Source organism: Vibrio sp. 10N.247.310.17 (genome assembly GCF_041466605.1).
Taxonomy (GTDB): Bacteria; Pseudomonadota; Gammaproteobacteria; order Enterobacterales; family Vibrionaceae; genus Vibrio; species Vibrio tasmaniensis_A.
The window spans coordinates 1-53,340 of sequence record NZ_JBFSTC010000026.1; the positions used below are offsets into that span (position 1 = coordinate 1).

38 protein-coding genes and 1 pseudogene are annotated in these 53,340 nt (G+C 43.5%); 13 read left to right on the top strand and 26 right to left on the bottom strand.

Annotation, left to right across the window (positions count from 1 at the left end; translation table 11 throughout):
- Nucleotides 1-133 precede the first annotated feature (133 nt).
- On the bottom strand, nucleotides 134-943 hold the full coding sequence (locus AB6D80_RS09705) for a sulfite exporter TauE/SafE family protein (protein WP_371702332.1): 810 nt from the start codon (nucleotides 941-943) through the stop codon (nucleotides 134-136).
- Nucleotides 944-1,272: 329 nt separating this feature from the next.
- Here AB6D80_RS09705 and AB6D80_RS09710 point away from each other — a divergent pair, with 329 nt between their 5' ends.
- Both AB6D80_RS09710 and AB6D80_RS09715 read left to right on the top strand, forming a co-directional pair.
- The gene (locus tag AB6D80_RS09710) at nucleotides 1,273-2,250 is read left to right on the top strand and encodes a DUF1852 domain-containing protein (protein WP_029222927.1); all 978 of its coding nucleotides are present in this window, start codon (nucleotides 1,273-1,275) and stop codon (nucleotides 2,248-2,250) included.
- 46 nt (nucleotides 2,251-2,296) lie between these two features.
- Nucleotides 2,297-3,325: a methionine synthase gene (locus AB6D80_RS09715; RefSeq protein WP_009846559.1), complete on the top strand. Its 1,029-nt coding sequence runs from the start codon at nucleotides 2,297-2,299 to the stop codon at nucleotides 3,323-3,325.
- 105 nt (nucleotides 3,326-3,430) lie between these two features.
- Here AB6D80_RS09715 and AB6D80_RS09720 read toward each other — a convergent pair whose 3' ends face one another.
- The 12 genes and pseudogenes from AB6D80_RS09720 to AB6D80_RS09775 all read right to left on the bottom strand — a co-directional run bounded on the left by AB6D80_RS09720 (nucleotide 3,431) and on the right by AB6D80_RS09775 (nucleotide 11,933).
- A complete protein-coding gene (locus AB6D80_RS09720) occupies nucleotides 3,431-3,913 on the bottom strand; it encodes a tetratricopeptide repeat protein (RefSeq protein ID WP_029222928.1) in 483 nt (160 codons plus the stop codon).
- Nucleotides 3,911-4,342, bottom strand: a pseudogene (locus tag AB6D80_RS09725) (GNAT family N-acetyltransferase); the annotation flags it as partial. The pseudogene AB6D80_RS09725 and the gene AB6D80_RS09720, both read right to left, overlap by 3 nt.
- Nucleotides 4,343-4,427: 85 nt before the next feature.
- Complete coding sequence (locus AB6D80_RS09730) at nucleotides 4,428-4,934, bottom strand: GNAT family N-acetyltransferase (protein ID WP_009846557.1); 507 nt, start codon at nucleotides 4,932-4,934, stop codon at nucleotides 4,428-4,430.
- Nucleotides 4,935-4,980: 46 nt separating this feature from the next.
- Nucleotides 4,981-5,448 (bottom strand): cold shock domain-containing protein, encoded by a 468-nt coding sequence (locus AB6D80_RS09735; RefSeq protein WP_012603768.1) that lies wholly within the window; start codon nucleotides 5,446-5,448, stop codon nucleotides 4,981-4,983.
- Nucleotides 5,449-5,522: 74 nt separating this feature from the next.
- On the bottom strand, nucleotides 5,523-5,756 hold the full coding sequence (locus AB6D80_RS09740; protein ID WP_012603767.1) for a hypothetical protein: 234 nt from the start codon (nucleotides 5,754-5,756) through the stop codon (nucleotides 5,523-5,525).
- 221 nt (nucleotides 5,757-5,977) lie between these two features.
- A complete protein-coding gene (locus tag AB6D80_RS09745; RefSeq protein ID WP_371996271.1) occupies nucleotides 5,978-6,478 on the bottom strand; it encodes an opioid growth factor receptor-related protein in 501 nt (166 codons plus the stop codon).
- Nucleotides 6,479-6,939: 461 nt separating this feature from the next.
- Nucleotides 6,940-7,413: a response regulator gene (locus tag AB6D80_RS09750; protein WP_017062404.1), complete on the bottom strand. Its 474-nt coding sequence runs from the start codon at nucleotides 7,411-7,413 to the stop codon at nucleotides 6,940-6,942.
- Nucleotides 7,400-8,755 carry an ATP-binding protein gene (locus AB6D80_RS09755; RefSeq protein WP_065682212.1) on the bottom strand — a complete coding sequence of 452 codons (1,356 nt, stop codon included), beginning with the start codon at nucleotides 8,753-8,755 and terminating at the stop codon, nucleotides 7,400-7,402. Before AB6D80_RS09755 ends, AB6D80_RS09750 begins: the two co-directional genes overlap by 14 nt.
- A gap of 6 nt (nucleotides 8,756-8,761) precedes the next feature.
- Entirely contained in the window at nucleotides 8,762-10,180 is a 1,419-nt protein-coding gene (locus AB6D80_RS09760) for a DASS family sodium-coupled anion symporter (RefSeq protein WP_372188396.1), read from the bottom strand.
- A gap of 294 nt (nucleotides 10,181-10,474) precedes the next feature.
- Entirely contained in the window at nucleotides 10,475-10,855 is a 381-nt protein-coding gene (locus AB6D80_RS09765; protein WP_372188398.1) for an MmcQ/YjbR family DNA-binding protein, read from the bottom strand.
- 29 nt (nucleotides 10,856-10,884) lie between these two features.
- A complete protein-coding gene (locus AB6D80_RS09770; protein ID WP_372188400.1) occupies nucleotides 10,885-11,361 on the bottom strand; it encodes a MazG-related protein in 477 nt (158 codons plus the stop codon).
- Nucleotides 11,362-11,456: 95 nt separating this feature from the next.
- Nucleotides 11,457-11,933: a GNAT family N-acetyltransferase gene (locus tag AB6D80_RS09775; RefSeq protein WP_009846548.1), complete on the bottom strand. Its 477-nt coding sequence runs from the start codon at nucleotides 11,931-11,933 to the stop codon at nucleotides 11,457-11,459.
- A gap of 474 nt (nucleotides 11,934-12,407) precedes the next feature.
- Here AB6D80_RS09775 and AB6D80_RS09780 point away from each other — a divergent pair, with 474 nt between their 5' ends.
- Nucleotides 12,408-13,682 carry a DUF3103 domain-containing protein gene (locus tag AB6D80_RS09780; RefSeq protein WP_372188402.1) on the top strand — a complete coding sequence of 425 codons (1,275 nt, stop codon included), beginning with the start codon at nucleotides 12,408-12,410 and terminating at the stop codon, nucleotides 13,680-13,682.
- Between the two features lie 92 nt (nucleotides 13,683-13,774).
- On the opposite strand, the gene AB6D80_RS09785 is transcribed toward AB6D80_RS09780, so the two are convergent.
- Nucleotides 13,775-14,092: a Dabb family protein gene (locus tag AB6D80_RS09785; protein ID WP_009846539.1), complete on the bottom strand. Its 318-nt coding sequence runs from the start codon at nucleotides 14,090-14,092 to the stop codon at nucleotides 13,775-13,777.
- A 214-nt stretch (nucleotides 14,093-14,306) separates the two neighbouring features.
- Nucleotides 14,307-14,546, bottom strand: coding sequence for a hypothetical protein (locus AB6D80_RS09790; protein WP_009846538.1), 240 nt, complete (start codon nucleotides 14,544-14,546; stop codon nucleotides 14,307-14,309).
- Between the two features lie 256 nt (nucleotides 14,547-14,802).
- Here AB6D80_RS09790 and AB6D80_RS09795 point away from each other — a divergent pair, with 256 nt between their 5' ends.
- Entirely contained in the window at nucleotides 14,803-15,687 is an 885-nt protein-coding gene (locus AB6D80_RS09795) for a LysR substrate-binding domain-containing protein (protein ID WP_372188404.1), read from the top strand.
- Between the two features lie 158 nt (nucleotides 15,688-15,845).
- Here the strand turns inward: AB6D80_RS09795 and tnaA are convergent, their stop codons facing one another.
- From tnaA to AB6D80_RS09810, 3 genes are all read right to left on the bottom strand, one after another.
- A complete protein-coding gene (gene tnaA / locus AB6D80_RS09800) occupies nucleotides 15,846-17,318 on the bottom strand; it encodes a tryptophanase (RefSeq protein ID WP_372188406.1) in 1,473 nt (490 codons plus the stop codon).
- Nucleotides 17,319-18,061: 743 nt separating this feature from the next.
- Entirely contained in the window at nucleotides 18,062-19,738 is a 1,677-nt protein-coding gene (locus AB6D80_RS09805) for a GTPase family protein (RefSeq protein WP_372188408.1), read from the bottom strand.
- Complete coding sequence (locus AB6D80_RS09810) at nucleotides 19,725-20,837, bottom strand: YcjF family protein (protein ID WP_372032206.1); 1,113 nt, start codon at nucleotides 20,835-20,837, stop codon at nucleotides 19,725-19,727. The genes AB6D80_RS09805 and AB6D80_RS09810 overlap by 14 nt, the downstream gene beginning before the upstream one ends.
- 250 nt (nucleotides 20,838-21,087) lie before the next feature.
- Between AB6D80_RS09810 and AB6D80_RS09815 the strand changes: the two genes are divergently transcribed.
- Nucleotides 21,088-21,612 (top strand): peptide-methionine (S)-S-oxide reductase, encoded by a 525-nt coding sequence (locus tag AB6D80_RS09815; RefSeq protein WP_372188410.1) that lies wholly within the window; start codon nucleotides 21,088-21,090, stop codon nucleotides 21,610-21,612.
- A gap of 236 nt (nucleotides 21,613-21,848) precedes the next feature.
- Here the strand turns inward: AB6D80_RS09815 and AB6D80_RS09820 are convergent, their stop codons facing one another.
- Nucleotides 21,849-23,621 carry a sodium:solute symporter family transporter gene (locus tag AB6D80_RS09820; RefSeq protein ID WP_371708357.1) on the bottom strand — a complete coding sequence of 591 codons (1,773 nt, stop codon included), beginning with the start codon at nucleotides 23,619-23,621 and terminating at the stop codon, nucleotides 21,849-21,851.
- A gap of 543 nt (nucleotides 23,622-24,164) precedes the next feature.
- On the opposite strand from AB6D80_RS09820, the gene AB6D80_RS09825 reads away from it, so the two are divergent.
- Both AB6D80_RS09825 and AB6D80_RS09830 read left to right on the top strand, forming a co-directional pair.
- Nucleotides 24,165-24,779 carry a toxin-antitoxin system YwqK family antitoxin gene (locus tag AB6D80_RS09825; RefSeq protein WP_371708356.1) on the top strand — a complete coding sequence of 205 codons (615 nt, stop codon included), beginning with the start codon at nucleotides 24,165-24,167 and terminating at the stop codon, nucleotides 24,777-24,779.
- A 1,142-nt stretch (nucleotides 24,780-25,921) separates the two neighbouring features.
- Nucleotides 25,922-26,656 (top strand): oligogalacturonate-specific porin KdgM family protein, encoded by a 735-nt coding sequence (locus AB6D80_RS09830; protein ID WP_009846528.1) that lies wholly within the window; start codon nucleotides 25,922-25,924, stop codon nucleotides 26,654-26,656.
- A gap of 138 nt (nucleotides 26,657-26,794) precedes the next feature.
- Here the strand turns inward: AB6D80_RS09830 and AB6D80_RS09835 are convergent, their stop codons facing one another.
- The 3 genes from AB6D80_RS09835 to AB6D80_RS09845 form a co-directional block, all read right to left on the bottom strand.
- The gene (locus AB6D80_RS09835) at nucleotides 26,795-27,511 is read right to left on the bottom strand and encodes a 3'-5' exonuclease (RefSeq protein WP_009846527.1); all 717 of its coding nucleotides are present in this window, start codon (nucleotides 27,509-27,511) and stop codon (nucleotides 26,795-26,797) included.
- Complete coding sequence (locus AB6D80_RS09840) at nucleotides 27,511-29,373, bottom strand: DUF294 nucleotidyltransferase-like domain-containing protein (RefSeq protein ID WP_017103045.1); 1,863 nt, start codon at nucleotides 29,371-29,373, stop codon at nucleotides 27,511-27,513. Before AB6D80_RS09840 ends, AB6D80_RS09835 begins: the two co-directional genes overlap by 1 nt.
- 204 nt (nucleotides 29,374-29,577) lie before the next feature.
- Nucleotides 29,578-30,297, bottom strand: coding sequence for a FadR/GntR family transcriptional regulator (locus tag AB6D80_RS09845; RefSeq protein ID WP_009846525.1), 720 nt, complete (start codon nucleotides 30,295-30,297; stop codon nucleotides 29,578-29,580).
- A 440-nt stretch (nucleotides 30,298-30,737) separates the two neighbouring features.
- Between AB6D80_RS09845 and AB6D80_RS09850 the strand changes: the two genes are divergently transcribed.
- Nucleotides 30,738-31,460: a FadR/GntR family transcriptional regulator gene (locus AB6D80_RS09850; RefSeq protein WP_009846524.1), complete on the top strand. Its 723-nt coding sequence runs from the start codon at nucleotides 30,738-30,740 to the stop codon at nucleotides 31,458-31,460.
- A gap of 147 nt (nucleotides 31,461-31,607) precedes the next feature.
- Complete coding sequence (locus tag AB6D80_RS09855; protein WP_017099070.1) at nucleotides 31,608-32,975, top strand: MATE family efflux transporter; 1,368 nt, start codon at nucleotides 31,608-31,610, stop codon at nucleotides 32,973-32,975.
- A 250-nt stretch (nucleotides 32,976-33,225) separates the two neighbouring features.
- Here the strand turns inward: AB6D80_RS09855 and AB6D80_RS09860 are convergent, their stop codons facing one another.
- From AB6D80_RS09860 to AB6D80_RS09870, 3 genes are all read right to left on the bottom strand, one after another.
- Complete coding sequence (locus AB6D80_RS09860) at nucleotides 33,226-34,107, bottom strand: NAD(P)-dependent oxidoreductase (RefSeq protein WP_012603741.1); 882 nt, start codon at nucleotides 34,105-34,107, stop codon at nucleotides 33,226-33,228.
- A gap of 1,176 nt (nucleotides 34,108-35,283) precedes the next feature.
- Nucleotides 35,284-37,437 carry a heparinase II/III family protein gene (locus AB6D80_RS09865; protein WP_372188412.1) on the bottom strand — a complete coding sequence of 718 codons (2,154 nt, stop codon included), beginning with the start codon at nucleotides 37,435-37,437 and terminating at the stop codon, nucleotides 35,284-35,286.
- A 2-nt stretch (nucleotides 37,438-37,439) separates the two neighbouring features.
- Nucleotides 37,440-39,638, bottom strand: coding sequence for a heparinase II/III family protein (locus tag AB6D80_RS09870; RefSeq protein ID WP_029225577.1), 2,199 nt, complete (start codon nucleotides 39,636-39,638; stop codon nucleotides 37,440-37,442).
- Nucleotides 39,639-39,970: 332 nt separating this feature from the next.
- Here AB6D80_RS09870 and AB6D80_RS09875 point away from each other — a divergent pair, with 332 nt between their 5' ends.
- The 4 genes from AB6D80_RS09875 to AB6D80_RS09890 all read left to right on the top strand — a co-directional run bounded on the left by AB6D80_RS09875 (nucleotide 39,971) and on the right by AB6D80_RS09890 (nucleotide 44,140).
- The gene (locus AB6D80_RS09875) at nucleotides 39,971-40,306 is read left to right on the top strand and encodes a cupin domain-containing protein (protein WP_009846518.1); all 336 of its coding nucleotides are present in this window, start codon (nucleotides 39,971-39,973) and stop codon (nucleotides 40,304-40,306) included.
- Nucleotides 40,307-40,340: 34 nt separating this feature from the next.
- A complete protein-coding gene (locus AB6D80_RS09880) occupies nucleotides 40,341-41,273 on the top strand; it encodes a sugar kinase (RefSeq protein WP_009846517.1) in 933 nt (310 codons plus the stop codon).
- Nucleotides 41,274-41,346: 73 nt separating this feature from the next.
- Nucleotides 41,347-41,973 (top strand): bifunctional 4-hydroxy-2-oxoglutarate aldolase/2-dehydro-3-deoxy-phosphogluconate aldolase, encoded by a 627-nt coding sequence (locus tag AB6D80_RS09885; RefSeq protein WP_009846516.1) that lies wholly within the window; start codon nucleotides 41,347-41,349, stop codon nucleotides 41,971-41,973.
- A 397-nt stretch (nucleotides 41,974-42,370) separates the two neighbouring features.
- A complete protein-coding gene (locus AB6D80_RS09890; protein ID WP_009846515.1) occupies nucleotides 42,371-44,140 on the top strand; it encodes a sodium:solute symporter family protein in 1,770 nt (589 codons plus the stop codon).
- 231 nt (nucleotides 44,141-44,371) lie between these two features.
- Here AB6D80_RS09890 and AB6D80_RS09895 read toward each other — a convergent pair.
- Nucleotides 44,372-53,340: cadherin-like domain-containing protein (locus AB6D80_RS09895; protein WP_372188414.1), on the bottom strand; the 8,969-nt coding region annotated here is incomplete at its 5' end.

Genomic DNA, 53,340 nt, shown 5'->3' on the forward strand with positions numbered 1-53,340 from the left:
GCTGATCAGATCGTAGGTTCTTGATTTAGTTCCATTGAATTACGCAACAAAGCCCATTTACATGCATTTTTTCGCACCTAAATGTCTAATGAATAAAGAAACTGATTCAGTTACAGGTTACTGAATTCTTTAATTAACGAGCAACCATGCTGGCTGCAATAACCACCAACAGTACTGAGAAGATCTTCTTAATCGTTGGAACCGGTAAATGGTTAGTTGCTTTTGCGCCTAGCGGAGCTGTAAACCAAGATGTGCACACGATGCCCAGCAGTGCAGGCAAATAAACAAAGCCAGCAAAACCGTCTGTTAGAGCAAAGTGGCTGCTGCCTGAACTGATGTAACCTATCGAGCCAAACAACGCGATAACAATGCCACAAGCCGACGCACAACCAATCGCCTTTTTCATATCGACAGAGAAGAACGTCAATAGTGGAACCAGCAATGCCCCACCACCAATGCCTATCATGGCTGACAAGCCGCCCGTAATAGTTGTAAGAACCGTTAGTACGCCCTTGTTCGGTAGCTTTCGTTCTTTAGGCGCGTCATTTTTGCTGCTTAAGAACATCTTGATCGCAATAAGAACCACACTCACGGCAAACACAATACGAACCACTTTTTCCGGTAAAAGAGCCGCCATAAAACCACTAATCAATGCACCCAGAGCAACACCCAACATGATCCAAGGTGCCAAATCCCAAGGCACGTTTCCATTTTTGTGGTGAGCAAGCGCAGAGGAAGTTGAGGTAAACAAAATTGATGCCAAGGAAGTCGCAATCGCTGCAACGACCACTTGGTCAGCAGGTAAAACTTCTAAGTGAAGTAAAATGCTGCTTAACACAGGTACAATGATAAGCCCCCCGCCAATCCCCAAAAGCCCGGCAAGAAAACCAACACCACTGCCTAATAATGCACAGTATAAAATCAACAACAGCAACTCACTCATTTCGTCCATCTCTTAATTAAATTAATTGTCTTAAATAACACACTATTAATGTGGTTATATTTCCATCAAGCCAATTAATATAACTGACACCACCTAATATTTTCAAACATAATAGATCATGAATATTCCTCATGTTGATTGTGAAAGAATACCATTGTTAATCATTTATCGAACCAAGTATAAAAATACCAAGCGATTAACTTAATACCGTATTAATTTTTTCATACAGTATTGCCTTCAACTATTAATCCGGTCACAAGCAAAAATAAATGCAATTTTAATTCTAAAGACCGAGAAAGTCAGACTACAGATTGGGATATCAGAACAACATGAATACAGAATTTAATTTTACAATTAAGAGCATTAGCCTCGACGAGAACTATCAACCTGCGGACAGCACACGTATCACCACCAACTTCGCTAACTTAGCGCGTGGTGACAGCCGCCAAGCAAACTTGCGCAATGCACTGCAGATGATTGACAACAGTTTCAACGCATTAGCACACTGGGACAACCCAAAGGGCGATCGTTACTCTGTAGAGCTTGAAATCATTTCTGTTGATATGGACATTGAAAGCAACGGCGAAGCATTCCCTTCCATTGAAGTACTGAAAACCAATATTCTAGACCGTAAAACCAACGAGCGTATTGAAGGCATTATCGGAAATAACTTCTCTTCTTATGTTCGAGATTATGACTTTAGCGTACGTCTATTGGATCATAATAAAGGCCAAGAGAAATTCAGCATTCCGGAAGATTTTGGGGATTTACACGGCAAGCTTTTTAAATATTTCGTTAACTCTGACGCTTACAAAAAGAACTTTAATAAACCACCTGTTATTTGCTTAAGCGTGTCAGATAATAAAACCTATTACCGTACTGAAAACCAACACCCAGTATTAGGTTTTGAATACCAACCAAATGAGTCTTCTTTAACTGAACAATATTTTAAGAAGATGGGCTTACAGGTTCGTTACTTCATGCCGCCAAACAGTGTTGCACCTCTAGCTTTCTATTTCTTTGGTGATCTACTGAACGATTACTCAAACCTAGAACTTATCAGCACCATCAGCACCATGGGTACATTCCAAAAAATCTACCGTCCTGAGATTTACAACGCGAATGCGGTTGCAGGTAACTGCTACCAACCAAACTTGAAAAACTTGGATCACTCGCTAACTCAAATCGTGTATGACCGAGAAGAACGAAGCAAATTAGCTATCGAACAAGGTAAATTCGCAGAAGAGACTTTCATTAAGCCATACCAGTCAGTTCTAGAGAACTGGTCTGCCAACTACGCGCTTTAATCGAGCAATTACGCTCTTAAATCACCAAGGATAGGCAGTATAAATTATGAAAACATTATTACCGACTTCAACAGCAGGCAGCTTACCTAAGCCATCTTGGCTAGCACAGCCAGAGACACTTTGGTCTCCATGGAAACTGGAAGGCGACGAATTAACCGACGGCAAACAAGACGCGCTACGTGTCTCTCTTCAAGACCAGCAACAAGCCGGTATTGATATTGTGAGTGACGGCGAACAGACACGTCAGCACTTTGTAACAACCTTCATTGAACACTTGAATGGCGTGGATTTTGAGAAGCGTGAAACCGTTAAAATTCGCGACCGTTACGATGCGAGTGTACCAACAGTCGTTGGCCCTGTTTCTCGTCAAAAATCGGTTTTTGTCGAAGATGCTAAGTTCTTACGCCAGCAAACGGATCAACCAATTAAGTGGGCTCTACCGGGGCCAATGACCATGATAGATACGCTTTACGACGCGCATTACCAAAGCCGTGAAAAGCTAGCATGGGAGTTCGCAAAAATCCTTAACGAAGAAGCAAAAGAGTTAGAAGCTGCTGGTGTTGATATTATTCAGTTCGATGAGCCTGCGTTTAACGTATTTTTTGATGACGTGAACGATTGGGGTATTGCTTGTTTAGAAAGAGCCATTGAAGGGCTTAAGTGTGAAACTGCAGTCCATATTTGTTATGGCTACGGCATCAAAGCAAATACGGATTGGAAAAAGACACTAGGTACCGAGTGGCGCCAATACGAAGAGGTATTTCCTAAGCTTCAGCAATCGAATATCGATATCATCTCATTAGAGTGTCATAACTCTCATGTTCCGGTTGAATTGCTTGAGCTCGTTCGAGGTAAGAAAGTGATGGTCGGTGCTATCGATGTTGCAACCAATTCAATTGAAACACCAGAAGAAGTTGCCGACACTCTACGAGAAACACTGAAGTATGTTGATGCCGATAAGCTCTACCCGTGCACCAACTGCGGCATGGCTCCCCTTCCTCGTGAAATTGCCTCAGCTAAGCTCAATGCGCTAAGCGCTGGCGCAGAGATCGTTCGTAAAGAACTTTCAGAGTAACGGTTTAAACTCAAACCAAAACTAAAACCGAATTCTTGAAGCCTAAGTATCCTATTGATGCTTAGGCTTTTTCTATATTAGTACATGATTTTTATAAGCAGCGGCTTACCAAGTTTTATCTAAGTCTTGAGCATATAAAGAGATCGCGCGTTGGTACTCTTTAATCGCATCGCTATTAGTCGTAGATACCAAAAGCTCAAGTAATAGCGACGTCGCCTCTTTATGGCGACCTAAATTGTACAAACACATTGCGTAGAAAGGTTTCACTTCTATCGAGTCAGGATACTCAGCCATAGTCTGTTCGAAATAGCCTAAAGCCTCTGCATAAAGACCAAGGCTTCGATAAGTACTCGCCAAACCGAACAGCGCATCAAAACGCTCTACTGAAGAAAGCACGCCAGACAGAGATAGCACATAGTGCTCAATCGCCTGTCGCTCTTTACCTTGATTATCGTAAGACCACGCGATCTGCAAGTGCGCTTTCGCGGCATAATTTTCATCAGTGAGTAGCGTTGCCAACAAGTCACGTGACTCTTGGTACTTCTCTTCTTTTCGCAATTCGATTGCTTGTTTGATAATGGTGTCCATAGTTCTTCCTAAAATCAGTTCCATTTCAACGAGTCCTTTCACTTCAGACAACTGAGTAAAACCTTTTGATTGATAAAGCTTAATGGCGGGGTTCTCACTGAACACTCGCAACACTAACTGAGCCGATGATTGATTATTCGCATGTTCAATAGCTAAATCGAGACACTTAGAACCAAAGCCTCTACCTTGATATTCAGCTAATATCTGCAAGTCCCTAAGAAAAGTTGTATCACTAGTGTAACTGAAGCGAATAACACCAATACGGCTATCCCCTAAATAAACTTCATAGTTATCCAGTTCATCCCAGCTACGTAAAAACTGACTATGACCCCAAGCGATGCCACGAGCTTGGTAGTAACTCGCCATATTCGTTTTAGTGATCGATTCAGCGAACTTAGGATCGGAACCTTTGACTAACCTTACTTCCATATTGTGTCCTTTGTTTCTAAATCAAACATTGAGCAATACGTAATTTAAGTACCAAGAGTATTGCATCGTGTTTAAACCATCCTAATCAATCTGGTTCCTTGGTTAACGCCTTCTCTAACCACATTGAACTGATGTATTGACCGTTTTTCTTCGCATATTCATTGAACACTCCGACTTCTCGAAATCCAAAACGTTTATGAAGTGCTATTGAAGCCTCATTAGGTAAAGCAACACCTGAGAGTACGCGGTGAACACCATAATCACTAATCGATGCAAATAGCTGAGAATAAAGCTTAGAGCCTAAGCCTTTACCTTGAGCTTCTGTCGCAAGATAAATAGTGACCTCTGCGGTATCTTCAAATGCCGACATAACCCGGTATTGCTGAGAACACGCGAAGCCTAATAACGCATCACCTTCTGTCGCGACATAAAGTTGATATTTACTTTGACTAGAAAATTGAGAAAACCACTGCTGGCGATTTTCCAACGACAACTTCTCTTCTTCAAAGCGCGCATTGGTATGTTCAATATAAAAGTTGAAGATATCGGTGATGCCTGCAATATCAGGTAATGTCCCTACTCTGATTTCCATGTAATGTCCTTTTAGTTGTCTATTTTGAATGACTAGTAAACAGGCATCAATAGTGACTGCAGAACTGACTCTCGCAAGGAATACCATCACGATCACCATCTATTTTCACATTGGGACAGTTTGCCAAATAAAACTTTGCTTCATCACAAGATAACATCTCACTGCAGTACATTTTTCCTTGGCAGCTAAAACCCATACTCTCATATGCCGGATTTAACTTTGGCTCTAACAAAAAAAGATAAAAAGCTGCCCCTATAAGACCAACGATAAGTGCAGACAAAATAAGTGATAAAGGATTGGATTTGAGTGGTTCTATACCAACTAACTGAGCACTCGAAGCGCTGAGTTTAGAAGAACTATGTGATAGTTGAAATTCAACGCTATCTCCCACTTTTGGAGAACGATAACCCTTTCGAAATTTGGATATATGAACAAAAATATCGCCCTTTAATTCATCTGAGTTGATGAATCCAAAACCCCTCTCATCAACCCATCGAACAATTTTTCCATTCATAGCTATCCCTTCTTCAAACCGCTTTCAACTCTTGACTCATATCACCAACAATATGCAGATTACATTATGACAGCTTAATGTGGGGGCAAATTACTCGATGGACTCTTAACTTTACCCATTTTAGTCAGGATGCCTTTGCCCTTCTCATAAACAAGAGATAAACCAAAGTAGACTGAAACCCACAAGACAAAATCAAGAGCGGCTAACTTGATATCAAGTGGATCTGAAAAGATGTTATAGGTGTGTCCAAACTTTGCTTCAATTGATTTAACTAAAATCACTGTAGCGATAAAAATCACAATCCTCATGGGTTTCCCTATCTATACGTTTAAACTAAATCGTACACATGCGCGTGGATATTGTTTAAGTTATTCCAAGTATATAATGCGTTTATAGCCCTACATGTCGTTGGCTTTTTCTATAAACCAAGTGCCTTTACACGGGCCATTAGTTAAATGCCAGCGACCATCAAATCTATTGCTACTGCCACGTGCTGAAAATCGATAATCCCACTGGCTATTGCGGACTTCTAACCATTTAACGCATTACGCCAATATTGCACCGTTTTATCAGAGACAGAACCGGTTTCGTTCGCTGATGCGATCAAGAAGCCACATAAGTTGGTCGCAACTTCCTCATTGCCTAACAAATATAAACTACGAATAGCTCGCGTTAACCTTAGTTGGTTATGATCATGGTTTTTAAGCCATACATGATTTGCGGGGCTAAGCGGTAACAACGAAGATATTTCGATACCCTCTCGCTGCATGCCCCAAAACTCAAGCATCAGGTCAAGCACTTGTAGATGTGCAGTGCGAAGGTCTTCTGAATTAGCAAAAATCGCCCTGTCTTCTTGAGTAACCAACGGGGCATGTTGATTAAACTTAGTCCCTTCATCGATTGGGAAAAACACTTGGATGTACTTATGGTCGTGCTCCAACCAAAAGTGATTGTAAGCTAACAACTGTTCAATATTACGACCAAATTTGTCTGGCACTTCACCAGATATAAAGCGAGCAATCTCACTCATTTTTAAATCCTACTGACTATAACCCCCCACTTGTGGGCGAATGCATTATTACGCAGTAAACCTTGAAAAACCTAGTCCTTTACGTTGTAAGCACCGATCTGACTTCGAACGCCAAATACCGCACGTTAGGAATACTTGTTAATACTTCCAACTCACTGTTCTAACAGACGACACTGATACCCTGCGACGCATTTTAGCTCTGTAATATGTTCAGGGAATAGTTCGTGAAGAAAATACAATGCATCTGTTGGTGTTGGCGTAGCGCATGAGTTTTAGACTTAAGCCAGCAACCAGTGTGTTAATAACTGAGTACTAAAACCTGAACGACTAAAAGAGATAGGTAATATATGCACCGAAAGATTACATCTTTCAAAGACAAAACCCTTCAGAAAGCGTCCTTCGGTGCATATAATTTCAAGCGACTGACATTAGTGACTAGCGTAAGTCGCTAACATAAATAACTAGCGTAAGCGTCTCAACACAACCTGCTGGTCAAGCTCATTCTGATAGTCCGTGTAATCAAGCCCTTGATCAAATATGTACTCAGTGACAAGAGTACGAATGCATTCAACTAACGTGCTTGCTTGCCAAGGCTTTTCAAAGTAACGGTCGATGCCTGCTGCATTAATCGCATTGATGGTATCGGTGTGAGTGGCCTGCCCCGTAAGAAGAATTTTCTTTGTATTCGGAAAGCGGCTGTCATGGAACACTTCAGTGAGTAACTCCACACCCGTTTTCCCTGGCATCACATGATCAGACACGATGACGGTAATGTGTTCGCCTTCTGCGTCAAGTTCATCAATGAGATCAAGCACTTCTTGTGCTGATTCACAATCTTCAATATTCAGCCAACTCGCCAGCGGCTCTAAATCTTGTACCACTGCGCTCAGTACTTCTCTCTGGTCATCGACACAGATTAAATTAAGCTTCTCCATGTTCACCCTCTACTGGTAACTTGATTCTAAATACAGTTTTAGAAGCATCACTTTTCACAATAATACTTCCGCCATAACCCGCCACAATCCGCTTAACTATTGATAAACCCAAGCCCAATCCAAACGATAAACCACCTTTTTTAGTGGTGAAGTTGGGCTGAAATACCTTTCTACGAGTCACCTCGTCTATCTCAGGGCCGTTATTCGTGATCGTAACTAATATTCTTTTCTTACTTAATCTGGTTTGAATTTCGATTGCAGCATCGTCTGAATTCGACATTGCATCGCAAGCATTCTTTACAATGTTGACCCAAATCTGAACGAGCTCTGTTTTCGAGCCTTTAAAAGTCGGCAAATCTGCAGGGCTCAATCGCACAGATACTCTACGTAACTCACTTTGTAACAACGACAAGGCATGGTTAATGGAGTCGTTAATATCAACCGCTTCTTCGGTGTCAATATCAACTCTGCCAAGTTGTTTAACCGATTTTACGATGCCAACGGTGTGTCTAGATGCCAAACGTAAATCATGTAAATCACAGCCCATCTGCCAAAAACGAATCGCTTCTTCTGGGTTTTTCAGCCAATGTTTTGAAATAACGTCTGTTGCAGATAAAGCGTCAATTGGAATCGCCTTTGCAAGAGAGCGAGCAATGTTTTTGTCTAAACCATATTTTCTTTCAAATTGTCGCCCACGTGTTCGCGCTTCTGACGACGACGTTTTCTGACCATGCATTAACCCAAAATCGAAAAATTGACTGGCTTCTGGATGCACTTCTTCAAGCAGATCCATGATGACCGTTTCAAGTCGGCCAGATTTACTATTTACTACACCAATAGCGTTGTTAAGCTCATGAGCAATCCCTGCAGCCAATTGACCCAAGGTCGTCATTTGCTCAGCAGTATGTAACTTCTCTAGCGCTTTTTGTTTCGCTATCGCTTCTTGTGTTGCACGGCGTTGACGACGCGACAACTCGTTGACGATCACAGGTGTGAACTGTGCGGTAAGAGGGCCAAAGTTACGTTCATCTTCTGCCGGCGTGTCTTTATCGATCCACGCTAACTCAACATCGGTTTTAGCAACAACCGTTGAAGATGCTGTCCAATTACCTGAAAAGAAGCTATGAACGCCAATAAAAGCCCCACTACCCGCGCTAAACACTCGCACTTGCGGTGTATTCGCTTCGGAATAAAACCCTTCTAGTTCTCCACTAAACACATAATATAAACGAGTGTTTAACGCTGATTGTTCAATAATGGTGTTACCGGCACGGCACGTCACCCGACGTTCTGTCTGATTAAAATAACGATCGATAAGTGCTTCTAGCTTTTGTTGATACACGTATCGTTATCCTATGTGACCAATTGAATGTAGCAGCCACACCATAACAAAGCTCAATAGCACACCAACCACACCTAAAATAATACCGATTCTGGCCATTTGATTACTTTGCACATGACCCGTGGCATGAGCCAACGCATTCGGTGGCGTACTGATTGGCAGCGACATACCTAATGAAGCGGCAAAAGTCACAACAAGAATTAACGTCAATTCACCGCCGAGTGGCGTGAGTGAAGCCATAGACGAACCTAATGCAGCCATAATTGGCATTAACAAGTTAGCCGTTGCGGTATGAGACATAAAGTTTGCCATTACCAAACACAAGAACGCCGCTCCGAACAACACCACATAGGGTGAGTAAGCATCAAACGGAATGCTGTGTACCACGAGCCTTGCTAAGCCAGTTTTATCGAGAGCTAAACCAAGTGCAATACCACCAGATACAAGCCACAGTACGTCCCAAGAAATCTTTTTCAGGTCTTCTTTATTGATGATCCCTGTGAGTGAGAACACAGCGACAGGAATAAGAGCGACAGTATAAGAGTTCATGCCATGGCTTGAGCCCATTAACCAAAGAATGATGGTCAGTGCAAAAGTGACGTATACCGCAATGGCTTTGGGCGTTTTAAGGAATTTACCTTTGATGCTTAGCTCGATTTTCTTTTGGTCAGCTTTGTACATAAAGCCGATTAAAAACCACGCTAACGCCATCATAATAACGACAAACGGCACACCAAATGCCATCCATTCACCGAACGTAATGAGGTTATCACCAACTAAATATTTAAGTGCGATAGCGTTCGGCGGGGTGCCGATCGGGGTACCAATGCCACCGATGTTAGCGGCGACAGGGATACAAAGCGCAAACGCTACACGACCGGGATCTTTCGGACCAAACACAGCCAATACCGGCGTTAAAATAGATAGCATCATTGCCGTTGTTGCCGTGTTAGACATAAACATCGAAAAGATACCAGTGATCAGCATTAAGCCGAGCATCACAAACTTTGGGTCTTGTCCGAATGGCTTCAATAACACACGAGCTAAGTTTACGTCTAATCGATATTTAGTGGCGGCCATCGCTAAGAAAAAACCACCTAAAAACAGCATGATGATTGGGCTGGCGAATGTCGCCATGATATCGCTGTATTTTAACAGCTCACCAAAATGTTCTTCCCCATGCTCAAACCTTAAAAAGATCAGCCCTTTATCCGACAACATCAATAATTGCAGAACGATAATAACAACAGACGTCGCGTAAATCGGGATAGGCTCGAACACCCAGCACAATGCCGCTAATAAAAAGATCGCAATAACGCGTTGTTGAATAATCGTAAGGCCTTCAAATGGAAACGCTGATAGCGGCATTACGAGGATAATGAAAGGAATTAAAATAGGGATAATGTATTTAATATAGGGGCGCATAGCACAAAAACTCTTCCTGAGATAACAACTACTTAGAAATTAGATTTAAAGTTCTAATTTAGATCCGACAACGAATTATCGAACTCTTATCACTATCTCACTATCGGCTAGATCAATGATTATGTAATCGCGATATCCCCGTTTTCGTTTCTGTGCGCTACCTCTACGTTTGTATGTCATTTACTGTTGCATATAACTTGATTAATCTCGTCGTCAGGATCTTCCATAGGGCTACTGGCCTGTCGATAAAGATTAAAAAGTATTACGTCAACGCCGAAATCTACCTTGAAGCATTTACGTGCGTGGTTCAGATAGGTGTTCTATGCCCAACTCTCGTTGTTTACGTTTACTTAAACCACTAGCAACAATACGATAAGACTCAGACAAGTAATACTTAAGGTCATCGTCTAATTGACCTGAAGTTTCAACTTGCTGTATCCATTTCATCCCACGGTTAGCAAAGTACGGAGCCGGTTTATAACCCTCACAATCACTGAGAAAATCGTAATTTAAGTTGGATGTCTTAAAAGTAAATGCCGCTTTTTTGCCATCACTCCAACCACCAATGGCAAAGACTTTACCACCCACCTTCCAGACATCTGAATTGCCCCATTGAACGACATGACTCGTCCCAGTAAATGTCTCGCAAAAATGGTTAAACTCATCGTAATTCATACTCATTTCCTTATGCACACAACCTCGGATTAAATGTCTAACGTCAGTTCTTGTATGTCAATTAGATCGACTTCCCTACCTAATATTCGCTTGTACTCTACTAAATGATGAACTGGGATTACTGGCAATTCGATACCGAGATAGCTTTTACTGACTGACTCTGAAAAATCGATTTCGAGTTGATGCCAAGATCCATCTAGAGCCGACTGTATCTTCGTATTATGAGATAAACCAATTTCAATTTTTTGGTCTTGGTAAACTAACTGGAAATACTCGAGATCCCAACCGTATTCTGCATAGTGAATTAACGGCTTAGATATGAATTGCGATACGCGAGCCAAAACCTTGTTTGCGTCAAAGTTGTGGATATAAAGGTCTATGTCTGCGATTTCACGACTACCACCATGTATCGTTGCAGCTAGCCCTCCGACAATTTGATACTCAACACCCTCGGCATCCAAGAGCTCTTTGAGCCACTTCAGCGCTACTTTCACTTTTTCACTCATCTAATTCCCTTAGCTGAATTTTCCCTATACCAAAACATCTAACTGAGCAGCAATCATCAGTTATAGGTGCCGTGTACGTTTGTAATGCCGCTATTTCAACTTAAATGGCTCTTTGAATATTCAAACAACTTGAAATCATCTGATTGGTCTGGCTGAACTTCACCGACTTTGATATAGCCTAACTTTTCGTAGAAATGGTGGTTTCTGTAGGACTGATAAGGGGTGAACAAAGTCCAGTTTGCGATATGCGAATACTGGTGTTCAATAAGGCTCATGGCTTGAGAGCCAATATGTTTATTTTGATACTGAACATCAATGTAGAAATATCGGATCTCAATACTGCTCTGCTCACCACACTCTACGCAAATTGCCCCAGCATAGTCGCTGTTGTACAGCACTTTATAAAAGTTGCCTTTACTAACCTCAGCTTGGAACCACTCTGTTGATTCTATGTTTGGCGGGAACGCACCGTATTTTTCCACATCGTCTGCAAATGCGCTGAGTGCAGACTTCTGCAGCTGTTGGATATCGGCAGTGCTGGCAAGTTCAAGTTGGAGGGAGATATCCGGCATAATTGTCCTTAATTCATCACATACATCTATTTCATGTCAGTTCGTCGGCTCATAAAACTCATGTCACCCCTTACGAGAGGTTCCACTTATTCCTTCGACACAGAACGTGTTATGAAACTATAAAGTATAAGCCCGACAAACAACACTTGGCGTTTACCAAGCTCAATCATGGATCTCAATTTGCAACATCCCTAGGCTACAGACACAACAAAGTTGCACTTGCTCCCTTGATTGAAAAACCAAATAGGGAGCAATTTTATACTGCCTTCTTCTAAACGTAGATTCTTGTTAGAACGCAATTTTCACTTGTACTGTGATAATACCGGAGAAACTAAAGGATTAGCCCGCAGGCAAAATTGAGCTACAAAACAAAACAAAAACCACTGATTGACTTCAAACCCATTCAGGTTACTGATAGATTAGAGCTGTAGAGTAAAAACTCTATCGATATAAGAATTCGAATAAGGGTTATATATGAGACTATCTTTTTCTATCAGTATGGCGCTTGCAACGACAGTGGTTGGCTTCCAGTCTTATGCAAATAATATCGACACAGCAAACTCAATCTCTCCCGTAGATCCACTCTCTATTTCAGAGCCGCACTTTATTTCAGAGCCCACATCTATTACAAAGAGCAGTGCTGCGCAAAAACAATCTTTGGCTTTGCAAATCAGCGAGCGTTATTCCGACCTTGAGATCCAATTAAAAGATCAGATCACAGAGAGACACCCATCAACCTCACTCGACACACTCGACACACTTGGCGCTTCTCAAGCTTATTCTGCATTTTCTTACGAGATGGAAGAAGCTGACCTAAGCTATCGTAAAATGAAAGGTATTGAAGATTTTAGCGACTCTGTGTTAGAGCTTCGCATGGCTGATGAAGCGATGATCGAAGCTTGGAAGAATGGTGAAAACCCGCTGTTTGCATTTGAACCATCAGGCGATGATTCAAACTGGCAATACATCGAAGCCTATGATGTGTATGGGCAGGTTCACGAACTAGACGTGTACCAAATGCCAGACGTCCCAGTGTTTGTGGTTGATAGTAACGGTGCTGAAGAGCTCAAAGCAGGCTTAATGGCGATGCAGGCAGAGATGCAAAAGCTGGGTACTACAACGCAAATCAATGCCGTTAGCGATACCAATGCCGACGAGAGTAAACCTCAAAAATCGTCTTTGATGAACAGGGCTCGTCGCTCGATGGCCTTGTCGGAACCTGAGCCGTTGAATACCACACAATTAACCAAAATCCGTTTAGCCGTCGACCAAGAACCTTGGATCTCTGGTAAAGCGGAAATCTACGCTATCGTGACGGGTGTCGATTCAAGTCGTTTAGAGCCCCAGATCGACCTCGTTGAGATGCCTTATCTGGACTACGACAAACAAACGTACTACCCGAACCAGACCGTCATCTTCTGGCCTCGCTACCGTTGGGGCGCTGCAGACATGGTCTTAATGGAACACTATGATGGAACAGATTATAAAGCGCTAGCAAAACTCTTGGTTCAAGCCGCAGAAGAGATACTGAAGATGATTCCTGATCCAGAAGTTCAGGGTTATGCGATCATCCCTCAGATCACAGGCAAGATTATCGATGTGATTCCTGATGGCGTATTAGTGAATGATGACGACTTCGTGGACGTGTACTACACCTTAATGCAAAACACGCCTTATGTAGACCGTCCGGGCGCTGGCGGAAATGCTGTCGCATCGTTTGCACCAGTAACGATTTCGCCTACAGAGTAAGTCGTTTCTTATTCAGTTAGGGCTTAATCGCTAGGCCCTAACTCTTCATTATCGAAGCTAAGTCAAACACAAGAGACCTACTCAGAACCTAATTACAGGGAGTAATCAAACACAATGATGTCTTCTAAAAGCGGACGAAACACATCTTTCAGCGCATCATGCTCAGGGTGCGGAAGGTAATTCTGGCGGCCTTCTTCATCGGCGAACGTCATTAACACCGAGTGGGTATAACCTTGATTCTTGTTTTCAGGGCTGTCATTTAATCCCCATTCTACTGAAGTGACCCCTTCAACCTTGTTTGGCATCGCTTCAAACAGCATCTTTAGTTTTTGAACCTCTGAAGCCTCAGCGTTTTCTTTAAACTTAATCAGTAGAATATGACGAATCATTCCCGTTTCTTTTTGAGTCATTCCTTGTCCTTTCGAGTCGTTCGCTTACTGGTTTGTAATGCTTAACCAACACCCAATAGCGATCTAAATTAGAGAACAACAAAATGCCACACGTTACACAACATGCCAAGGCTAGATCGCTAGAGTTTATAAAATACTCCACAACCCAATAACGAAAAATGCTGCACCCGAAGGCGCAGCATTTCTCATGACAATGGTAAGCACATCTTTAACGTTAATCACGACGACCTGTAAGCTGGATCGTTTGGTCTTGATCTACGTTCTTTTGGAATTGGATTCCGCCGTTAGACGCTTCATTTCTTCCTTCAAGTGTTAAGTCAGATTCAACACGCTCAGCCTTTACTTGATTAGCTTCGCTCGTTGCCATGTCGATAGTACCGGTATAAGTTCCGTCAGCAGCGAAAGCTGTGTTCATTGAAAGAGCCATCAAGCCTAGTGCGATAAACTTGTTCATACATCACCTCATATTATTTTTAATTATTTGTTCGTTTGATATCTGTGTTTCTTTGTTGGGGTAACTTTAGCGCTTGAGTGATAGCGACTCGAGGAAAAGCAAGATTTACCAAATGGAAAATCAAGGGATTAGCGAAGTTCTGACGCGGTGCTGTCTTATGGGATTTTTATTGGCACTATGATATTAGAGTCACATAATCTCAGTACGCCTGCCGCGCCGAGATTACTGCCTATAAAAGGATTCATTTGGAGAGCCTGTGGACATCAATCTAGACATTCAAAATATCCTCGTAATCAAGCGTATGTATGAACTTCGCAATGTTGGATTGGTTGCCGAGTCGCTAGGCAAAACCTCCGGTGCGATCAGCAAGAACCTTTCGAAGTTAAAGTTACAGCTCGATGATCCACTGTTCATTCAAACCAAACACGGGTTTGAACCCACGACTTTTGTTGAAACCAACATCGAAAACTTTGAGAAGATCCTGAGCAGCGTTGAAGCCATAACACACCAAGTGTTCTCGCCAGAAACTTACCAAGGCGATATCAAAATCTACGCGAATACCCTGTTCTGGGAGCGTTTTGGTTCGAAGCTCTACTTTGCTCTGAGTAAAGAAGCCCCGCATGCTCACTACTCATTCGTTCGGTGGGGAAGCAATGTGAGGAACAGGCTCATCGACGGTGAGGAATCCATTGCGGTTCATTACTTTGATGAAACCTTGCCACAGTCAATTTCTCAAATGGAATTCGGCAAAGGAAAAGTGGTGTTCTTCGTGAGAGAGGATCATCCAGCGAAAGACTTTGAATCGCTCGCCAACTACCCAATCATTCTATTTAAAACCCCGGGATGGAATGACAATAAATACCCGATCCTTGATCGCCTTAGAAATATCGGATTTCACGTAAACCCAAGAGTGGAAGTCGATCATCCTGCGATGATTCACGATGTTGTGTTCAAATCCGACTATTTTGGTATCACCCTCAATGGCAGCGTACCAGAAGGCTGTCGTAGTATTGATTTACCCGAAAAACTGACGATCGATGTGGGTTATGTGATGAGCTGCCGTCGTTCGCAAAAAGATGCACCTTTGAATCAGTGGCTATTCCAAATGTTGAAATCCACCCTAAAAAACAAACAAGCGTAGTTCAACATCTAAAGGCCTAAATGATTAACGGGTTAAGAGCTTAAAAGCGTAAAGGCTTAGCTGCTTAACGACATAACTCCCCTATCATCCAATAAAGAAAAGGCTCCCGAGGGAGCCTTTGATTAGGGTTCTAGTGACTATTCGCTTATGTTTTTATTTTAAAATGCTTCTTCGAGCGTTTGTTCGTTCTTTTTTTCGGTTTGTTTTTCAACGGTTTCAACCTCTTTCAAGCGCGCAGTGAAGTGTCTTAACACTGGCGGTTCGTAGGTAAAATCGAGCCCTTTCACTTGTCCTGCATTCTCTTTCACTTTTTCGAATGCTTCGATAATGAAGTCCATGTGTGTTTGTGTGTAGGTCGCGCGAGGAATGGTAAGGCGCAACAACTCAGCAGGACATGGGTGTTGTTCACCGGTTGCTGGGTCGCGGCCTTGCAGTAAAGAACCAATCTCAACCGCTCTAATGCCCGCCACTTTGTACAGTTCACACGCCAAAGCATGTGCGGGAAACTGACTAGCCGGAATATGAGGTAGCAATTTACCCGCATCCACAAACGCAGCATGCCCCCCTGCTTGCTGACACACGATACCCATCGCTTCTAAGCCATCAACAAGGTATTGAACCTGACCAATTCGGTATTCCAACCAGTCTTGACGCATACCGTCATAAAGGCCAACCGCCAAACGCTCCATTGCACCGCCTTCTAAGCCACCATAGGTTGGGAAGCCTTCTTGCACGACACACAAGGTTCGACACTCTGTGTACACATCCATGAAAGAGTCGTCTTTAAAGCACAACAAGCCGCCCATTTGTACCATGGCATCTTTCTTGGCAGACATGGCTAAGCCATCCGCGTATTTGTAAGACTCACGCGTGATCTGTTCGATTGTCCAATCTTGATAACCGACTTCACGCTGCTGAATGAAATAAGCATTTTCAGCGTAGCGTGCAGAATCCATAATTACTGGGATATCGTACTTCTGTGCGATTTCATAAACGGCTTTTAGATTGGCGATAGACACTGGCTGTCCACCAGCAGAGTTACAAGTAATGGTACTCACAATGTAAGGAACATTGGCCGCGCCCGCTTCTAAAATCGCTTCTTCCAGCTTCACTACATCGAAGTTGCCTTTGAAGTCCGCATTCACAGAGGTATCGAACGCTTCTTTGGTATAAACGTTCTTTGCCACACAGCAATTCACTTGGGTGTGACCTTGTGTTGTATCGAAGAAGTAGTTAGACAGGGCGACCATTTTGCTGCGATCGAGTCCTTTCTCCATTTCACGCTTCTTGATAAGAACAGGAATGTAGATCTGCTCTGCGCCGCGCCCTTGGTGTGTTGGAATCGTCAACTCGTAACCGAAGATATCCTTAACCGCATTCGACAATGCGTAGTAACTGCGACTACCACTGTACGCTTCATCCCCCATTAACATCGCGGCTTGCATACGTTGGGTGATAGAACCTGTACCGCTGTCTGTCAGTAAGTCGATAAACACATCATCACTATCCAGTAAGAATGGGTTCATGCCCGCTTCAACAATGGCTTGCTCACGATATGCAGAGGTTGTTCTTTTTACTGGTTCTACAACACGAATACGAAACGGTTCTGGTAGATGTTTGAAGTTTTCCATAATAGTACCTTTCTATACATTCCGATCAGGTCGAAATCTATTTTCTTTAGATGTCACGAATCCTCACCATTAAATTATTAGTTCCGTATAAATACACACATAAAATTAACAGTGAAAATAAAAATTAAAAAATTACTTATTAATCAAACCTAAACAGAGGCTGAGATAATTAGCGAGAACGACAAAACAACGAATATTCCGCACGAAATAATAAGTGCGATATTCATGCGTTCAAAGGTTATCAAAGCTGCTGATAGGTAAACAAAGCATGCTGCTTTGCTGGCGCGTGACGCCTAGAGGGTACTACTCTGAAGAAAGGCGGAACGAGAGCTGGTGATCTAAGGTATACCAAGCTAACAAGGTTAGCCATGTTGTTGATTGCCATTTCAGATACATGTTCACAATATATCCCTACGTTGAAATCAAGATGAACCGAAAATTAAATATAGTGCAATTGTTTTATAAATACAGCTTAGAAAAGTATAAATGTGATCAAAATTTGGAATGGTAATTAAATACGATAGCATGTTATATAAACTGTGAATCACAGCCGTTTATATACTATTAAACTAGTTCAACGAGTTACTTAATAATATCGAATCTCTTTTGAACTCAATATCTCTCTAATAAGAGGCGAAGATGGCTGTTTTCTAAAAAGCTATCTTCTAGAAATCTACTAAGCTAAAAACGCCAAGCTCTGATGAGGCTCAAACCTCACCAGAACCGTATTCGCAGTGAATGACTTACTTCTTCTTAACCACTTGTTTAATCGCCATTTCAGCTAACTTCGGAGTCGCGGCTTTCAACGCACTTGGTGCCACCTTCTTACCGACTTTTACTGCTTTATTCAGTTGGCCTTTAACCGACGTGCCTCTTTTCATGGCTTCTAAACGTTGGCGGTTTCTCTGAACGTTATTTGCGTCAGCGATACGCTCAATCAACGTCTGCCTTAAAGTATCTAAACCAAACTGTACCTTTTCTGGCGCAATCGCCAGCGGCAAAGCGATGTCCGGCTGCAACAATGTTTGATTATATTCGAGCGCTTGAGCTATGATCTTTGCTTTGGTTGATGTTGGGTTCTCTAAGTCATACGGCGGTTGCCACTCATCTACAGGCTTTAACCTATCTACTTGATTCACAACTGACACCACAATCGGCTTCTTGCGTGAGATGTTCTTAGGATCATCATAGAAAGCATCAAATCTATCTTTCAACTGCTTATCCAAATCACGTGCAGACTGATTGGCTTTAAGTACCCACAGCACCACATCAGCTTGGGTCATCTCTTTAAGCATCTGCGCTTCGGTTTTAGGATTGCCATCAAGCCCTTGAAGATCAACCACGCGAACATCATTATCGTCGACAAACGCGTTGTAGACGGTTGATGTATCGGTTGATGGTAGAACATCGACCTCGGCAACCAGCTCTTGCTTAAGAGCGTTGATAAGTGAAGATTTACCCGAACTTGTTTGCCCAACCAGCACGATTCGCACAGGCTCTAACTCAGGAGCAAAGCGTTGTTCGTCGAGTTCAGAAACATCGGACACTTTAAGTGCTTCATCTTCAATGCTGAAACGTCCGCTATAGAGATCAATCGCCACCGCCGCCACTTCATCTAATAAGGCTTGTTTAGCGGCGTATTGCATGTCATCAACCACACCTCTTGTCATTGAAGATGTCGCTTGCTCTCTCCCTAAATCAGAAACAACTTTTAGCGGGTTCAAATAGAGGTTTTTGAGGTGATTCCCCCAAATAGCGGCCTTAACGATCTTTTGCCCTAGCTCGCCATATTTATCATAGGCTTCGTAGCCCGCCTTAATGTAAGAAACCTTGAGATACTCAATGCCCGGTATATGCTCTCGCACTACCAGTTTGTAGCGTCGGCTGACCTCTTCGAAGAGTTTTAGCCCTTCAGGAATCGAGAAATCGAGCGATTTCTTATCAAACTTTTTCGCCACAAACTCAAGTACTTCTAAACCGGTTTGGTCTAGGTTGCCCCACTCTATGTCGACCATTAATTGTTGGCGTACATGGTGTTTTGAATCATTCCAGATCGACAGTTCTTTTTGAGACCAATCAGTCGAAGCCTTAACCAATACATCGTTGATATCAGCTTTGTTATGTTGTGAATCAGATTCAGAACTTCCCTCGCCAAGGCCGTCGCTCTCTTTATTTGAGAAGGGCTCCGTACTTGAAGATCGGCGTGAAGAGCGGCTAGAAATGAATAAAGGAATGGTGAACACCAAGGTACTCACGGCAATCGCAATCGACATTTCGAGTAGGTAACCGTATTTAATCGCCAAGAAGACACCAAAACCCATCATGATAATGCTTGGGAAGATGGCAGAAATCAGAGCAATGCCCCAGCGGCCGCTCGATAACACCGCCAGTAATCGAAATAGGTTTCTAATTTTCTTCATAGCCCGACGCCGCCTTTCCTTTTTTCAGGGATTCTTTGTAGATTTTTTGCATCTCTTGTTCAGAGACTTGTTCGCCTTTGTTCTTATGATAGAAGTAAAAGCAGGCCGCACGACCTAAACCATAGCTGGTGCCGAAACTCATGGCCGCTGCTGCAACCGCGCCGACCGTTTGACCATAAACCGGAATCAACTTTATCAGTTGTCGAGTGCCCAGCTTCATTCCGTATTGCAACGCAAAGCTACTTCCCAAAGTGCCTATCAATTCACTGAAGACTCTCTTGTTCCATTCGACACCATATTGATTCGCCAAACTATGTAGCATTTTCGCTTGAATCGCAGGTACCGACACCAAACCAACACCCGGAATCAAGTCACTGGCGGCGGCACTTCCTGCGTACCAAAGCACTTCATTTTCTACTTGATCAAAGTTGGCTTCTTCTTGCGTGGAATGCTCTTTGTCTTGCACCATCATTCCAATAACAGGAAGAATACTGGTTAGCTTTTCTAACAAGATGTCATAGTTGTAAATTGAACCACTGTTATTGCTCGAGTCATCCGTTTCGAAATCGACCGCTACCGATTCAAACTCTTTACCCCAAGCCTTCTCTACTTGGTTGGTGTTGAACTGAACCTGCCTTGCTCGATCTGTTTCACCGGAAAACAACACTGCAGTATGAACAAGCAGCAAGTGTTTAATCTTCTTCTGTTTCTTAATCTGCTTTAGAGCCGCAAGCACTGAGGATTGTTCAGGTTCGTCGGCTTTCATTACAACGACTAACGCATTACCTGCCTGACCAATCTCTTCCAGATCCTCTTTCGCATCATAATTCGCTTCGCTTAGTCCTCTGGTATCGAGAAAGCGCATCACCGGTTTGTCTTGTGGGAATTCATAAGACATCGCCGTCATGGTACAAGGCGCAAAACCATTGCCAACTTCAACAGAAGAGTCGCCAGTCACCGCCTGAATAAACGATGACTTACCTGCCCCCGTTTTCCCCAACAGCCACAAGGTCGGCAGATGCTGACGCTGGTATTCATGGGCCTGAGTCAAGTCTGGGTTCTTGCTCGGATTAATGAAGTCTTTTATTTGATCAAACATGTTTAGAGTAACGCTCACTTGATGTTGAGATTCGAGTTGATGACAAAGCAATACTGACTTATATAATCACAAATCATATTAAACTTATGTTTGTTCAGTCGCACAGGTTTACAATACCTAAATGCTTGTTTTTATTTGCGCGCTCATTTTTTATAGGCGCTTTTTTATACGTGCGGGTATCATCGTATTGATTCACGCATCGAACAAACATAAGCAAACATCGACAAACACAGAGAAGTAAAAGGTAAGTATGGAACAAATTTATTTAGCTGGCGGTTGCTTATGGGGCGTACAGGAATTTATTAAGTACGTTCCTGGTGTTATCAGCACAGAAGCAGGTCGTGCCAATGGAAGCGCCCAGCTAACAGAAAACGGGACGACACAATGCGATAGCACGCAATGCAATGGCACACAAAGCGATTACGATGGCTATGCAGAATGCGTACAAATTGAATTTGATCCAAGCGTCACGTCTGTAATGATTTTGATGAAACACTTGTTTGAGATTATCGACCCTTACAGCGTCAATAAACAAGGTGTCGATGTCGGAGAAAAATACCGCACAGGCGTTTACAGTACTAACGCAGAACACTTAACCGAAGCTAAGCACTATATTGCCTCTCGTGACGACGCCGACCGTATCGCACTTGAGATATTGCCGTTAACTCACTATGTCGCGAGTGATGATATCCACCAGCATCACCTAAGCCACTTCCCTGAAGATCACCACTTGTGCCATATCCCTTGGGATCTGCTGCATAAGTACAAATCCTAGACTTAAACGTTACGCCTTGAGCCTAGAGCCTAGAAACAGAACACTAAAAAGCCCCAATAAGCATTTACCTATTGGGGCTTTTTAAATTATTTCAGTATGAGCTAAAGCCAGAAAGCTTATTGAGTGATTTTCAAAAGCTCTCCGTACATATCACATTAAACTTTGGCTATTCAAACGAACGGCTACCGCAATCGATAGCCGCTGTAAAAAGTTATAGTCGTTGATTTAGAAGGAAATTAGCCTTCGGCTGGAGTCACTTCGTCTTGTTGCTCGACTTTGTCATCGACTGCTTTAACAAGTAACAGACCAACAGAGAACACAATCAAACCACACAGAACGAATACCATGCGTCCCCACATAGGGTTTGGCAGTACGAACATAGTCATTACGCCCACACCCGCTACCGCGATAAGTGAACCCAACATACGACGTTGCTTGTTATCCAGTTTCTTCTGTTCATTACTCTCAGCAACTAATGGTGTCGCTAGGTTGTTGAAGAACTTGTCGACATCTTTCTCACGGTGTTCCGGTAATGGCTTGTAGAACAATGTTGAAAGAACGAAGAAGCCAGCAGTAAATACGATGTGACCGATAAGGCCGATAGCCACTTTCAGATCAGCCCACTCACGGCCAGTTAGTTCGTTTAGACCGAACCAGTTTTGAATCATGTCCGCTGTGATAACGAAACCAACGAAGTAAGAAACCACACCACCGACTACTAGCGTGCCCCAACCTGCCCAATCCGGTGTTTTACGGATGAAGAAGCCACAGAATGCTGGAATCGTCATAGGGAAGCCGATCAATGCGCCCACGTACATCATGGTGTCGAAAAGGCTCAGACCTTTAAGAGAATTGATGAACAGAGCAACCAAGATGATTGCGATACCGAAGAAAGTAGACGTTAGCTTAGAAACAACCATTAGCTCTTTCTCTGTCGCTTTAGGGCGAAGAATCGGCTCGTAGAAGTTCTTAACAAAAATACCTGAGTTACGGTTTAGACCAGAGTCCATTGAAGACATTGTTGCTGCAAACATCGCGGCAATCAGAAGGCCAACCATACCAACCGGCATGTACTCTTGAACAAAGTAAAGGTAAGCGAAGTCAGCGGCTTTGCTGCCAGCTTCTGGGTAAGCAGCGGCTAAATCAACACCTTGACCTGCCATGAACCATGAAGGCATGAACCAAATGATTGGACCCAGTGTCATTAGTACACAAGCAAGCAGTGCTGCTTTACGTGCGTTGTTTGAGTCTTTCGCTGCAAGGTAACGGTAAGAGTTCAGCATGTTATTGGTGATACTGAACTGCTTCAAGAAGATGAACACCGCCCAGATGCTGAAAATGCTCATGTAGTTAAGGTTATCACCCGTAATGAATGAATCTGTTGGGAAATCATTGATGATTTGCGTGACACCGCCACCGTGGTAGACCGCTACTACAGCACACGTTACCGTTACCGCCATGATGATAACCATCTGCATAAAGTCAGAGGCGATAACCGCCCAAGAGCCGCCTGTTACTGACATTACCAGTACAACCAGACCCGTTAGGACAATCGTCGTTGTCATATCAAAGCCGAAGATACCCGATGCGATGATCGCAAGGCCGTTCAACCAGATACCAGCAGAGATAACGCTGTTTGGCATGCCAGACCAAGTAAATACTTGCTCATTCACCTTACCAAAACGCATACGAATCGCCTCAATTACCGTCACAACGCGCAGTTGGCGGAACTTCGGAGCGAAGTAAAGGTAGTTCATTAGGTAACCGAATGCGTTCGCGATGAAGATAATCGCTACGGCAAAACCATCGGTAAAAGCTTTACCTGCTGCACCAGTAAATGTCCAAGCACTGAACTGGGTCATAAATGCGGTTGCACCTACCATCCACCACAGCATATTACCTCCCCCACGGAAGTAATCACTTGTCGTACTTGTAAACGTTCGGAACATCCACCCTATCGCAATTAAGAATAGGAAGTAGATGCCAACTATCAGGGTATTGAGTTCCATCTTGAGACCTTTTTATTCATGTTTTTTTGTTAAGGTCACTATAAATAGATGGCAACCACATTTGTACTACAATAATTTAAATGCGTGACGGTGATCTTACAGTCCAGGGCTTAAATAATCATACAAGTGATCGGGTTCAAATTTGCAACAACAGTCAACACGATGCATCAAACTTACACCTCCCAAACGTTAATTTTCAGTTCAAACATCAAAGACAAGAACCATAAAACACTAAGATACTGATAGGTAAGAAAATAAACACAAAGGACAAATAACTAACATAGAAGCTAACGTCATATACGAGCCATCTACAAGGTAAATTAATAGAGAAACTCCACTTACCAACAAAGTGAAAATGTTTATTTTGTATGATTACTAGAAGCTACAACTAAATAAAAACCGAACCGTTCCGAAGTTCCGCAACTTGCCACCTCAATAATGAAAACTTGAAAACCACTAATATAAGCTGACAGTCTTTCACGGAAGTGAAATGCTTTTAACACACCGATTACACTTTCCCCGTCCATTAAAAAAGGTGTCATTATGAAGAAATACGTCCCAATCTTAATTGCTCTTAGTACGATGTCTTCTATGAGCTATGCAGCCACCAGCAATGATGATGTTGTTGTTGACTATTTGCAGATGCGAAAAGGCGTGGCTTACCAAGTCAACCATTCAAAGCCATTTACTGGCCAATTTGAAGAGAAGTTCGATAACGGCCAAATCGCGACCAAAGCCCAATTTTCCGATGGTCTAGAACTTGGGTTAGAAACAAATTGGTATCAGAATGGCCAAGTCGCTTCTAAAGTGAATTACGTTAAAGGTAAACTGCAAGGCAAGGCTGAAACCTGGTACCCCAACGGTCAGAAAAAAGCTGAGCTCAGCTATAAAGACAATGAGCTGTCGGGTGTTGCCTCTCGCTGGTATCCGAATGGCGAACAAAGCCTAACAGCCGAATTCAGTGACGGGCAAAAAGATGGATTGGTAACGGACTACTACCCTAATGGCAATAAGGCCAGCCAAGCGAAATTTGATGAAGGCGAAGTAGCAAACGGGAAACTCACTCGCTGGAATACTAACGGAGACAAGGTTGAAGAACTGACCTTTAAAGACCACAAAATCACGTCTAAACAAGTTTGGATGCTGACAGAAAGCTAGTTCAGTATAAGTTTGTGCTAAGGGCTAGTTTACTGAGACTGTCCTAAATCCTGTATAATTGGCCCATAGCACTGCTCTTCCTGATCGCATATTACTAGAACGGACTGCATTGTCATGAGGCTACTTTTCAGAGGTAATCTCAGCGTGAATAACGTTGATCTTATCTATCAACCTCACCGACCTATCAACCCCACCTCTTCGTACCTGATACATTGAAAAGTGCAACTGCAGTAGTGGGTCAAACGGATTCACTTGAACGTGCGGTGAGCAACCGAGAAGCTTAATCGTTAATCGTCTTGATAGATGCCCCAGATAACCCTCAACTCAAATTTCAGACAAAAAAACGCTCATGTTGCCTGTATCAACATGAGCGCAAGGGCAGATCTTCACTACCATGTCCTACCTTTCTAAACGAAAGCAGAAGTTATAATTAGAATAGTTGGGAGCAATAATCAAAATGCTTTCGCAAGCGCTTCAACGATTTCTTCTTTGTCGCTAATAAGAACAACGGGTAACCATTCGAACCCTGTTCATTCCTATCAAGTCCATATCTATATAGCAGGCTATGTCACTGCCTTGCCTACTACATTTCAAATCATCTCTGGTCGAGCTCTATAACACCTAAAACAAATGCTAGCGGTCTAAAGCATTTTGGCTTTTAGCCATTTTTCCTTTCTAACCATTTAGCCTTTAAATCGTTCTTACTTATCCGCTTCGCAGCGTCAGTTCATGCAATCAACACAGCAAAGTTATGTGTTGCTACAGAAAGTTAGTAAATAATAATGTATTACAAACAAAAATAACATCTAAAGATTCAATTTTTTGCTGTAGCGCACATTTATTGATGAACAAAACTCTTAAAAACCATGATCAATAGACAAACAAAACACTAAAAATCATAACCTTACCTATACAAACTGACTTTGTAACCCTTTGTAAATAGTGGTTTTGTCCTAACAACACGATCCAATTCACAGATCATGCGCCTTCAAATCGTTAGCATATTTGTATTATTTAAATGCAAAACAAATTTGAAATGGCCAAGAAATCGTTTCAACAAAAAATTGCATTTAGGACAAGAACTACTCTATTTGGCTTGTAATTATGGCCAATACTCAACCTATAAATATGGAATTAATACCATGAATAAAACTAAAATCGTGATTGCTGTGGCATCTGTACTCGCTGCTGGCTCTGTATCTGCGGCGTCTTTCGATATGAGACACGAATACAAGAGTCATACAGATCAACACGCTACTCGTGTAAAACTGGGCGATAGCATTGGCAACTTCCTTGTAGATATCGAAGCGAAATTCAAGGGAGAAGACGGCGAGTTTATGGAAGATTTGAAGAATAATGGTTGGGAACTTGGTCTTAATTATCGCCATGTGCTTAACGATAACTGGACGATGACTTACGGTATGCCAATAGAAGGTCGCGAGTCTGGTGTCACATACAAACCTCAAGTTCGCGCGACATACAGTGTCGACAGCATTGACGGTTTAAGCCTAAGTGCACGTTACCGTTACGATATGAGACAGAACACAAAATCAATTGCAACTGACTCAGACGGCAAGCCAATCTTAGATAACGGCTACTTAACTTATCAAAACGATGAAAACCAACGTCGCCATCGCTTAACAGCAAACATCAACTACTCAATGGAGAACTGGCGTTTCGGTTTTGAAGGTAACTACTACAAAGCAGATGATTACAACATCTACGACAACGATGATACAAACTACGAGTTAAATGCAAGTATTCGCCACATTATGGGTCAATGGGCACCATATGTAGAGTTTGGTGATGTGAGCACTTCATCGACTAAAGCGACTCGTGAACTGCGTAGCCGTGTTGGTCTAACTTACAGCTTCTAATCGATAGCTATATAAATAATCTAAGATAATTACTGTCCTAATTTTCTAAGACCTAAACAAAAGCCAGCTTAATCGCTGGCTTTTTATGTTTTCAAATCAGGTTATTCAACAATGATTCACTTACAGGAAGGTACAACCCTAACGGCTGATCCGATATAAAAAGGAAAGTGTCACTTCATCATTAGGCACGACTCGCTTCTGCTGAGCCAAAAACAATTCCGCTGTCGAAACGGCATCGGCTAATGCATTGTGGCTGTTGTACTCAGGAAGCCCATACCTGTCTCGCGTACCCGCTAGAGTTAAATCCACCTCTTCATGGTTACTGATCGCTTTCTCCATGCTCTTCTCAATACATAGTGTATCTAGCCAAAGTAAAGGCAACTGCCTTAAGCCATAGCATCTTAATAGATACTGGCTAATGAACTTCTCTTCGACCACACAAGCGTGCGCGACGATGATCTTACCTTTTGCGGCTTCGAAAAACGTCAGCATAGCATCATGAATTGAAGCGCCCTCTTCCAGCATTTGTGGTGTGATGTGGTTGATAACTGCAGTTTCAGCATTGATCTGCGAATCGTTATCCAGATAAATATGCTTGGCGGACGCTAAGTCTATTCGCCCCTTGACCACATCGACCCAACCCATAGATAGAATAAGGTCTTGCTCGCTGTCTAAGCCTGTAGTTTCAAGATCTAAAACGATATATTCGCTATCTTTGGCCAAGTCCGTCATCTCTGGGCAAGGTTGATCCACAAGAGCATGTAACGCCTCTGGCAGCTTAACCGTATTCAAATATTGCTTTCGTGTGCGCTTAATTTTCTCAAGAGGATGAAAGTAATTTAAAAACGATTTCATTAGCGTGCTCCGAAACGGATTTTCGCTGCTTCTTGAAGGTCAGCAATGATCCTAAAGGCATCTTTCAAGTGTTTACGCTCAAAGCTACCAAAGCTATCTGGGTTGATGTTGTTGTCAGGCACATCCCCGTTCTTCAGCGCTTCAAGTTGATGACCAAATCGGAAAGAGAGAATGAACTGGTAAGAGCCCAGAATGTTCTTGAATGCGTCGTCGCTCAGCATGCCTTTTTCATTGGCAGCTGCGAAACGTTCATCGGTTGCTGACAAATCACATTCCACCGCTAATCCGTAAATACGCGCAAGATCAATAATCAAGTTAATGGCGTACTTCTTCACATTGAGTGTTTTCTTGTTCTCACCCGATTTCTCTAGAACCAAACTATTGAAAATACCCAATGGCGGGTTGGTGTTTACCGCATCTTTCACTAGTGTGCTTAAAAACTCACGGTTACTGCGAATGTTAGAATGCAACTCATCACGAAGAATGCCTTCGAACTCACTGTTGCCATAGATGGTTCGAATTTCTAGGAACACACTGATGTTGAGTAAGCGTTCGTACTCAGGGTTAGCCACCCACTTCTTGTAGTAGTGCTTCCAAACGCTGAGTGGCTGACACCATTTTGGTGTCGCAGCCATGAATTTACCCGGACACAATGGATAATCACAACTCGCTAATCCGTTAGTCACCATCATCGCTAAATGTTTGAAGTAAATACGGTCACTGTCTGTCGCATCGTCAGAGAGTACAATCGCACTATCTTGATCCGACAGCATATGGACTTCATTACGAGCGTGCGAGCCCGCAACAATCCAAGAAAAATCACAAGGTGGTGGGCCTAACTTATCAATCGCTATCTGAATCAATCGGCGTGTGTAGGCGTCCATAATCATGGTCATGACCTTACCTACGGTTTCCGGTGCAACCTTGCCTTCCACCAGCGCTTCAAAAATAGCTTGTCGCTCTGGGGTAAACGAAGACATGGTTTTCACACTGCCCGCGTATTTAATTTTCTCGATTAAGAAGATCGCTTGGACACGGTGGTTTTGAACTAAGTGAGACGTAGTGAGAAGACCAACGACCTTATTCTCTTTCACAACGGGCAAGTTACGGATGTTGAATTGCATCATGATAGACGCAGCATGCAGCACCAGATCATCCGGTTTTACCGTCAGTGGAGAATGCGTCATCACCTCGGAGATCAGGCTATCAGTGCTGACACCGTGGGCGATCACTCGCTTAGTCATGTCACGGTCGGTAATCAAACCAACAATGGTTTCACCCTCATAGATCACGGCACATGGCGAGCGTTGATGAAGCATTTCAACCGCGACCGACTGAATAGTTTGTTCAGACTTAACGATAGCCACCTGCCCGCTTGCCACTTCTTCAACCTTACGAATGAACAAGCCTTTTTCTTTATTTGACCACACAACATCAAGTGCCGACTTCAACCGAACCTGCGCCTGTGATGCAAAGTGTTCTGCGCAGCTTGGGAATGCCTTGAACAACGCTTGAAGCGCCGAATGTGGAATCACATAAAGTAAGCTATTTTCGATTGCGATCGCTCTGTAGCCTTTCTCGTCATTAACTTCAGAATCTAAGAACGTAAAGCCGAACAAGTCTTCACTGCCTAAACGAGCACGAAGTACACCGTCTGACTTTCTTTGCTCCATAGAACCGGTTCGGATGATGTAGAGCGACTTTTCTTTACCCGACTCACATAGATCAACCACATCCCCCTTGCCGAGATAAGTGATCTGAACATTGGAGGCAAGTTCACGAAGTGCTTGTTTTGGGATCTTATCGAAAGGATCTATCTGACCGATAAATTGAAGAATATTTGGCAAAAGAGATTGAGGCATAACCATACTCGCATTTGTTTGATTAGTATTATTATATAATTAATATATCGAGTTGCGAGTTGATTTTTAGGTTGAATAGCAGAATTGATCAAGTTTTAGAGATCAGAATAAGAAGTGCAATGTCAGAAACATAAAAATACAGATACAAAAAAGCACGCTAAATGCGTGCTTTAAAATTTGTAAGGGCACATCAAGTGCTTTCAGTTAGCTTGTTACAGGCAATCGGTGATTTGATTCTTGCAAGTGACTTGCCGAAACTTGGCGTGCTTTATCACTATTGCCTGCCATAATGGCTTCGTATATTGCGCGATGTTCGTTAATGCATGTGCTGCCTTCTTCTGAAGAGTGCACAATAAAGTTAACAAACATCGTCGTCAATATGTTGCCAAACGGTAAGTAGAAATCATTACCCGTTGCATTGAAGATAAGGCTATGGAACTTCATATCAATATCTAACCAGCGAGCTTGATCAAGCGTTTCTTCGCTAGAAATTTCTACCATTTTTTGGAAAATTTCTGATAATTCAATACGTTGCTCGGCAGTTGCAAACTTAGCTGCCAATGCACACGCTTCAGGCTCAATCGCACGACGTAAACCTAAAAACTGATGACAAAACTGATCGGTATCAGCTAGTCCATCCATCCATTCGATAAGCTGAGGATCTAAAAAGTTCCAGTATGCACGATCAACAACGCGAGTGCCGATTTTAGGGCGTGACTCTAAAAGGCCTTTTGAAGTTAGAAGTTTCACCGCCTCTCGCAACGCCGTGCGGCTAATACCAAACTGCTCACACAGAGCCATCTCACCAGGGATAATCGAACCCTGAGGTAAATTACCCGACAAAATACCACGAGCGATTTCACGTGCCACCTGCACATGAAGGCTTCGCTTAGAGCCTGAAATAGATTTGAAAGTTTCTGCCATGAGTCTACTTACTTATTAGATATGTATTATTTAACTCGTACTATAGCACTGAAAGTATAATGCACCAAATGAGGGGGATAATAACGTGAGCTCCCTTATACTCTATGGTTCTATCAAAATCCCACAAACTTTTCGAAGCTTATCACTACCAGTCGTACCTTCTTATTTATACATACAAATAGTTCCTATTTACGCAATTTTGGCATGCGTAACATCACAAAAATCACCTTAACTTGTGAGTTCCCCTTCACTGCGACGCATTTCTATCGTTGTACACTTGATTGAACTAGGTGTTATTGTATGATTTATTAAAAATAATAGGTGACTGTAGATGTTTGACTCGATAGCCGCTACAAGCATTATCCCTCAAGCTTAAAGTCGCGCTAACTTAAATCTATCCGCTGTTTTTATACTTAATACGTCAGCCTGAGGTGGTTTATATGGCTATATTTTCATTGGTGGCAGATTCAAGCCGCCGAATTCATGTTCAAGTGGCTCGACAGATTGCGCGTAAAATTCTGTCGGGAGAGCTCAAAGAAAAAGAGAAATTACCCAGTGAAATGGAGTTGTGTGAAGTCTTTGGCGTCAGTCGAACTGCACTTCGCGAATCAACAAAGCTACTTTCAGCCAAAGGGCTTATCGAATCAAAACCTAAAGTGGGGACTCATATCAGGCCACGTGCTCAATGGCACTTTTTAGACCCTCAACTCCTAGATTGGATTCAAGATCTGGAAGACACCAAACCCTTCTTATCTCAATTTTTAGGCTTAAGAAAAGCGATTGACCCAGAAGCGTGTGCGCTTGCGGCATCCAACGCTACGGTAGAGCAACGTAAAGAGCTTTCGATTCTTTTCCAAAAGATGACCATCGCGGCAAATGGCTTTGATTATGAAGAGTGGACAACCAACGATCATCTGTTTCACCAAACGATTTTCTTGTCGACGGGTAACCAGTTTTACATTCCGTTCGCGAACATTCTGTCGACGATTTTCAAACAGTTTATCGACCACTCTGCCGAAGGCGGTCGCTTCTGTTTAGAAGAGCATAAAGCGATATATGATGCGATTATGTCAGGCAATGCGAATCAGGCTCGAATAGCCTCTCAAGCTTTACTTGATGATGAAAATCAAAAGCTGTCTAGGGTTGAATTAGCCATCGCATAACCAAGATTGACCAGACTGACTCGTGTATCCCAATACACGAGTCAGTCAGTTTTAGCGCCCATTTTTAACCATCCATTACCGTAGTGTTTCATCTTTAAATGTTGAACTCGGGTCCTCTCAGAGAAAACTTACGGTTACACACATAAGGTGTTGTTTGTGTCTACACAATCGTATGTAAGGAAAAATTTCTCTCTCGCCTGGCCCCTAGCCCTAAACGGTATATTGATGCAGTCGATGTTGATGATCGATACGCTGCTGGTCTCTCCTCTTGGTGAAATACCTTTGGCTGCCATGGGAATTGCGACGACTATGGTTGCCTTTGTACTCGGTATTCAAATGGCGCTGGCAAACGGCACTCAACTAGTATTAAGCCGCGCCGTAGGTTCTGGCATCACCGCTTCATTATCCAAAGCGTTTTGGGCAGGTCTGTTCATCAACTTAGGTATCGCGACAATATTTTGGTTTCTACTCACCTTTTTAGAACAGCCTTTAATTCAAGCCTTAACCGACGATAAAGCCCTTTACTTAGAAATCAGCCACTACCTTGATATCTCAAAGTATCTCGTCATTTTCACTGCATTAACGCAAGTGATTATCGCCCTATTTAACGCATTAGGAAGAACCAAGATACCGTTTAAAGGGTATTTGATTGAATTGCCGATCAACGCTGTACTTTCTTATGGGCTCATTCACGGCTTTTCAAATTTCGAAGGTATTGGTGTTCAAGGCGCCGCGCTAGGCAGTGTTATTGCTATCACCCTTCGCCTTGTGTATCTGGTTCTTTGCGTGTATTTCAGCTCAGCAATTTCACTCAAATTAGACGCCCAACGATCAGAGTTCATGACAAACGTTCGCCGTCACTTTATCGAGATATTCCCTGTCGCAGCAAATGTAACCATGCTGTTGATTGGCGCAACGATTTATCAGTTACTGTATTCGCAACTTAACATCAACGCGTATGTTGCGATTACTTTGGTGATGCCTTGGATTAGGGCTGTCTCTCAATTTATTACCGCTTGGGCTCACTCTTCCGCAATTACTATCAGCCAAGCGATTGGCTCTAAAAAGATGGATGACCTAGTCAAAAACGTCGATACCAGCATTGATATTGCGGTAGTCATTTCTTTTGTGTGTGCAATCTTGTTCGCAGGCTTAAGTATGGTGATTGGTGACATTTACCCGAACTTGGACGAGTCTACATATCAAGCGTTGGCCGTTATCGCCCCACTCTACATCTTTTTACCGATTGTTCGTGGCTACAACACAGTCCATGGAAATGTATTGAGAGCACTAGGAAAAACAACCGCAGTCTTCAAAATCAACTTTACTGGTCAATGGGTAATTTCAATTCCATTGTGTGCATTGATCATCTTTGGATTAGACGGCTCTATCTTTTGGGCATTTGCCATTCAGCCCTTTGAAGAGCTAGTAAAAGCGCTGCCCTTCAGACATCTTGCTCGCAAGTCATTGATAGAGTTCGACTCAAACAAAGCCAACGAATTGATGTATGACTGATCGCCACCAAAAAGTAACAAAGTTACTGTCCCGAGAAAATGTCTGAACTGCTTGTGTAGTCTCAGGCTTATCTCATTTAGATCGATATAGCTCAAATGAAGAGCCAAGACATTTCGTTACGCCATAAAGAATAAGGCTGCATTAAATACACTTCCTTAAAAAATATCGTTCCAAGAATGTCTAAAAACAAGCATAAAAAAACCCACTCAAATGAGCAGGTTCTTTATCCAACCGTGTCTAAACGACGTGATTACTTCTCTAGTTTAGCGAAGTAGTCGAAGATTACTGGTACGTCGTTTTGACCAAGGCCAGCATCTACAGCAGCTTGTAGGCTTGTTGCGGTACCTTGAGCGATTAGAGACTCAGTACCTAGCTCTTCGCAAAGAGCAAGGAAGTAACCAAGATCTTTGTTTGCGTTAGCAACAGAGAAACCTAGCTTCTCTTCGCCGTCTACCGCGTAGAATTTACAGAATTGCATGAACGGAGAGTTAGATGGACCTGCAGACATAATGTCAAACAATTGCTGACCATCAACACCAGCGCGTTGAGCGACAGCGAAAGCTTGAGACATAGTCGCAACCGTTGTCATACCCATGAAGTTGTTTACAAGCTTAGTCACGTGACCAGCACCTAGAGCGCCAAGGTGGAATACGTTTTCGCCTTGCTCTTCAAGAACAGGTTTAACTTTGTTGAAAGTTTCCATGTCGCCAGCAGCCATGATGTTCAGAAGACCATCTTTAGCATGGGCTGGAGTACGACCTAGAGGTGCGTCGATCATACCCGCGCCTTTTTCAGCAAGAGCTGCGCCGATTTGCTTAGTAGAAGCAGGGATAGACGTACCGAAGTCTACGAGTACTGCACCTTCTTTGATGCCCGCTAGAACACCGTCTTCGCCGTAAACGATTTTTTCAACAACAGCAGAGGTGGTAAGGCAAAACTGAACAATATCACTTGCAGCTGCAAGCTCTTTAGCGGAAGTGAAAGCTGTAGCATTGCCACGAGCAGTAACACGAGCCATCGCTTCTTCGCTTAGATCCATTACGTTTACGTGGTAACCGCGTGTTTGCAGGTTTTCAACCATGTTGCCGCCCATAAGACCTAGGCCAATGAAACCGATTACAGGTTTAGTCATGTTCAACTCCAAATATGTTATTGTATGATTATATGTTCATTATAATAACTAGCCGAATCCGCTAAGGCAACCGTTTTAGGACTTTCGTGCGTGATCCAGCGCATGAATTTCGAATGCGGATACTGACATCACTTATCGAATTGGCCTCATATAAACCCAAAGAATAGGTCTTGTGATTAATAAGTGACAATTCAGATAGCAACTCAGTCTTTCGTCCTTCATATCCGACAATATCTAACCGGATACGAATCAGTAAATCACTTACAGATAAAGCTTGATAGGTTTAATTAGTGTATATTCCTATCGTTCTGACCAAAGAAAAATGAGTCAGGCACACTCTTAAAGTTCCCCTCAATAAATCAAAGCCTCTGACACCTTTCCCTGCCCCCTAAAGGTACTAGAGTAGCTCACAACAAGAACTTGCTGAGTCAAGAATAATGCGGCAAAAACACTGTCATTTTTCAACAACCTTATCCAGTAAGTCATAAATTTCGGACAATACAACACCATCAATTGTATTACTTATAAGCACTAAAAGTTATTGGAAGTTATCGTAACAATACTCGCAGAACCAGATAACAACGTTCATTTTGTTAAATCGTTTCGTTGTCAATGCGCCGCTGCAGCATTGAACGTTTCTCTAAATTTAGGGGCTGTTGATCTTTCGAGCTGGGTTTTGCAGCATCTTGTGGAAAATTTATACAAGGAAGAGGCTTTGACGTGTAGCTGGCCTACATGAAAAGCCGATAACGCTGTAGAAATGAACCACAAGAGCTGCCCGAGGGTTCGGCTAAAATCGTTTTATGCTTTGTTGAAGAATATTTGGTTAGAATGACTAGGCTACATACTCTTCGCCGCGCCTAAAACGATTTTATCTCGAACAAAACTTAACCACGAAAGGTAAACAGCCCCTAGTCATCAACCCTAAACATCAGATGTAAATTGAACCCAATTAATTCAAACGATCTCCCCCTCAAACCACACGTATAAAAAAACCGAGCAACTCGCAACGAGTTACTCGGTTTGACTTATTTCCGATATTCTTTGTCATCGACATTAATTTCGTTCAGTTACTTAGATGCGAACACCCTTACAATCGAACATGATATGGCGCTTCGTTCCCGCAAAGCACCACATCAACACAAGCCATCGTTAAACGGCCTATGTGTCAATCATTTACAGTTGAGCAAATGACCCTTCCCACGAGTATGTCTCACCCGCGAACTCAACTGTGTGAGTTGCTTGCTGCGTGTCTTCAGCTTGGTTTGAAATACCGTAATGGTAAGTGTTACCAGAAGTAGTCTGAATGCGAACAACAGTCCCGACACTGTTATGGCCCACAACAGACACTGATTTAACCAGGCCACGAGCGCCTACAGAGGCTTCGATAGACTCGTTAAAGTAACCATGCGTTTCTAGTACAGAAGCAAACACGTGGTTTTGACCAGACTGACGTAAGATAAGCGCAGGCTCACTCTTAAGGTTAAAGTCTGGATCGTTAGCACCAGTGCGAGCAAAGATTACGTCACTGCCCGCATTCGCGCTGGTTACTAGGCTGTAGTAGCTGCTGTCATGTAGCCAGCTCACCAGTGAGCCCTCTTGGTTCACTTTGCCTGAAGCAACGTTCCATAAGTGCTGGTAACCGTTGTCTTCACCTAGCGGCTTCAGCGTGCTTTCGATGTTGTAGTCGAAGTCAGTACGGATGATTTGACCCGAGTGGTGAACGGGTAGGTCGTACTGGTGTTCAGCGTCAGCTTCGATGCGGTATACATCGATAACTAGTGGCTTCTCGAACTCAGGAAGTTCAGCAAGAATCACGCTGCGTTGCATGTCTACGCCGGTGTAGTACTCAGAAATTGTGCCGCTCATACCTTGCAGAGACTGGTCGTCTGCTACGAAGAAGTGCTTCTGACCAAACTTAGATTCAGCCAATGCCGTATCGAAGTTGTTCTGCGTTTTCTGATCAACCGTTACTGTGTTGTGAGCAACTGTCTGCTTACAGTAAGACTTGTTCTCTGGGATGTAACGACCGCCAAACTTAGGCTCAACGTTTACCCAGCGACCGAAGCCGTAATCGTGCAGCACTTCGTGGCCACGGTTGAATACGCTTAGGTGTAGCCCATCGTAGTGACCGTGGTCTAGCGCAGAGTGGTACTGGTGATCGCTGCCGTGTTGACCAAACCAAATCAACGCCATCGTGTCGTCGTCTTGTTCGTCACGGTGACGAAGAATGCTTACGCCGCCTTTTTCGCCTTCAGGGCCGTCCGTTACAAACAGGCTACCCCAGTTGAATGCTTTGATGTCGTCTGCTGCATTGACAGCGTCAGATAGCGTTTTACCTGAAGCATGGACCCAAACATCTTGTTGGTGATTAGCCATACCAAGTAAAGTTTCAGTCTGCTCATAGCGGTGGTAACACACAGACGTTGCCATAATAACGCCTTCATCGTTAATAGAAATCGTCTTCGATGAATCGTTCAGAGCTGGCAATGTACCGTCTGGGAATGCCGTTTTGAATACCGCGTAAGACGTTGTCTTGATCACTGAGTCGTTGAATTCGTAAATACCAAGATCTGGCTGACGACGTTCAATCGCTTCTGCGAACAAGTAGATTGGACGTAGTGAGAAACGGTGGTAGTAAGGACCTTCCATGTAGTAGCCGTCTGGCGAAAACAGTTGGTCAAGTTGCGCTAAGAAACCGCCGCTTACTTTGTCGAGTTTCAGGCCGTAAAGCGCTTTGTCTACTGACTCTTGATCGTTGATTGCGTAACCACAGATACCGACTGCAGCCACTGCCCATAAACCGTGGTTGTGTACGATATCGAAGTCGTGTGCGTAAGTAACAACAAACATTTCGATCATTTGCTTAAGAAGATCGTCTTCAATCAGACGCTTTTGTTCTTCAGAAATGGTGTGGTAGATGCAGCTGTACGCACAAGAAGCGTAAAGCATCCACATGTTTTCGTTCAACGTTTGGTGGAACAGCTTACCCGGAGGGTTAGAGTCACGGCTTACGTTACTTTCAAGTGTTGGGTACACCGTCGCGTACGCAGTTAACATATCAACGATGTAATCACGGTACTTTGTTTCCTCAGTGATAAGGAACAAACGACCCGCTAGATCCATGTGGATGTAGTTTTGTTTATGACGGTTATGTTCGTAGCCGCCGCCTTCACCGTGACCTGGAACTTCAATGCCAACTTCCGCCATGTAAGCGTCAGTTTGTTTAATATCGCGAGTCAGTGCGTTACCTAAAAGGCTATCCTTGCCAAGTTCTTTACGAAGCTCTGCTGCTTCCTCAAAGTTAAGTAAAAGTGGTTGATAGCTCATTATTATTTCCCCTGCTCTGCTGTGCTTGCTAATTCTGGGTTTAAAATTGTTTCTACTGAGTAGAAGCCTGTCCAGCTGTATACTTTACCGTTCAGTTCTACTTTGTGTTCAGTGCTCTCAGTCGCACCAAGTTGGTTGCTGATCATCACTGTCACATTTGACTTCTCTGTGGTGATTTCGACGACTGAACCGACGTTTGTATGCGCTACAACCTTGATGTCTTTCACAACGCCGCGAGCATTTACTGATTGTTCGAACTCTTCGTTAAAGTAACCGTGCGTTTCTAGAACAGAAGCGAACAGTGTTGTTTCGCCTTTGCTACGTAAAATGAATGCAGGCTCTGAACGTAGGTTGAAGCTTGGATCGTTAGCACCAGTGCGAGTAAAGACAACTTCAGCATTGTCGTTAGACGTTGCGCCTAGCCAAGTGTAGTACGTGTTGTTTTGTAGCCAGCTCACAAGTGCTGTGCCCTTGACTTCACCACTTGCGACGTTCCATAAGTGTTGATAACCGAAATCGCTGCCTAGCGTGTTTAACTCTTTGTTTGCTTGGTATTCAAAGTTAGTGCGAACAATCTGACCTGCATATTGGTGTGAGTAGTCGTATTGGTGCTCGCCTTCGCCGCCTTTTGTAGAGTCTAAGCGGTAAAGGTCTAACAATAGCGGAGATTCAAGCTCTTCAAGGTTTAACATGAACACGCTGCGTTGCATGTCAAAACCTTGGTAGTGATCGTTAGCAAATGCACTCATGCCGTTGATTTTCTCGTCTTCTACTTTAAAGAAGTGAGGCAAGCCGTGTACTGAGTCTGCACGCTCAACGTCAAAGTTATTCTGACATTTTTCATCAATGGTTACTGCATTATGAGCAATCGTTTGACGTGCGTAAGATTTGTTTTCATCTAGGTAACGACCGCCGAATTTTGGCTCAACGTTCACCCAACGGCAGAAGCCGTATTCACGTAGCACTTCTTGACCTCGGTTGAAGAAAGAAATACCCAGCGTATCGAAGTTGCCGTGACCCATGCCGTGTTGGCCGTAGTTCATCACTAACTGAGAAACGTCGCCTTTCTTATCCTGCATGCGGATAAAACCTTGCGCGCCGTTGTGACCTTCAGGGCCTTCGTTCAATTCAACACTTGGCCAGAAAGGCATGCCGATTTCTTTTTCAACAGAAGCCGCTTCGTATGCTTTAGATAACTCAAGACCACATGGGTGCATCCATACTGCGTCTTGAATCTTCGCCATACCAAGAATGTTTTGATCTACGCCGTTTTCTGAAGAGTAATGTTTGCTGTAAACACTGACGGCAACTTGAACACCCATGTCTGTGATGCCCATTGTGCGAGATGCATCGTTCAGAGCCGGGAATTCACCGTTCGGGTACGCTGTCGCCAGCATTGCTTGTACTGTGTTACCAATCACGCCGCCTTTGTAGTTGTAGATATCAACTTCAGGCATATGACGGTGAATCACTTCAGCGAACACACACGTTGGGCGAATCGCGTAACGGTGGTAGTAAGGACCTTCCATGTAATAACCAGAAGGTGCAAACAGTTGAGAGATTTGAGCTAGAAAGCCGCCAGTATCGTTACGGTCGATGCCGTACACTGACATTTCAAGGTACTCGCGCTTGCCTAGAGCAAGACCACAGATACCCACAGCGGCTACTGCCCAAATACCGTGGTTGTGAATGCGGTCGAAGTCGTGTGCGTATTTAACCGTAAACATTTCTAGCATTGGTTCGAAAATGCGCGATTCAATGTTGTCACGCTGCTCTTGTGTCAGTGTTGAAGCAACACAAGAGTAAGCCAAGCTTGAGAACATTAACCAGCAGTGTTCGTTCAAGATTTGGTGGAACAAACGACCTGTAGGGTTAGTGTTTTTCTGTACGTGGTAATCAAACGTTAGATATTTGTCCGCGTACTCTTCTAGTAGTTCTGTAACAAAGTCAGCGTACTTTTGCTCTTTAGTGATCAAGAACATGCGACCAGCTAAGTTCATGTACGTGTAGTTTTGCTTATGGCGGTTATGCTCGTAACCACCCGCTTCTCCGTGACCAGGAACATCAATAGGTAAGCACATGAACGCTTCTAGGTCTTTCGCGTTCGCTGCAATGGTTTTGCCCATTAAGCTAGAACGGCCCACTTCAAGGTGAAGTTGCTCTATTTCTGCTTCAGTCAACAATACTGGTTTAGTCGTCATATTCTTTGTCACCCTCAATAAAGAGTTTATCGGTTTAAACTTTGATTAAATTTTCAAACTCCATATAAAGTAATACAATATTAGCTTTAATTGTACCTATTCGTCGCAAAATGATGAGCAGAATCACATAAACCCGCATAAGCTATTGATATGAATAGATAACACTAAACATCAGGCATTTGTTAAGTTGTTGATTTATTTGCGCTATATAAAGTATCGCTTGATCAATATCACACAACGCTAGATATATTGTATTACAATTAACCTCATTCCCTTATGATGAACACAGTTAAGTAACACTTAAAAGATTTAAACAGATTAGGAGATACACAATGAACTCTTTCTTTATTCTAGATGAAAACCCATGGGAAGAATTGGGCGGTGGTATCAAGCGTAAAATCGTCGCGTACACTGACGATCTTATGGCTGTACACCTATGTTTTGATAAGGGCGCAATTGGCCATCCTCATACTCACGAAATTCACGACCAAATCGGTTATGTTGTTCGTGGTAGCTTCGAAGCTGAAATCGAAGGTGAAAAGAAAGTGCTTAAAGAAGGCGATGCTTACTTCGCGCGTAAACACATGATGCACGGCGCCGTTGCTCTAGAGCAAGACAGCATCCTTCTTGATATCTTCAATCCTGCGCGTGAAGATTTCCTAAAATAATAACTAGCGCAACCTCAGTTGCTAAGGTAAGCATATGAAATCATTAAACATCGCGGTCATTGGCGAGTGCATGGTTGAGCTACAACAGAAACAAGACGGGCTTCAGCAGAGTTTTGGTGGCGATACACTGAATACAGCACTTTACTTGTCTCGCTTAACAAAAGAGCAAGATATCAACACGAGCTACGTAACAGCACTAGGCACTGACCCATTCAGTACCGACATGTTAGAAAAGTGGCAAGCGGAAGGTATCGACACTAGCTTAATTGCTCAGCTTGATCACAAACAACCAGGGCTTTACTACATCGAGACCGATGAAACTGGTGAACGCAGTTTCCACTACTGGCGTAATGATGCTGCAGCAAAATTCATGTTTGACCAGCAAGACACGCCTGCTCTACTTGATAAGCTATTTTCTTTTGACGCGGTTTACCTAAGTGGTATTACGCTTGCTATCTTGACAGAGAACGGACGCGCACAGCTATTCAGCTTCTTAGACAAATTCAAAGCTCAAGGCGGCCAAGTATTCTTCGACAATAACTTTCGTCCAAAACTTTGGGAAAGCCAACAAGAAGCGATTTCTTGGTACTTGAAGATGCTTAAGTACACCGACACAGCGCTACTGACGTTCGATGACGAGCAAGAGCTGTACGGTGACGAAAGCATTGAACAGTGTATTGCACGTACGTCTGAGTCTGGTGTGAAAGAGATCATCATTAAGCGTGGCGCGAAAGACTGCCTAGTGGTTGAAAGCCAAAGTGCTCAGTACGTTGCACCAAACCCAGTAGACAGCATCGTTGATACAACAGCGGCTGGCGATTCGTTCAGTGCAGGCTTCTTGGCTAAACGCTTGAGCGGTGGCAATGCGCGTGATGCAGCATTAGCAGGTCACATTGTGGCAGGGACTGTGATTCAGCATCCAGGTGCTATCATTCCTCTAGAAGCGACCCCTGATTTGTCTCTATAATTGCGCACTTTAACTATTAATCAAGGGTTTGCTTAGTTGAAAGCAGACCCATTATTAACGTGAGAAAGAATTCATGACTACATTAAATGAACAACTAGCAAACCTAAAAGTAATCCCTGTAATCGCTATCAACCGTGCTGAAGATGCCATCCCCCTAGGCAAGGCACTGGTTGAAAACGGCATGCCATGTGCAGAAATCACACTGCGTACAGAATGTGCAATCGAAGCGATTCGCATCATGCGTAAAGAATTCCCAGACATGCTAATCGGTTCAGGTACTGTACTGACTAACGAGCAAGTTGACGCATCTATCGAAGCTGGCGTTGATTTCATCGTAAGCCCAGGTTTTAACCCTCGTACAGTTCAATACTGTATCGATAAAGGTGTCGCAATTGTACCGGGTGTTAACAACCCAAGCCTAGTTGAACAAGCAATGGAAATGGGCCTTCGCACGTTGAAGTTCTTTCCTGCTGAGCCTTCTGGCGGTACAGGTATGCTTAAAGCACTAACAGCAGTTTACCCTGTTAAATTTATGCCTACTGGTGGCGTAAGCTTGAAGAATGTAGATGAATACCTATCGATCCCTTCTGTTCTTGCGTGTGGCGGTACTTGGATGGTTCCAACTAACCTTATCGACGAAGGTAAGTGGGACGAACTAGGCAAGCTTGTTCGTGACGCTGTCGAGCTAGTCAATAGATAGGTTCGCGTTAACCGGCTGACACTTGTTCAACGACGAAAGCGAGCTCTGTGCTCGCTTTTTTATTACGTGATATAAAGTGGACACACCTATTTTATTTTTAACCATACTTATTAGAGTTTTGTCACTTCTAAATCAACACGCTCGCTCAACTAACCCCTATAACCACATGGATATTTGTATTATTATTTTAAATGCTTACTTTCAAGCATTTATCCGACGACAACGATGAAGTTTGAAATAATTGCAAAAAATTAAGCTCTTAAACGGCTTTAAGTGCCATCTATGATGAAATAAACATGCGCCCCAGATCACGCTAAAGACATATTGTAGTACAAATAAACATGCGAAAGGAGTAATCTAGGTGTCAGTTAATTATGAAACTTAAAAGGCTGAAAAGATGACTATTGATACTTTTGTTGTTCTCGCCTACTTCTTCTTTTTAATCGCGATTGGTTGGATGTTCCGTAAGTTCACCACCTCTACAAGTGATTACTTCAGAGGGGGCGGCAAAATGTTGTGGTGGATGGTTGGTGCAACCGCCTTCATGACACAGTTTTCAGCATGGACGTTTACAGGTGCCGCAGGACGCGCGTTCAATGACGGTTTCGTTATTGTAATCCTATTCTTAGCCAATGCTTTTGGCTACTTCATGAACTATATGTACTTCGCTCCAAAGTTCCGCCAACTTCGTGTGGTAACGGCGATCGAAGCCATTCGTCAACGCTTTGGTAAAACGTCTGAACAGTTCTTCACATGGGCAGGTATGCCTGACAGTCTTATCTCTGCAGGTATCTGGCTAAACGGTCTCGCTATCTTCGTAGCTGCTGTATTCAACATCCCAATGGAAGCAACCATTGTGGTAACGGGTATGGTTCTAGTATTGATGGCAGTAACAGGCGGCTCTTGGGCGGTTGTTGCTTCTGACTTCATGCAAATGCTTGTAATCATGGCCGTGACAATCACTTGTGCGGTTGCGGCTTACTTCCACGGTGGTGGCTTAACTAACATCGTTGCTAACTTCGACGGCGACTTCATGTTAGGTAACAACCTAAACTACATGAGCATCTTCATCCTTTGGGTTGTGTTCATCTTCGTGAAGCAATTCGGTGTAATGAACAACAGCATCAACGCTTACCGTTACCTATGTGCAAAAGACAGTGAAAACGCACGTAAAGCGGCAGGCCTAGCATGTATCCTTATGGTTGTTGGTCCACTAATTTGGTTCCTACCACCATGGTACGTAAGTGCATTCATGCCTGAGTTCGCATTAGAGTACGCTTCAATGGGTGATAAAGCGGGTGATGCTGCTTACCTAGCATTCGTACAGAACGTAATGCCAGCAGGTATGGTTGGTCTTCTTATGTCAGCAATGTTCGCTGCAACGATGTCTTCTATGGATTCAGGTTTGAACCGTAACGCTGGTATCTTTGTAATGAACTTCTACAGCCCGATTCTTCGTCAAAATGCGACTCAGAAAGAGCTGGTTATTGTAAGTAAGCTAACGACTATTATGATGGGTGTTATCATCATCGCGATTGGCTTGTTCATTAACTCTCTACGTCACTTGAGCTTGTTCGATATCGTAATGAACGTAGGTGCGTTAATTGGCTTCCCAATGCTTATCCCTGTACTACTTGGTATGTGGATTCGTAAGACGCCTGACTGGGCTGGTTGGTCTACTCTCGTGGTTGGTGGTTTCGTTTCTTACATCTTCGGTATCTCGCTTCAAGCAGAAGACATCGAGCACCTATTCGGTATGGAAACAGCGCTTACTGGCCGTGAATGGAGCGACTTGAAAGTAGGTCTTAGCTTAGCTGCTCACGTAGTGTTTACTGGTGGTTACTTCATGCTAACTTCTCGCTTCTACAAAGGCCTATCGCCTGAACGTGAGAAAGAAGTTGACCAACTATTCACTAACTGGAACACACCATTAGTAGCGGAAGGTGAAGAGCAACAAAACCTAGATACTAAACAGCGTTCAATGCTTGGTAAGCTTATCAGCACAGCAGGTTTCGGTATCCTAGCAATGGCTCTGATTCCAAACGAACCAACAGGACGCTTGTTGTTCCTACTATGTGGTTCGATGGTACTAACCGTTGGTATCCTACTGGTTAATGCGGCCAAAAACCCTGCAAAAAAGCTAAATGATGGAGCGATTCTCAAATAGTATAGAGAAAGAACACTATTCGCTTAGCTGATATAACACATAAAATAATGCCCATGCTTTCCCCCGACAGCATGGGCTTTTTGTTGTTTTATCGAGGCTATTGTTTTATCGAGGCTATTGGTTTATCGGACTCATTCAGCAAGATTTAATAAAAAATAGGCCAGCATTGCTGGCCTATTTCGTTATGGTTTAGTTATTCACTTCTAATCACTAGCGCTTATCAATTGAGCGTTAACCGTGAGTCATGACATTTTGTTGCACTAGCGCATCCAGAATATCAGAAGGCATGGTGCCATTTAACGTCAGCTGAGGCGCAAGATCTTCAACCACAATCACTTGTTCTGTCGTGCCTAAGCCATCAGGGTTAATCGTAAGTTCAATATCATCCCCGTCAACCTTCGCATCAATGTGTTGCAGCAGTGTTGTTATATCTGGTGAGGCACTTTTCAGCTCAGGTAACACTTCTCTTAGATCGAGTTGGTCTCCTTCAGATAGGCTAAAGTCGGTAATCGTATCTTCGACACCATCTTCGATGTTGAACCATACAAACGAATCCATACCGTCGCCACCAGTCAGAATATCGGAACCGCCTCCACCGATGAGAGTGTCGTTACCATCACCGCCAACTAACGTATCGTCACCCGAACCACCTTCCAGACGATCATTTCCAGATCCCGCTGTCAGGTCGATATTGCCAGCCCCTGCCAATAACTGAACATCGTCGGTTTCTGTAGCTAAATCGATATCAACCCCGTTAGACACAATGTTCAAGTTGAGATCTATCGAAGCCGATGTTGCAGTATCGCTGTTATCTAGCTCTTCTGAAACCGCCTCCACTTTGAGTGTGTAGCTTCCCGGCGTATCAGAAAGCCCGACCACTTTCACAGTGTCAATCGCATCCGCCGTGGCAATCCAAACTCCACCACCGACATCAGTCACTGAACCCACATCACTCGTAATTTGAGCACCAACAGGCACATCACTAATACGTAGCGTTAGCTTTTCCGTAATATCGGTCAAGGCAGCAATAATACCAACCAAAGGAACGCCGCTAGCGCTTACTGACTGGTTAGCGGTGATATTTCTGACGTAGTTAGACGCAGTATCAATCGACAAGGTCGGCGCATTCGCCACAGGAGTCACTGCTATATCATAGATAACTGGCGTGGTTTCAATGACGATACCAGAAGGGTTTCCGCTATCTTTCGCGATGACTTCCAAGCCAATGCTATTGGTTGGAGACAGGCTCGCATCCAGATAAACACCCGCAGGGCTAGTCGGTGTGTCAATCAATGCATTTAGGTCGCTCAACGTACCTACTAAGATAACCGAACCTGTGTTGTTGCCATTCACCATCACAGTTGTCACGGCAGGCAGCGACACATTTAACGTTCCGTAATCCACCGTCAAAGTGACCGTCATCAAGTCATTAGAAAATGAATCAACATAATCAGGATCACTGACATTGATGCCACTCAGCAGCTGACCCGATTCTTCATCAATAAAATCAGTGACATTGTCACCATTAACAACAGGTGTATCGTTAACACCTTGTACCACAACGCTGATTTCCGCGGTATCCGTTAAGAAATCATTTGAGCCATTGGTTGTACCGTTATCTTCTACTGTATAGGTGAATGTAACATCGCCATTGTAATCATCAGCTGCCGTGAATACCCAGTATGGGCCATTAATCGAATTGTCATCCGCCCCAGCAATGTTCTCAAACCTCTGAAGCTGACCTTGACCTTGATTTTGAGTAAGGCTGATATCTGTTACGGTAAGGTTATGATTTTCGATATCAGAGCTTGCCGTAATCAAGTCACCCTCAACAATCACGATTTGGCCATCTTCCGGAATCGAGCCCAAATCAACATTGCCCGCTATCGGAGCATCATTATATTCCGTCACTTTAATAGTGAAGGTAGTTTGATTCGTTTGAGCGGTATTCGGATCACCCGCATCAATCAAACCGTTATTACCACCGTCATCGATCGTAGCATTAATGGTCACTAACCCACCCAGATTGAGATAGTTCTGATCCGGGTCCGGTTTGAACGTAACCTCGCCATTAGTTAGCGCTGCATTGATGTCAGCTTCTTTACCTGTCATGACAAGTGAGCCATCAGCCTGCAATACAAATGTCACACCATTGGATTGAGTGCTTGGGAGTACAAACTCGCCCTGTGCACCCGGCAGTGTTTGGTCAACTTTTAGCGTCAGTACATACGGTGCATCTGGATTATCAAAGTTTGCGTCAATATCGTAGATACTAAAGTTGTTGATTGCCACGCCAGTAGAGTCTTCTGTCGTTTCAAGGTTAGTCACATTGACAAAGGTCGGTTGATCGTTGATAGGATCAATCACTAAATCAACATTGAAACTCGTTGGTGTGCCTAAATGCTCCGTGTTATCAGCATCTGTATCCACAGAACGAACGGTAATCTGCAGTGGACCATTAATACCCAAAGCATTACCTGTATCACTATTATGTTCGCCAGAGTTAAATACGATCTTATCTAACGACTGAGCTGGGACGTTTAGTGTCCAGAGTTGCGTCGCTGGATCATAGCTACCTATAGTGGTTCCGTCAGGGTAGTAGATAGAAGCATCTTGAGGAACACCAGCCACTTCGACTCGAAGGGTTTCGGGTGCATTTTCGGTATACGTTCCGCTTCCTGTGGCCGACAACTCTTTATCTAAAATAGTCGCATTGATTTCGATATCAATATTCTGCCCTTCGTTGCCTGTTACAGAGTCCGTAGGATTGGTATCAACATCGTCACCAACAGGCACCACATGCAGTTTGAAGCTTGGTAAGTTTGCAGCCGCAGTCGGTACACCAAGTAGCGACTCTTGAGTGAACACTTCAACACCAAACTCAGCAGTACCACTGAAGTTTTTAGGCGGTAAAATCGAAATTTCACTTAAGTCGAATGAAAGCCCAGAAGCTTGAGGCAATTGAACACTCCACTCACCGCCACCGTTGTTTTTCACAGTGTAAGCAGAACCAGCATCTACACGCATCTGGAAGCCATCAGGTACATCGGTGAACTTAATCGATACAAACTGTTCTGATCCATCAAGGTCAGTCAGTGCAATCGATACAGGTCCTGTACCTGACAAGGAAATAAGCTGGTCTTCGTTGCCGGTAATCTCGATTACATCAGGATCACTACCCGGCCCAGAGACATGTACATCATCAACAACCGGAACAACATCAAAACGAACACTTGTATTGAAGGTATCGGAGTCGGTTGCAGTGCCTACCGGAAAAGCAGAATCATTGTAGGTTGCGGTATCTGTAACTGTACCACTTACATTAATCTGCACTTGGTTAATATCATTTCCAGTTGGGTAGTTTTCTATCGCCCTAAAGAGGACATTATCGAGCGCCCCCGCCGCGATTTCAGCTTGATTAAACGTGACTGAGGTACCAAGTGAGGTGCCCGTATTGTCATAGAATGCCCCTATTGAAGGGTCATCCAACGTCAAAGTAATGGATGCAAACGCCTCTTGCCCCCCTTCGACGCCTGATACCTGATCCGAAATAGTCGAATTGAAGTCGAGTTGAATGTAGGTGTCTTCGTAACCCACCGGATCTTGTCCAGCCTGACCGTCGTTATCAACAGGATTAAAGGCATCATCAAGCGAACCGACGACATTCACCTCAATCGTAGGGTCCGCCTCTGCATCTGGCGCGACTTTGATGACGACGTCGGTAACTAACGTTTTCTCATCACCAGAGAGCGTATCTTTGGTCACTATGGTTAGTGGTAATCTAAAGTCACCAGAGTAGTCTGCCGGCAAGTTAAGTAACAGCCCTGAGAAATCAGTTGGAACGCCCTGTTCAACGGTTGTTTCGAATACATATTTTCCATTAACAAAATCGACTTCACTGCTTCCCGCTAAACTAATTGGGAAAGTGCCTCCTGGGTTAATGGTCACGGAGTCATCAATGATAATGGTCACTTGGTCTACCGAAGCATCTTCTCCAGAGAAAGTGATCACACCATTTAGTGCTGCACCTAAATCAAGTTGCGTGTCTTCGATAGCGTCGACAACACTATTAGCATCCATTGTAATGTTAGCTGCAACCTCGCCTCCCCCAACAAGTACTTCTGGAAATGATAATGTCACTTCGCCTTCCCGAATAACGGCAGGAGATGACTCAACCTCAACACCATCACCGCGATCAACCACCGTACTAAAGATAGTCATCTTGATGTCATTGAATACGTCTGGAAGATTAGAAATAGGAGGGAAACCAAGACCATTAGGAGCACTGATACTAAACAAATCCTCATTGGTCACAACCCAACGACCATCGCCTTCATAAGCCGCGCCAATAACGAGTAATTGATTCAATACGTCATCTGATAATGGAGTCTTATTCGTGTCATTATTCGTTAATTGAATAACCAGTTGGTCGACTTCCTCAATAGCAGATGATGCATCGGTTTCTTGATATCGAATAACAAATTCATCCGTGGCGGACGGATTGTCGCTGTTGGTTGTAAACTTGAGTACACCAGTCAAAGGATCGGCGCTCACCGTACCCAAAGAACCAGTTCCAGCCACGTCGTCGACGATAAGCTGATTATCGATGCCATCATGAGTCTCAACAACGGGTCTTACGATAACATTGATCGTACCTGTAACCGTCGCAGTCGCAATACCCTCACCTGGGTTAGATGAATCCACATATTCGTGATCACGCTCCTCAACGTCTACCTCTGTCGTCAATGTGAAATCAACGCTAGAGTCAGTTGGCGGAGTCATTTGAATAAAGTTATTCGCTAGTGCAATTTGGGTAAATTGTTCCGGCGTTTGATTCGCGTCTTTAGGGGTAATCGTTAACGTACCAGCACCATCATTCACAACAGTCACATCACCATTTACGGTGGGTGTGACACCCGGTGGAATACCGGAAATCTTAATTGAAGTGAAATGCTCGTCAGAGTCGATATAGTCAACGCCTTCAGGATGCCAATCGATGTTGATAGCAGTATCTTCGTTCCCGTTTGTGACGTTGTTGTAGGTTGCTGAGGTATCGATGATAGGCTCAACCAACACTCGAATTTCTTGATCAAAAGAAAGTGTGTGACCGTCGTTTTCCGTTACGATCACTTTGCCTTGAATATGGATATTCTCGGTCGAAGAGTCGACAGGTCGAATACGAATACCTGACGTTGTACCCGCCTCCGTAATATTAGCTTCGTAGATAGGTTTTGATAAATCAGGGCTACCACCCGGTCCGGTTTCGTAACCCACAAAATTAAGATCAATAACCGTACCGTCACCATCCTCGATTATAACGCCATCAGGAATACCCGATAAGATAACCGTTATTGATTCGGAACCATCGTCCGGTAATGGTGTAGTGCCGGTGTCAGGCTTTCTCTCACCCGACAATACCGTGAAGTCAAGCAGAGCAAAGCTGTCGCCGTTTTGACTCTCTTGAATCGTCGTTTGAACACCGCTTGCAGTACCATCTGTAATTGCGGTCCAATCGGTACCATTCGTCCCACCATAAGGTGTGTCAGCAACCCCTTTCACTTCAACGTTAACCGTTTTAGTACCGAGTATTTCTACATCGACTTGTTGTGGGTTGGTTGACAGGTTTGCAGTGTCCTTCACTACACCTGTAACATCAAAAGTGAAATCCACATTGCTGTGTTTAGTTGGAACCACCTCAACATTAGCCAAATCGGAATACGCTATTTCGTGGTAATTGGTACCACTGACAATAGGAACTACCGTGGTTGTACCCACAAAGTAAAGCACTGCGCCTTCTGTAATATTGCTGATACGAACAAACAGTTCTTCAGAGCCATCCGTATCGACCGACCCTGTCATGGTAATGACTTCGTCTAGCGTGAATGCATCTTTGTTAGCTAGCGGACCTATGTAATCAGGATCATCTATATTGTCTTCGTTAATCTGAATACGATTAACACTGAACTTTCCAGCATCAGCGTCAGCGGTGACATCAATAATGATGTTTTGCTCTACAGAACGGGCCTCAGTTTTATCATTTGCTCCGCCGTTGGCAGTATCTTCATAAGGATTCAGTGTTTCTTCTGTAACCGCTGTTGCTTTGAATTTAATCTGACCCGAGAAATTATCAATAGGGTTAACCACGGTGGTGTTAATGTCTTCTGCTGCTATTTTATATACACCATCCGCCGTCAGAGTAAGCACATTGCCGTCTTTATCAAGAAGCTCAAACTTCCCGTCGCCTTCGATAACTTCTAACTCATAGGTGATCGTTTCAGTTTGAGTGTTATCTTGTGATTCTGCATTCAGCTGTAGTGTGACATTGTCTTCATCTTCGTTGACTTGATACTGATAAGTGCTATTACCATCATCCCAAGTAGCAATATCCGCTACCGCTTCAATCTCGATTTTGAAGCTTGAGTTTACTTTGTGGTCAAGAGTGCCTCCATTATCGATCTCCAATTGATAGCGGATCTCAACACCATTACTATCTGAACCATAGTTTTGGTCAGGGACAAAGAACAGGTTATCGATAGTCGCAATAGTTTGTCTGACTTCACTCGGGTTTAATGCAAAGCTTTGTTGCATTTGAGGCGGTCCAAATAATATTTGACCGTTAGTTTCAGGCGTTAACTTGTGATACTCACCACCCTCAAAGTAATAGAACGTGCCTCTATGGTTACTGTTTTTTATAATCAGTTGACCGATAGACTCGCTGTTATCCCTGTCATTCAGGTTAACCTGAAGCGCAACTTGAGCTGGTGCATTAGGTAAACCGCTTTGGTTGTCTTGTATATTTTCAAGAATCGGAGCATCACCTGCAGCATATGGTATTGTTGAGTCTCTACCCGCATCCTCAAAGGTGGTCACTGTCAGCGCGATCTTCGACGAATTCCTATCCGTAATAGTGATGTCCAAGGGTGTCGATGACGTATCTGAATCGCCATCCTTCGCTGTTACATTAATAGAGAAATTAATTTCATCACCAACATGCTCTAAGTAATTATTGGCTCTAAACTCTATCTCACCATTTGAGTTTATTTTCAGTCGACCCAGCTCTCGAGGATCAACAGCGCCATTGATCTGCTCGTATACTCGTACCTCTTGAGTACCACTATTTAAATCGAAATCACTACTGTAAGGCCCATTGTTCCCTGAACGGAAAACAATTCCACTTCCGTCAAAGGCCTCAATTTTGCTCAGTTCAGCGCCATCAGCGCCTACATCAGTGGCATCAGCAAACATATCGACTATAGAACCGCGATAACCCTGACCTTCAACACGAGTAATCGATTGTGTTGTCACTAATGGAACATCATCCGTCACCGTGATCTTCAGATCGATCGCATTCGATTGGTCTTGATCAAAATCTTCAGCAACGATTGAGAAATCAAGATCTATCGTGTTCTCGTTTGCACCGTCAGGGTGCTTCAGTGGTTTAAATAATTCGAATTGATAGCTGTTATCAGAAGTATCGAAAATAATCTCGAACACGGCTTCATTGCTGGTCACAGTTTGAGCAACGTATGTGAATTTTGTGCCGCTTTGTGAAACAGCTAGCCACTCTAAGCTTTCTCCATCGGAGGTTAAACCGGTCAAGACTAAATCTTCATCAACCAATTCATACTTCACAACGCCATCGGCACCTTCATCGACGGTGAACAGTCCATTGATAATGGTGTCTTCAGATTGATCCGAGCCTATGCCTGAAAGGTCGTCTTCATCGACAACCGTTTCGCCCGTCGGCGGCGTCATTACTGGAACATCATCAATGACTTGAATTGGTAGTTGATACTGGTTGGAGTCATCGCCATCACCGTCTACCGCCACAACATTAAATGGTATGGTTAGGTCATTTGATCCAGTAGCGTGATTTAGAGGGCCAAGTAAAGTGAATGTGTATGACCCATCGTTACCCAGTGCAAGAGTAAAAATCGGTGTCCCACTTGTGGTCGCACCTTGGTAGGTGGTTGTGTTCGCAGCCCCAGTAACCTCAGTGATCGAAATCGCTTCATTGCCTGATGTCAGAGTAGTTTCTAGAGTGGCTACGTTACGCAGTTCGTAAACCTCTACTTGGTCTGCACCTTCTGTGGTCACAAATGAGCCTGTCGCTTGAGCCACAACAGAGCCTAAATCATCTTCATCAACAACAAACGTACTCGCGACGGTTGTATCCGTAATGACTGGTACATCATCAGTAATAGTCACCGTAAGAGGCTTAATTACCGAATCCGTATTGTCTTGGTCGACCGCAATAACTGGCAAAGTGAAGATTTGAACGTTATTACCTTGCACAGGCAGGTGATCTAACTCTTCTAACAATGTGAAGGTATATTGACCAAGCACCAAACTATCAAAAGTGATGGTGAAAATGTCCGTTTGGACACCACCGTTTTCTACGAAGCCAATATAATTGTCGCTGTTTAGAGGATCTTCTTTGAGCTTAACAACCAGACCATCCGATTTTAGGTCCCCAGTTGTGTTGAACTGCGCAGTATCAATACGGAAGTGGTTCACATCATCACTACCAGATGTAAACGTCATTGTTCCGGTTTGAGTGACCGTTATGCTCGGAGAGGTGCCATCAAGCAAGTTTGCTTCAGCCAAGGCGACTGGTGGTATGTTATCAATAACAGGTGGAGCACCATCTGAAATGGTAAGCGTAACGGTCGACGTGACTTCGTCACCATCTTTATCTTCAGACGTGACCGTAATAGTCTTAACAATATCGCCCCCTGAATGATTGAGGTTGCGATTAGGTTCGAAACGGACATCACCTTCCAGAGTGATATACAGTTTACCTTCAGCAACAGGGAAAACCTGCTCTCCAGTTGTCCCCTGAACTAACGTGTACACGTTGTTATCGTAAGTAAACTGGGTAATCGTTGCCCCGTCGGCACTTTGGTTTGGCATGACATCGACAGTACCTGTCGTGACAACACCAGCGGCTAAATCTGCAACCGTTGGTTCCGTAATGCTCAGCGTTTGATTTTGCATGCCTTGAACATCATCGCTGACCGTCACTTTCAGTGGCGACATTAATGAGTCATCACCATCACGATCTACCGCATAAACGGGGAGTTCAAATATCAGGTCATTCTTCGCTTGTCCATCAGCATGATCTAATGCTTCAAGCAGAGTAAAAGTGTACTCACCCACAGTGCTAGTAGAGAAACTAATCGTAAAGACAGGAACTTCTG

Coding starts and splice junctions, on each gene's coding strand:
- AB6D80_RS09715 (WP_009846559.1), top strand. CDS start 2,297: ATGAAAACATTATTACCGACTTCAACAGCAGGCAGCTTACCTAAGCCA.
- tnaA (WP_372188406.1), bottom strand. CDS start 17,318: ATGGAAAACTTCAAACATCTACCAGAACCGTTTCGTATTCGTGTTGTA.
- AB6D80_RS09890 (WP_009846515.1), top strand. CDS start 42,371: ATGACTATTGATACTTTTGTTGTTCTCGCCTACTTCTTCTTTTTAATC.
- AB6D80_RS09835 (WP_009846527.1), bottom strand. CDS start 27,511: ATGAAATCGTTTTTAAATTACTTTCATCCTCTTGAGAAAATTAAGCGC.
- AB6D80_RS09860 (WP_012603741.1), bottom strand. CDS start 34,107: ATGACTAAACCTGTAATCGGTTTCATTGGCCTAGGTCTTATGGGCGGC.
- AB6D80_RS09880 (WP_009846517.1), top strand. CDS start 40,341: ATGAAATCATTAAACATCGCGGTCATTGGCGAGTGCATGGTTGAGCTA.
- AB6D80_RS09740 (WP_012603767.1), bottom strand. CDS start 5,756: ATGAGGATTGTGATTTTTATCGCTACAGTGATTTTAGTTAAATCAATT.
- AB6D80_RS09790 (WP_009846538.1), bottom strand. CDS start 14,546: ATGAACAAGTTTATCGCACTAGGCTTGATGGCTCTTTCAATGAACACA.
- AB6D80_RS09735 (WP_012603768.1), bottom strand. CDS start 5,448: ATGAATGGAAAAATTGTTCGATGGGTTGATGAGAGGGGTTTTGGATTC.
- AB6D80_RS09720 (WP_029222928.1), bottom strand. CDS start 3,913: ATGGACACCATTATCAAACAAGCAATCGAATTGCGAAAAGAAGAGAAG.
- AB6D80_RS09885 (WP_009846516.1), top strand. CDS start 41,347: ATGACTACATTAAATGAACAACTAGCAAACCTAAAAGTAATCCCTGTA.
- AB6D80_RS09805 (WP_372188408.1), bottom strand. CDS start 19,738: ATGAAGAAAATTAGAAACCTATTTCGATTACTGGCGGTGTTATCGAGC.
- AB6D80_RS09815 (WP_372188410.1), top strand. CDS start 21,088: ATGGAACAAATTTATTTAGCTGGCGGTTGCTTATGGGGCGTACAGGAA.
- AB6D80_RS09850 (WP_009846524.1), top strand. CDS start 30,738: ATGGCTATATTTTCATTGGTGGCAGATTCAAGCCGCCGAATTCATGTT.
- AB6D80_RS09870 (WP_029225577.1), bottom strand. CDS start 39,638: ATGACGACTAAACCAGTATTGTTGACTGAAGCAGAAATAGAGCAACTT.
- AB6D80_RS09750 (WP_017062404.1), bottom strand. CDS start 7,413: ATGGAGAAGCTTAATTTAATCTGTGTCGATGACCAGAGAGAAGTACTG.
- AB6D80_RS09820 (WP_371708357.1), bottom strand. CDS start 23,621: ATGGAACTCAATACCCTGATAGTTGGCATCTACTTCCTATTCTTAATT.
- AB6D80_RS09865 (WP_372188412.1), bottom strand. CDS start 37,437: ATGAGCTATCAACCACTTTTACTTAACTTTGAGGAAGCAGCAGAGCTT.
- AB6D80_RS09745 (WP_371996271.1), bottom strand. CDS start 6,478: ATGAGTGAGATTGCTCGCTTTATATCTGGTGAAGTGCCAGACAAATTT.
- AB6D80_RS09840 (WP_017103045.1), bottom strand. CDS start 29,373: ATGCCTCAATCTCTTTTGCCAAATATTCTTCAATTTATCGGTCAGATA.
- AB6D80_RS09730 (WP_009846557.1), bottom strand. CDS start 4,934: ATGGAAATCAGAGTAGGGACATTACCTGATATTGCAGGCATCACCGAT.
- AB6D80_RS09710 (WP_029222927.1), top strand. CDS start 1,273: ATGAATACAGAATTTAATTTTACAATTAAGAGCATTAGCCTCGACGAG.
- AB6D80_RS09705 (WP_371702332.1), bottom strand. CDS start 943: ATGAGTGAGTTGCTGTTGTTGATTTTATACTGTGCATTATTAGGCAGT.
- AB6D80_RS09770 (WP_372188400.1), bottom strand. CDS start 11,361: ATGAGTGAAAAAGTGAAAGTAGCGCTGAAGTGGCTCAAAGAGCTCTTG.
- AB6D80_RS09775 (WP_009846548.1), bottom strand. CDS start 11,933: ATGCCGGATATCTCCCTCCAACTTGAACTTGCCAGCACTGCCGATATC.
- AB6D80_RS09785 (WP_009846539.1), bottom strand. CDS start 14,092: ATGACTCAAAAAGAAACGGGAATGATTCGTCATATTCTACTGATTAAG.
- AB6D80_RS09830 (WP_009846528.1), top strand. CDS start 25,922: ATGAATAAAACTAAAATCGTGATTGCTGTGGCATCTGTACTCGCTGCT.
- AB6D80_RS09760 (WP_372188396.1), bottom strand. CDS start 10,180: ATGCGCCCCTATATTAAATACATTATCCCTATTTTAATTCCTTTCATT.
- AB6D80_RS09825 (WP_371708356.1), top strand. CDS start 24,165: ATGAAGAAATACGTCCCAATCTTAATTGCTCTTAGTACGATGTCTTCT.
- AB6D80_RS09765 (WP_372188398.1), bottom strand. CDS start 10,855: ATGAATTACGATGAGTTTAACCATTTTTGCGAGACATTTACTGGGACG.
- AB6D80_RS09780 (WP_372188402.1), top strand. CDS start 12,408: ATGAGACTATCTTTTTCTATCAGTATGGCGCTTGCAACGACAGTGGTT.
- AB6D80_RS09875 (WP_009846518.1), top strand. CDS start 39,971: ATGAACTCTTTCTTTATTCTAGATGAAAACCCATGGGAAGAATTGGGC.
- AB6D80_RS09810 (WP_372032206.1), bottom strand. CDS start 20,837: ATGTTTGATCAAATAAAAGACTTCATTAATCCGAGCAAGAACCCAGAC.
- AB6D80_RS09845 (WP_009846525.1), bottom strand. CDS start 30,297: ATGGCAGAAACTTTCAAATCTATTTCAGGCTCTAAGCGAAGCCTTCAT.